42 protein-coding genes and 3 pseudogenes (2 of these 45 cut by a window edge) are annotated in these 57,671 nt (G+C 69.4%); 21 read left to right on the top strand and 24 right to left on the bottom strand.

The genetic code is table 11. From position 1 onward, the window contains the following. Window positions 1-570: the beginning of a sensor histidine kinase gene (locus ACH34S_RS25420; protein WP_395955293.1), read on the bottom strand. It extends 693 nt beyond the left edge of the window; only the first 570 of its 1,263 coding nucleotides appear in the window; its start codon is at window positions 568-570; its stop codon lies beyond the left edge, outside the window. A gap of 173 nt (window positions 571-743) precedes the next feature. Between ACH34S_RS25420 and ACH34S_RS25415 the strand changes: the two genes are divergently transcribed. The 6 genes from ACH34S_RS25415 (at window position 744) to ACH34S_RS25390 (ending at window position 5,441) form a co-directional block, all read left to right on the top strand. After that, the gene (locus ACH34S_RS25415) at window positions 744-977 is read left to right on the top strand and encodes a hypothetical protein (protein ID WP_395955292.1); all 234 of its coding nucleotides are present in this window, start codon (window positions 744-746) and stop codon (window positions 975-977) included. A gap of 495 nt (window positions 978-1,472) precedes the next feature. Next, window positions 1,473-1,826: a hypothetical protein gene (locus ACH34S_RS25410; protein ID WP_395955291.1), complete on the top strand. Its 354-nt coding sequence runs from the start codon at window positions 1,473-1,475 to the stop codon at window positions 1,824-1,826. A gap of 28 nt (window positions 1,827-1,854) precedes the next feature. Further along, window positions 1,855-2,418: a hypothetical protein gene (locus ACH34S_RS25405; RefSeq protein ID WP_395955290.1), complete on the top strand. Its 564-nt coding sequence runs from the start codon at window positions 1,855-1,857 to the stop codon at window positions 2,416-2,418. Then, window positions 2,415-3,278, top strand: coding sequence for a DUF692 domain-containing protein (locus tag ACH34S_RS25400; RefSeq protein ID WP_395955289.1), 864 nt, complete (start codon window positions 2,415-2,417; stop codon window positions 3,276-3,278). The genes ACH34S_RS25405 and ACH34S_RS25400 overlap by 4 nt, the downstream gene beginning before the upstream one ends. Beyond that, window positions 3,271-4,194, top strand: a complete 924-nt coding sequence (locus tag ACH34S_RS25395; RefSeq protein ID WP_395955288.1) for a putative DNA-binding domain-containing protein — start codon at window positions 3,271-3,273, stop codon at window positions 4,192-4,194. The genes ACH34S_RS25400 and ACH34S_RS25395 overlap by 8 nt, the downstream gene beginning before the upstream one ends. Continuing rightward, window positions 4,191-5,441 carry a ferritin-like protein gene (locus ACH34S_RS25390; protein WP_395955287.1) on the top strand — a complete coding sequence of 417 codons (1,251 nt, stop codon included), beginning with the start codon at window positions 4,191-4,193 and terminating at the stop codon, window positions 5,439-5,441. Before ACH34S_RS25395 ends, ACH34S_RS25390 begins: the two co-directional genes overlap by 4 nt. 282 nt (window positions 5,442-5,723) lie before the next feature. Here the strand turns inward: ACH34S_RS25390 and ACH34S_RS25385 are convergent. The 7 genes and pseudogenes from ACH34S_RS25385 to ACH34S_RS25355 all read right to left on the bottom strand — a co-directional run. Beyond that, a pseudogene (locus ACH34S_RS25385) lies at window positions 5,724-5,867 on the bottom strand (hypothetical protein); the annotation flags it as partial. Window positions 5,868-6,066: 199 nt separating this feature from the next. Further along, window positions 6,067-6,861, bottom strand: coding sequence for a purine-nucleoside phosphorylase (locus ACH34S_RS25380; protein WP_395955286.1), 795 nt, complete (start codon window positions 6,859-6,861; stop codon window positions 6,067-6,069). Next, on the bottom strand, window positions 6,858-8,060 hold the full coding sequence (locus tag ACH34S_RS25375) for an amidohydrolase (protein ID WP_395955285.1): 1,203 nt from the start codon (window positions 8,058-8,060) through the stop codon (window positions 6,858-6,860). Before ACH34S_RS25375 ends, ACH34S_RS25380 begins: the two co-directional genes overlap by 4 nt. Before the next feature lie 56 nt (window positions 8,061-8,116). Beyond that, complete coding sequence (locus ACH34S_RS25370) at window positions 8,117-9,754, bottom strand: ABC transporter permease (protein WP_395955284.1); 1,638 nt, start codon at window positions 9,752-9,754, stop codon at window positions 8,117-8,119. Next, window positions 9,751-10,590: an ABC transporter ATP-binding protein gene (locus tag ACH34S_RS25365; RefSeq protein ID WP_395955283.1), complete on the bottom strand. Its 840-nt coding sequence runs from the start codon at window positions 10,588-10,590 to the stop codon at window positions 9,751-9,753. The genes ACH34S_RS25370 and ACH34S_RS25365 overlap by 4 nt, the downstream gene beginning before the upstream one ends. 8 nt (window positions 10,591-10,598) lie before the next feature. Continuing rightward, the gene (locus ACH34S_RS25360; RefSeq protein ID WP_395955282.1) at window positions 10,599-11,651 is read right to left on the bottom strand and encodes an ABC transporter substrate-binding protein; all 1,053 of its coding nucleotides are present in this window, start codon (window positions 11,649-11,651) and stop codon (window positions 10,599-10,601) included. Between the two features lie 56 nt (window positions 11,652-11,707). Further along, entirely contained in the window at window positions 11,708-12,454 is a 747-nt protein-coding gene (locus tag ACH34S_RS25355) for an FCD domain-containing protein (RefSeq protein ID WP_395955281.1), read from the bottom strand. A gap of 123 nt (window positions 12,455-12,577) precedes the next feature. Here ACH34S_RS25355 and ACH34S_RS25350 point away from each other — a divergent pair, with 123 nt between their 5' ends. Both ACH34S_RS25350 and ACH34S_RS25345 read left to right on the top strand, forming a co-directional pair. Next, a complete protein-coding gene (locus tag ACH34S_RS25350; RefSeq protein WP_395955280.1) occupies window positions 12,578-13,345 on the top strand; it encodes a nucleoside phosphorylase in 768 nt (255 codons plus the stop codon). A 91-nt stretch (window positions 13,346-13,436) separates the two neighbouring features. Next, window positions 13,437-14,744, top strand: coding sequence for an MFS transporter (locus ACH34S_RS25345; protein WP_395955279.1), 1,308 nt, complete (start codon window positions 13,437-13,439; stop codon window positions 14,742-14,744). A 722-nt stretch (window positions 14,745-15,466) separates the two neighbouring features. On the opposite strand, the gene zwf is transcribed toward ACH34S_RS25345, so the two are convergent. From zwf to ACH34S_RS25330, 3 genes are all read right to left on the bottom strand, one after another. Next, on the bottom strand, window positions 15,467-16,837 hold the full coding sequence (zwf, locus tag ACH34S_RS25340; protein WP_395955278.1) for a glucose-6-phosphate dehydrogenase: 1,371 nt from the start codon (window positions 16,835-16,837) through the stop codon (window positions 15,467-15,469). 611 nt (window positions 16,838-17,448) lie between these two features. After that, window positions 17,449-19,278 (bottom strand): glycoside hydrolase family 15 protein, encoded by a 1,830-nt coding sequence (locus ACH34S_RS25335; protein ID WP_395955277.1) that lies wholly within the window; start codon window positions 19,276-19,278, stop codon window positions 17,449-17,451. Window positions 19,279-19,333: 55 nt separating this feature from the next. After that, window positions 19,334-20,383 (bottom strand): NAD(P)-dependent alcohol dehydrogenase, encoded by a 1,050-nt coding sequence (locus ACH34S_RS25330; RefSeq protein WP_395955276.1) that lies wholly within the window; start codon window positions 20,381-20,383, stop codon window positions 19,334-19,336. Window positions 20,384-20,847: 464 nt separating this feature from the next. Between ACH34S_RS25330 and ACH34S_RS25325 the strand changes: the two genes are divergently transcribed. Further along, on the top strand, window positions 20,848-21,006 hold the full coding sequence (locus ACH34S_RS25325) for a hypothetical protein (protein WP_395955275.1): 159 nt from the start codon (window positions 20,848-20,850) through the stop codon (window positions 21,004-21,006). Between the two features lie 290 nt (window positions 21,007-21,296). On the opposite strand, the gene ACH34S_RS25320 is transcribed toward ACH34S_RS25325, so the two are convergent. After that, the gene (locus ACH34S_RS25320; RefSeq protein WP_395955274.1) at window positions 21,297-22,046 is read right to left on the bottom strand and encodes an IclR family transcriptional regulator; all 750 of its coding nucleotides are present in this window, start codon (window positions 22,044-22,046) and stop codon (window positions 21,297-21,299) included. A 172-nt stretch (window positions 22,047-22,218) separates the two neighbouring features. Between ACH34S_RS25320 and ACH34S_RS25315 the strand changes: the two genes are divergently transcribed. From ACH34S_RS25315 to ACH34S_RS25295, 5 genes are all read left to right on the top strand, one after another. After that, the gene (locus ACH34S_RS25315; protein ID WP_395955273.1) at window positions 22,219-23,430 is read left to right on the top strand and encodes an FAD-dependent monooxygenase; all 1,212 of its coding nucleotides are present in this window, start codon (window positions 22,219-22,221) and stop codon (window positions 23,428-23,430) included. A 130-nt stretch (window positions 23,431-23,560) separates the two neighbouring features. After that, window positions 23,561-24,154, top strand: a complete 594-nt coding sequence (locus tag ACH34S_RS25310; RefSeq protein WP_395955272.1) for an aldehyde dehydrogenase family protein — start codon at window positions 23,561-23,563, stop codon at window positions 24,152-24,154. A gap of 249 nt (window positions 24,155-24,403) precedes the next feature. After that, window positions 24,404-25,015, top strand: coding sequence for a hypothetical protein (locus tag ACH34S_RS25305; protein WP_395955271.1), 612 nt, complete (start codon window positions 24,404-24,406; stop codon window positions 25,013-25,015). Between the two features lie 2 nt (window positions 25,016-25,017). Then, the gene (locus ACH34S_RS25300) at window positions 25,018-26,013 is read left to right on the top strand and encodes an amidohydrolase family protein (RefSeq protein ID WP_395955270.1); all 996 of its coding nucleotides are present in this window, start codon (window positions 25,018-25,020) and stop codon (window positions 26,011-26,013) included. Window positions 26,014-26,121: 108 nt separating this feature from the next. Continuing rightward, the gene (locus tag ACH34S_RS25295; RefSeq protein ID WP_395955269.1) at window positions 26,122-27,411 is read left to right on the top strand and encodes a nitrate/nitrite transporter; all 1,290 of its coding nucleotides are present in this window, start codon (window positions 26,122-26,124) and stop codon (window positions 27,409-27,411) included. Between the two features lie 81 nt (window positions 27,412-27,492). On the opposite strand, the gene ACH34S_RS25290 is transcribed toward ACH34S_RS25295, so the two are convergent. From ACH34S_RS25290 to ACH34S_RS25275, 4 genes are read right to left on the bottom strand one after another with little or no spacing between them, the layout of a single operon-like run. Next, entirely contained in the window at window positions 27,493-29,004 is a 1,512-nt protein-coding gene (locus tag ACH34S_RS25290; RefSeq protein ID WP_395955268.1) for a CoA-acylating methylmalonate-semialdehyde dehydrogenase, read from the bottom strand. Beyond that, window positions 29,001-29,993, bottom strand: coding sequence for an alpha/beta hydrolase (locus ACH34S_RS25285; RefSeq protein WP_395955267.1), 993 nt, complete (start codon window positions 29,991-29,993; stop codon window positions 29,001-29,003). Before ACH34S_RS25285 ends, ACH34S_RS25290 begins: the two co-directional genes overlap by 4 nt. A 39-nt stretch (window positions 29,994-30,032) precedes the next feature. Continuing rightward, complete coding sequence (locus ACH34S_RS25280) at window positions 30,033-31,391, bottom strand: amidohydrolase family protein (protein ID WP_395955266.1); 1,359 nt, start codon at window positions 31,389-31,391, stop codon at window positions 30,033-30,035. A gap of 14 nt (window positions 31,392-31,405) precedes the next feature. After that, on the bottom strand, window positions 31,406-33,007 hold the full coding sequence (locus ACH34S_RS25275; protein ID WP_395955265.1) for an FAD-dependent oxidoreductase: 1,602 nt from the start codon (window positions 33,005-33,007) through the stop codon (window positions 31,406-31,408). 262 nt (window positions 33,008-33,269) lie between these two features. Between ACH34S_RS25275 and ACH34S_RS25270 the strand changes: the two genes are divergently transcribed. Genes ACH34S_RS25270 through ACH34S_RS25260 form a run of 3 tightly spaced genes read left to right on the top strand, consistent with a single transcriptional unit; the run spans window position 33,270 to window position 36,104 of the window. After that, a complete protein-coding gene (locus tag ACH34S_RS25270) occupies window positions 33,270-34,076 on the top strand; it encodes an IclR family transcriptional regulator C-terminal domain-containing protein (RefSeq protein ID WP_395955264.1) in 807 nt (268 codons plus the stop codon). A 22-nt stretch (window positions 34,077-34,098) separates the two neighbouring features. Further along, a complete protein-coding gene (locus ACH34S_RS25265) occupies window positions 34,099-35,028 on the top strand; it encodes a dioxygenase (protein ID WP_395955263.1) in 930 nt (309 codons plus the stop codon). Window positions 35,029-35,030: 2 nt separating this feature from the next. After that, window positions 35,031-36,104 (top strand): maleylacetate reductase, encoded by a 1,074-nt coding sequence (locus tag ACH34S_RS25260; RefSeq protein WP_395955262.1) that lies wholly within the window; start codon window positions 35,031-35,033, stop codon window positions 36,102-36,104. A gap of 17 nt (window positions 36,105-36,121) precedes the next feature. Here the strand turns inward: ACH34S_RS25260 and ACH34S_RS25255 are convergent, their stop codons facing one another. The 5 genes from ACH34S_RS25255 to ACH34S_RS25235 form a co-directional block, all read right to left on the bottom strand. After that, window positions 36,122-37,174: an ABC transporter permease gene (locus ACH34S_RS25255; protein ID WP_395955261.1), complete on the bottom strand. Its 1,053-nt coding sequence runs from the start codon at window positions 37,172-37,174 to the stop codon at window positions 36,122-36,124. Then, entirely contained in the window at window positions 37,171-38,763 is a 1,593-nt protein-coding gene (locus ACH34S_RS25250; protein ID WP_395955260.1) for a sugar ABC transporter ATP-binding protein, read from the bottom strand. The genes ACH34S_RS25255 and ACH34S_RS25250 overlap by 4 nt, the downstream gene beginning before the upstream one ends. After that, complete coding sequence (locus tag ACH34S_RS25245; RefSeq protein WP_395955259.1) at window positions 38,760-39,767, bottom strand: sugar ABC transporter substrate-binding protein; 1,008 nt, start codon at window positions 39,765-39,767, stop codon at window positions 38,760-38,762. The genes ACH34S_RS25250 and ACH34S_RS25245 overlap by 4 nt, the downstream gene beginning before the upstream one ends. A 458-nt stretch (window positions 39,768-40,225) precedes the next feature. Beyond that, window positions 40,226-40,666, bottom strand: a complete 441-nt coding sequence (locus ACH34S_RS25240; RefSeq protein ID WP_395955258.1) for a pyridoxamine 5'-phosphate oxidase family protein — start codon at window positions 40,664-40,666, stop codon at window positions 40,226-40,228. A 41-nt stretch (window positions 40,667-40,707) separates the two neighbouring features. Further along, window positions 40,708-41,703 carry an NADP-dependent oxidoreductase gene (locus ACH34S_RS25235; protein ID WP_395955257.1) on the bottom strand — a complete coding sequence of 332 codons (996 nt, stop codon included), beginning with the start codon at window positions 41,701-41,703 and terminating at the stop codon, window positions 40,708-40,710. Between the two features lie 89 nt (window positions 41,704-41,792). Here ACH34S_RS25235 and ACH34S_RS25230 point away from each other — a divergent pair, with 89 nt between their 5' ends. Further along, on the top strand, window positions 41,793-44,864 hold the full coding sequence (locus ACH34S_RS25230) for a BTAD domain-containing putative transcriptional regulator (RefSeq protein WP_395955256.1): 3,072 nt from the start codon (window positions 41,793-41,795) through the stop codon (window positions 44,862-44,864). A 473-nt stretch (window positions 44,865-45,337) separates the two neighbouring features. Then, window positions 45,338-46,216: a DUF2637 domain-containing protein gene (locus ACH34S_RS25225; RefSeq protein WP_395955255.1), complete on the top strand. Its 879-nt coding sequence runs from the start codon at window positions 45,338-45,340 to the stop codon at window positions 46,214-46,216. Window positions 46,217-46,510: 294 nt separating this feature from the next. Here ACH34S_RS25225 and ACH34S_RS25220 read toward each other — a convergent pair. Together ACH34S_RS25220 and ACH34S_RS25215 are read right to left on the bottom strand one after the other, a co-directional pair. Further along, window positions 46,511-46,561: pseudogene (locus ACH34S_RS25220) on the bottom strand (hypothetical protein); the annotation flags it as partial. A gap of 202 nt (window positions 46,562-46,763) precedes the next feature. After that, window positions 46,764-46,919, bottom strand: a pseudogene (locus ACH34S_RS25215) (response regulator); the annotation flags it as partial. Here ACH34S_RS25215 and ACH34S_RS25210 point away from each other — a divergent pair. Next, entirely contained in the window at window positions 46,918-47,253 is a 336-nt protein-coding gene (locus tag ACH34S_RS25210) for a zinc ribbon domain-containing protein (protein ID WP_395955254.1), read from the top strand. The pseudogene ACH34S_RS25215 and the gene ACH34S_RS25210 sit on opposite strands and share 2 nt — an antisense overlap. Window positions 47,254-47,716: 463 nt before the next feature. Here ACH34S_RS25210 and ACH34S_RS25205 read toward each other — a convergent pair whose 3' ends face one another. Beyond that, window positions 47,717-48,391 carry an RNA polymerase sigma factor gene (locus ACH34S_RS25205; RefSeq protein ID WP_395955253.1) on the bottom strand — a complete coding sequence of 225 codons (675 nt, stop codon included), beginning with the start codon at window positions 48,389-48,391 and terminating at the stop codon, window positions 47,717-47,719. Window positions 48,392-49,545: 1,154 nt separating this feature from the next. Between ACH34S_RS25205 and ACH34S_RS25200 the strand changes: the two genes are divergently transcribed. Next, on the top strand, window positions 49,546-57,671 hold the 5' portion of the coding sequence (locus ACH34S_RS25200; protein WP_395955252.1) for a DNRLRE domain-containing protein. The gene runs 610 nt beyond the window's last position; only the first 8,126 of its 8,736 coding nucleotides appear in the window; the start codon lies at window positions 49,546-49,548; the stop codon falls past the right edge of the window.

Here is a 57,671-nt window from a genome sequence, read left to right as displayed (position 1 = left end):
GGCCATGGCCGGCGCGAGCAGCACGAACACCGCGGCCAGCCCGAGGCCGAGGATCGTGACCAGCAGCGCGTCGGAGTCGCTGTCGACCCTCCAGGACACGCCGGTGAGCTCGGTGTCCGGCGGGGGCAGGAACCGCCACCACAGGGGGTAGGTGATGTCCTGCACGGACGAGATCGGGAGTGTGATAGCCAACGCGCTGAAGGCCAGGCCGACCGTCCCGTGCACGAACACCCAGCACAGCTCGCGCCGGACACCGGTGTCGGCCAGCGCGTCGCGGACGCGGGACGGCGCGGGCCCGGGGCCGATGATCTCCGGGCCCCAGCGCGACAGCCGGGCGCGCTCCCGGGACGCCACGGCCCGTACGGCGTGCGGCACGCTGGGTGCCACCAGGAACCCCACGCCGACGACGCATAACAGCGCGACCGCCGTGCCCCACGCCATCGCGACGAACGCCAGCAGGGCCGTGCCGAGCCCGCCGACGAGATGCTCCAGGGCGTCCAGGACGGCCCGCGCGCGCTCGGAGAATGCACTTCCGGTCCGCCGGGGGATCTCCGGCCCGTCCGCCACCATCCGCACCCTCCTCGCGCCGACAACTCTAGGACGATTGGTTGCAAATCGCCCCACAAGCGTCGCGGGAGTACAGCCTGCTATACCACGGAGGACAGGTGAGCTGGATAGTGTGCGGATTTTGTGGTTCCTAAAGTGATTCGCGGAAACCGGAACCCCGCACCCCGGAGCACAAGATGAACGATTCTCACAGTAGCCCGGAGCCGCCGACCTCCCCCGCCGCGGCCCCGGACGCGCGCAGCGGAGCCGTCCGTCCGGTGCTGTGGGTGCTCCTGGTGCTCTGCGCGGCGGGCGACATGGTGGCGTGGCGAAGCGGCGTAGGCGCCGTGATCAGCCTGTCACTCGGCCTGGCCGCCCTAGCCTGCGCCGCCGCCCTAATAACCCACCACTACCGAAACCGCCCCACCTGACCACGCCCACCAGACGGCATGGAAACGACCTGTCGGCGCCGACAACCCCTGATCGCACATTGAACGCTGTCGATTAGGGCGGGCAGATGACCGGGGGCCTTGTCGGTGCGTCCCTGGGAGGGGCGACGTTCCAGCGCTGGACGCTGCGACCGGTCCCTCCGAGCAGGACAGGGCTCGTGGTCGACCCTCCGTGAGGGCTACATCTGTTTCGTGGCGGCCTCTCGCCTCCGTCAGTTGTCCGTCACCCTGGGAAACACCGTCCGTCACCGGCCGAGTCGCTGTCGCGCCGGGTTCCGCTCAAGGGCGAGTCGGCTTCATCCCCTTCGACTAGGCGATACGGCGCTGTCTGTGGCCGCTGGTGACAGTCGTTTCTTACCCCGGGGCGGCCGGTGGTTCGTCGAGTACTCGAACGCAGGAGCGATATCACCCTGTGTGGTCGCTGTGGCACGCTCGGCTATGGCAGCCGCCGTATCCGACAGCGAGCAGGGAGTCGTCATGGGCCGACGTGCACGGAAAGTGATGATGGTGGGGACGGCCGGGGTGTTTCTCGGCGGCGTTCTAACGTGCGCCGGGACGGCTCAGGCGGCGGGGCCGGCCATCGCGGCCAGGCAGGGATACGTCTGCGACCGGACCTATCAGGGCAACAAGGGCAAGGGCTGGGGCGTCGCCCACTGCGAGGCCGTCAACGGCGCTCCCGAGCAGGGCGAGATTCGCGGCGCCTTCCTGATCGACTCCCGGAACGGCACCGACCACACCTTCGTGTGCAGGGACCTCTCCCCGGACGGCTACCCGTCCGGCAACGCGGAGCTCCCCCGCAAGGTCTACGGCTTCTACTGCGAGGCCATCTGAGTCCGGGCAAGGGACGAAAGGAGTGAGCATGGGCTCGACCAAGGGGCCGGACTGGCGTGACCGCCGGCTGACACCGCAGGACATCTCGGCGTTCATGGGCGGCGGCGAGGAAGGCGAACGCGAGCGCGCCCAGTCCCGCGAGGGCGGCGAGCAGCAGCGGAGCAAGGCGACGCACGAGGAGAAGGCGCCGGAACTGCACGTGTGCATGGGCCTCAACTCCTGCCAGGGGCATGGCCGCGGCGGGTCGGGCGCGATGGCCGGCATGGGGGAGTGCGCGACGGTCTTCCACGAGTGCCACGGCGCCAACGAATGCAGGGGCCAGGGCGGCTGCGGATACACCGGGCACGAGGGCGAGCAGTCCCTTCCCGGCGCGCAGGAGTGCCGCTACTCCGGAAGCTGCGCCACCCCGATCAACATCAGCCGGATCCACGCGGCCGGGCCCTACCGGGGCACGAGCGTGTGGAAGCGGGCCCGGAAGGTCTTCGAGCAGCGCATGTACGAGGCGGGCGTGCCGTTCGGCCCGTCGCCGGGTGAGGGCTTCCCCGACGACGTGGTGCCCGTCTACGAGCCGCCGCGGAAGAACGCCAAGTGACCAGCGAGGCGGTGGCCGTTCCAGGCGGCGCCCGGCCGGCCCCCGGCGGGCACGGCCTGGGGCTGGGCCTCGGGCTGCGTGCGCAGCACCTGCCCCACGTGCTCGACGAATGGCCCGCGGTCGGCTGGTTCGAGATCATTTCCGAGAACTTCATGGATTCGGGTGGCTACCCCCGCCACGCCCTGGACCGGATCGCCGAGCGGTACCCGATCGTCATGCACGGCGTGTCCATGTCGATCGGCAGCACCGACCCGCTCGACATGGACTACCTGCACCGGCTGCGGGGGCTGGCCGAGGGGGTCGGGGCGCTGTGGGTGTCCGACCACGTGTGCTGGACGGGCGTCGCGGGCGTGAGCACCCACGAGCTGCTGCCCGTCCCGTTCACCGAGGACACGCTGCGGCACATGGCCGGCCGCGTCGGCGTCGTCCAGGACGTGCTGGAACGGCCCCTCGTCCTGGAGAACCCCAGCACCTACGCGGCTTTCGCGAACTCGACGATGACCGAGTGGGAGTTCCTGGCGCGGCTGTGCGAGGAATCGGGCTGCGAGCTGCTGCTCGATGCCAACAATGTGTACGTCTCCGCGGTCAACCACGGCTTCGACCCGGAGGAGTACGTGCGGGAGTTGCCTCACGAGCGGGTGCGGCAGATCCATCTCGCCGGCCACACCGACCTCGGTACCCATCTGATCGACACTCATGACCGTCCGGTCAGCGCGCCGGTGTGGGATCTGTACCGGCTGGCGGTCGAACTCGCCGGGCCGACGCCGACGCTCCTGGAATGGGACGAGCACATCCCGCCGTTCCCCGAACTGCTCGGCGAACTGCGCAAGGCGGAGCGTTACCGGGTGAACGATGGCTGACCCGCCGGCACCGTCGCTGGAGCAGGCGCAGCACTGGCTCCAGGACGCCATCACCCGCCCCGGCGATCCCGCCGTCCCGGCCGCCGCGATGCTCGCCGGGGCGGGGCCGCTGACCGCGGAGCACGGGCTCGCCATCTACCGCAACGGCTACCGCAAGCGCCTGCTGGAGGCGATGCGGCGGCTTCACCCGGCCCTGTGCGTCCTGCTCGGCGCGGAGCTGTTCGACGAGTTCGCCACCGACTACCTGGACGCTCGCCCTTCGCGCTCCTACACGCTGGCCCGCCTCGACGAGGGCTTCGCCGACCACCTGACCGCCCGCCGCCCCGACTGGGACGCGCCCGCCGCGCGACGCGAGGCGTGGATCGACGTACTGATCGACCTGGCACGCTACGAGCGCGTCCACGCCGAGGTCTGTGACGGCCCCGGCGTCGAGGGCGAGCCGTCCCCCGGCGTAAACGGCCATGCGGGCGCCGCCGGCCGCGCCGACGCCGCCGGCGCCACCGTCGTGATGCCGGCCCCGTGCCTGCGGCTGATGCGGGTGTGCGCGCCCGTGCACCGCTACCACGCCGCCGTCCGCGCGGGTGAGCGGCCGGCGCCGCCGTCCCCGCGGCCGACGTGCCTGGCGATCTCGCGGCGCGACTACCGCGTCACCGTCACCCCGCTCGCCCCCGACGTGTTCGTGCTCCTGGACGCCCTTGCCTCCGGGACGTCCCTCGAAGCCGCGGCTCACACCGCATCGATGGTCCGCGCTGACGCGCGTGTGCGTCTGCGGGCGTGGATCACACACGGATGGCTGCGGCCCGTCCTGCGCGAGCCCGTCGTGCGCGAGCCCGTCCTTCGCCACTGTCCCGAACCCCGGACCATGCCTCCGGCCCCGCCCCACGTTCCGTCACAACACGAGGAGACGTCGCCATGAGCACCAGCGCCGCCAGTCAATCGACAGTCTCGATGCCGAAGGTGCTGAACGCCCACCCGGTCGACCCCGCCGCCGGGATCAGTACCAAAGAGGAGCTCCGCAACCACCTCATCCAGGCCGCGGCCGTGGAAATGCAGACGATCCCGATGTACCTGTACGCCGGCTACTCGATCGCCGGGCAGGGCACCTCGCGCTGGAGCCCCGGCATGAGCGCGCAGCGGCTCATCCGCAGCATCGTCATCGAGGAGATGCTGCACCTCTGCCTGGTGCGGAATCTTCTGGTCGCGATCGGCTGCGGAGACCAGGTGAAGTTCTACGACGAGAACTTCATGCCGGACTTCCCCGAGTACATGCTGCACCGCCATCCGCCGCTCCTGCTGACCCTCCGGCGGTGCACCAAGGACCTCGTCCGCGACGTCTTCATGGCGTTCGAGAGGCCCGACCCCGCGCCCGATGAGGGCGTCGCGCCCGCGGGCCAGTACCAGACGATCGGCCAGTTCTACGAGTCGCTCCGCAAGGGCGTGGAGAAGCTCAGCAACGATCCCAAGGCGAACCTCTGGAAGGACAACCGGCGGGAGGTGCAGTATGTGTCGGCCTACTGGAACAAGGACGGCGGCGGCGCCCCCATGCTCATCGAGGACTACGCGACGGCCGAGAAGGCCCTGAAGGTCATCGTCGAGCAGGGCGAGGGCGCCAAGACCGGTCAGCACACCGTGCCGATCGACCCGGTCAACCCCAAGCCCGGGCTGGACGAGCTCCCGCACTACACCAAGTTCGAGCGGATCGCCGACGGCATCGAGCCCATCGGGCCGATCTGGAACGTCCCGGACGACCCCCAGTTCTTCATGTACGAGGAGAACGAGACCGCCAACGCCCTCAGCAAGCTCTTCAACGCGGCGTACTGCTACGTGCTGCACCTGATCGACGTCCTCTACGAGACCTCCGGCGCGGACGTCCGTCCCGGTGCCACCAGCGAGCGCTGGAAACTGGAGCGCATGTTCATCTCGGCGATGCAGGGCGTCCTGGCCAATATCGCCGAGCTCATGGTCACGCTCCCGCTCGGCCCCGATCCATTCGGCGGCACCGAGGAACTGCAGATGGCGCCCACGTTCCAGTACGTCGAACTGCCCGAGACCGGGAAACTGCAGCACCTCATCGACCTGTGCGACAAGGCCATCACGCATGCCCCGCAACTGGGCGGCGACAACAGCGTCCGGTGGCTGCTCGCAAAGATGCCGGACGTGTAGCCCGCACCGTTGCAGCCATGCCAGTGCCCGAGCTGGGCGGATCACCTGCCGATCGAGCCGGTTCTGCGCTCGTGGTCGGTCAGGCCATTGCGGTACCGGCGTGACGGCTTCACCTTGCGGCCGATCCATCGCAGCCCGTGCAACCAGCTGTCGGCCCGGCTAAGCAGGGCATCGCCCTCTGAACGACGGCTCCCACACCACGGGCGTGGCGGCTCCGGCGTGCGCGGCGGTCGCAGGCACGGCAGGGCGGCGAGGCGCCCCCGTAACGTGTCGTCGTGACCGCGCCCCCGGGTCGTTGGCGATCACCAGATCGGCTCTCCGCGCCAGCGCCAGCGCGGGGGCCAGGTCGAGCGCGCCGGGTTCTTCGGGGTTGGGGAACGCGACGGTCGGGAAGTCGGGGTCGGGGAGCCGACGTTCAGGGACGACACCGCGTCCAGGTAGCGGCCCGGCCCTCGGTGGACGGGCCAGCGGAGGTCCAGCGGCAGGTCGTCCACGCGGCCGACGGCGTCGATCGCCCGGTCGTCGCCGCCGTCCAGGATCGCGCGGAGTTCGGTGCGGGTCTCCGGGTCCGGGTCCTGCGCCAGCCACTCCTCGGCGTCCCGGCGCAGGTCGCTCACGGCATCGCTCACAGCTTCGCCAGGACGGTCGCGAGGAGGGACCCCATCCGGCCGGCGGACGCGCGTCCCGCCGCCAGGACCTCCTCGTGGTCGAGGGGCTCCTCCGACAGACCGGCCGCGATGTTGGTGACCAGCGAGATCCCGAGGACGTCGGCGCCGCCGCGCCGGGCCTCGATCGTCTCCAGGACGGTCGACATGCCGATCAGGTCCGCGCCCAGCGTGCGGAGCATCCGGATCTCGGCGGGCGTCTCGTACGTCGGGCCCCGCAACGCCGCGTACACCCCCTCCGACAGCGTCGGGTCGACCTCCCTCGCGAGGGTCCTGAGCCGTCCCGAGTAGGCCTCGGTCAGGTCCAGGAACGTCGCGCTGGTCAGCGGATTCGCGCCCGACAGGTTCAGATGGTCGGAGATCAGCACCGGCTCGCCGACCTTCTGGTGCTCGGGCCGCAGCCCGCCCGCCGCGTTGGTGAGCACCATCGTCGGCACCCCGGCGGCCAGCGCCGTCCGGACCGGATGGACGACCGCGTCGACGCCGTGCCCCTCGTACAGGTGCGTCCGGCCCAGGAACACCAGGGTGCGGCGCCCGGCGACGTCCACGACCCGGACGCGTCCCGCGTGCCCTTCGGCGGCCGGGGGCGCGAAGCCCGGCAGCTCGGTGACCAGCAGGTCGGCGGACGGGGTGCCGAGCGCGTCGGCGGCCGGGACCCAGCCCGAACCCATCACCAAAGCGACGTCGAAGGAGTCCACGGACGCGCGAGCGCGCAACTCATCCGCGGCAGCTCGCGCCAATGCGAAGGCGTTCATGTGCGCACCAGAGTTCCGGAGCGGGCGACGATCTTCCCGCGCTTCATGACGAGCGTTCGTTGCGGTGGGGTCACGACGATCTCGCCGATCGCTTCTCCGGGGAGGACGACGAGATCGGCGACGTCCCCGGGCTTGAGGTCGCATGGCGGGGCGCCGAGGACCTCGCGGCCCAGGGTCGTGCCCATGGTGACCGCGAACTCCAGGTCTTCGTCCCTGCGCCAGTAGCGCTTGTAGGCCATGAACATCGCCCTGGAGAGGATGTCGCCTTCGCCCCACGGCGACCAGCGGCTTCGGGCGGAGTCGGAGCCGAGGCACATCCGCACGCCCATCGCGTGCAGGGCCTTGACGTCGGGCACCGGCAGGAGCCCGTGCACGCCGACGGCGACGGCGATGTCCGCGTCGGCGAGCACCGAAACCAGCCGCTCGAACTGCGGCGGTGTCGGTTCGGCCAGGCTGAACACGTCGCAGAGGCTGACCTTGCCCTGCATGCCCAGTGCCTTGACCCGCTCGGCGATCCGCTCGATGAGCCAGATGCCGAGCTCGCCGGACTCGTGCGCGTGGAAGTCCACCGGTACCTGGTACTTCTCGGCGAGGCCGAAGACGATGTCGAGCTGGCGTGCCGCGTCGCCGTCGACGCCGGCGGGGTCCAGCCCGCCGATGGCGTCGGCTCCGGCGCGCAGGGCTTGTTCGAGCAGTTCGGCGGTGCCGGGCTTCCGCAGGATGCCAAGCTGGGGGAACGCGACGATCTGCAGGTCCGCGAGGTCGGCCATCTCCTCGCGCACCTGGAGCAGGCCGTGGACGCCGTCGAGGCCGATTTCCGGGGCCACGTCGGTGAAGGTCCGGATGGACGTCGAGCCGTAGGCGACGCACATGTCGAGGAAGGTGCGCGCCCGGGTGGCGACCGGGGTCGTGGTCTCCGCCCACTGCCGCAGCTGGTCGTCGAACATCTGCTCCATGGTGATCGGCTCCGACGTACGCCGGACCCACGGCTCGCCCCACAGGCTCTTGTCGGCGTGGGCGTGGCCGTCGACGAAGCCCGGCAGGACGATCTGCCCGGCGAGCTCTTCGACGTGGTCGGCCGGGCCGAGGTCGGCAGGCGGCTGTGTGCCGACGGCGTGGATCGTCCCGTCGGCGACGGTGATGACCTGCGGGTCGCCGGCGCCGTTCACACGGACGTTGGACAGGATGATTCTCGACATGATTCGCCTTCTCATACGTCCCGGAGTCCGGGACCGTAATTGGTCGTGCCTTGCGGTTATTCGAGGCGGCTGAGCGCGATGTCCTCCAGCGCAGCGGCCAGGCGGTAGGCCATGAGCGAGGCCAGCAGGACGATGGCGACCCCGCCCCAGACGAAGTCGTAGTCCGACAGGGTCGCGGCGACGGTCATGGAGGCGCCCAGCCCGTAGCCGGTGGCGAGCCATTCCGCGACCATGGCCGCGCCGATGGACAGCGGCAGCGCGATCTTGACCGAGGCCAGCAGCGCCGGCAGCGCGTACGGGATGAGCAGCTTCGTCAGGTGGTGCCTGCGCCCCGCTCCGACGGCGGTGAGCAGGTCCACGGCGCTGCGCGGGACCGCTCTCATCGCGAGCAGGACGTTGACGAGGATCGGGAAGAACGTCATCACCGCGATCAGGACCGTCACGGCGACGATCCCCCGCCCGAACATGAGCGCGAGCAGCGGCATCGCGGCCACGATCGGGATCGACCGGAGGGCGATCGAGATGGGCATCAGCACCCGCTCGATCACCGGGAACTCGTGCGCGACCACCGCCATCGCCACCGCGAGGACCAGCCCGACCAGGAACCCGACGCCGGCGTCGCCGAGGGTGCGCAGCAGCGACGACAGCATGTACGGCAGCGGCGCCTCCGCCTCGCCGGAGGCGGTGACCAGCTGGGTGTCGCCGGTGGCGAAGTAGGGCCCGACCTCCAGCGGGCCCCGCGCGACCTCGGTGCCGCCCGGGACGACGAGGACGAGCAGCCACCAGCCGAGCACGACGCCCGCCAGCGTCCCGACCGCGGCGAAGGCGGCGCGCAGCACCCGGGCGGCCCGGCGCGCGTCGCGCCGGCCGGGGCGGGCCGCCCGCGCGTCGAGGACGGTGTCCGCCGAGCGGGTCCACGGCAGGATCAGCCGCACGATCAGCGGCAGTACCAGGAACGCGACGGCGGCCAGTAGCGAGGTCACGATCGCCAGGCCCCAGGCGCGGGGGACGTCGAACGCGCCCTGGGCCTGGATCATCGCGACCCCGAGCCCCTCCTCGCCGCCCATGTACTCCCCGATGATCGCGCCGAGGATGGCGCTGGGCGCCGCGACCTGGAGGCCGCCGACGAGGCTCGGGATCGCGGCGGGCAGCCGCACCTTGCGGATCACCGTCCACTCCGAGCCGCCGGCGGCGCGCACCACGTCGACCGAGGTCCGGTCGACGCTGCCCAGGCCGAGGATGGCGGCGACCAGGGTGGTGAAGACCACGGCCTGGGCGGCGAGGATCACGCTCGGGATGTTGCCGCGGAAGGCGATCGCGAGCAGCGGGGCGATGGCGATGAGCGGCAGCGCGATGGCGCCGACCGCGACCCGCTCGAAAAGTGCCTGAACGCGGGGGAAAGGTAGCGTGCACAGCGCCAGCGCGATCGCTATGCCGTTGCCCCAGAGGTACCCCTGCAACGCGGACGACATGGTGACGGTCGCGTTCGGCACGTAGTAGCCGGCGTCGTCCCGCATCTGCGCGAGCACGTCGGCGGGCGGCGGCACCAGCGACCCGAGCCCGCCGAGCGACATCACCTGCCACGCGATGACCAGGACCGCGACCGTCAGAAGCGGCGGGACGACGTGCCGCAGGCCCGCGATGCGAGTCCGGGCGCCCAGGCGCGCGGTGCGGGGCCGGGCCGCGGTGCTCATGGGGCGGTCCCGTTCTCGCGGCTGGTGAACAGCTTCTCCGACAGCTCGTCGCACAGCGCGTGGAACGCGGTGTCCTGCAGGATCTCGGGCGTGCGCGGCCTGGGCAGGTCGACGCGGACGACGTCGAGGATCGTTCCAGGACGGGGTGACATCAGAACGACGGTGTCCGAGAGCAGCACGGCCTCGGCGATGCCATGGGTGACCAGCACCGTGGTCGTGCCCCGCTCGGCCCAGATCCGTTGCAGCTCGAAGTTGAGCCGCTGCCGGGTCAGGTCGTCCAGGGCCCCGAACGGCTCGTCCAGCAGCAGGAGTTCGGGGTCGGTGACCAGGGACCGGGCCAGCGACACCCGCTGGCGCATGCCTCCGGACAGCTGCGACGGCCGCGCCTTCTCGAACCCCGTGAGGCCGACGAGCCGGATCAGGTCGGCGACCGCGGCGCCGTCGCGGCGACCGGCCACCTCCTGCGGGAGCCGGATGTTCGCCTCCACGCTCCGCCACGGCAGCAGGCCCGCGTCCTGGAACGCGATGCCGACGCCGTGCCCCTCGCGCAGCTCGCGCGGCGTCCGGCCGTGGACCGTGACAGTCCCGGCGGTGGGCGTCTCCAGGTCGGCCAGCATCCGCAGGACCGTGGACTTGCCGCACCCGGACGGCCCCAGCAGCCCGACGAACTCGCCGCGGCGCGACTCGAAGGAGAACTCGCGCAGCGCCTCGACCGGCGCCCCTTTCCCGGCGAACGTCTTCTTCAGGCCGCTCGTGCGAATCCCTTCGGGGCTCTGGGCGCCGTCTGTGGTGGCGCGGGCCTTCTCGGTGTCCGGCAGCGTTCTCTCCTCCGGCATGGCGGGCCTCATCCCCCGAGCAGCTCGTTGGTGAACAGCGACCTGTCGAGCTTGATCCCGATGCTGGTCAGGCTCGTGATCGTCTCCTCGATGAGCGCGTCCGACATCCAGAACAGCCCCTTGGCCCCGGTTCCGGACCCGTCACCCTTGACGTACGGCGCGATGGCGGCGAGCGACTTGGCCTGCTCGTCGAGCTTCAGGCCGAGCTTGGCGCCGTACCTCTTGATGATCACGTCGGCGGCGTGCTGCTGGTCGCGCAGCGCCGCCTCCCAGCCCAGCCTGCTGGCCGTCATGAACTTGCGGGCGCGCTCGCGGGCGGCGGGGTCGTCCAGCGTCTTCTGGGACGCGAAGAAGACGCTCTGCATCCGGTTGAACCCGAAGTCGGCCAGCGGCATCACGTGCGTCCTGACCCCGCGCAACGCCAGCGACACGGGCTGGTTGGACGCGAATCCCCAGATGGCGTCCACCTCGCGGGCGGCGAGCGGCGCGGGATCGAACTGGATCGGCACCAGCTTCACCTTGCTGACGTCGACGCCGTTGCGCTTCATGAACACCAGGGCCGTGTTCTTCCCGGCCAGGGTGATGCCGAGCTTCCTGCCCTCGATCTCCTTCGGATTCCGGACCGGACGGTCGGCGAGCGAGATCCAGGACTCGGGGCTCTTCAGCAGCCCGGCGCCGACGATCTTCAGCTTCGAGCCGCGGGCGACGGCGGTGGCGACGTTCTCCGGGATCGCCTCGACCCCGAGGTCGACGCGGTCCGTCGTGACCATGGGGACGACCGCGGAGTTCGGTCCGCCCGGCAGGATCTCGACGTCGAGCCCCTGCTTGGTGTAGAGCCCGTCCTCGGCCCCGACGAAGATTCCCGCGTACTCCGCGTTCGGAATCCAGGCGAGCTTCACCGTGAACCGGCCCTTGCCGGAGCCGTTGCCGCCGCCGGCGCTGGAGCCGCATGCGGCCAGCCAGGGGACGGCCGAGCCGACCGCGGCCACGGCCGCGCCCCGGCCGGCGACCCGGAGGAATGAGCGCCGGCCCAGGCCGGGCGGCGTGCAGGTGTGGGTCATTTCGTGCTCCCGAAAGAGTCGTCGTCGTGATCGCTGTGGGGATAAGGGGTAGCGCTCTACGCGAGGTCGTTTTCCGCGAGCAGCGTGTGGATGACGTGAGCGTTTCCGCTGTTGGCGAAGTGCTCCGTCTCACGGATCATTCCGTCGAGATGCACGACCATGAGCCGCTCGGCGCCGTCCGCATCCCGGTCCGAGATGCTCGCGACGATGTCGCGGTGCTCCTGGTCCCACCGAAGCAGTGCATCCTGCTTGATTCCGATCATGATGAGCAGTCGTTCGAGCAGGTCGAGGCGCTCGTCGAACAGGGTGGTGCTGATCGCCTGGATCTGCTTGTTGTGCGATGCCTGGCCGATCATCTTGTGGAAGGCGAGCCGCTCCCGCCAGCGTGCCTCGCCGCCCGTCTCGACCATCTCCCGGAGGCGGGTGAGCTCCTCCGGACGCGCCCGGAGCGCGGCGGCCCGCGCGGCCTCGCGCTCGATCCCCCGCCGCCCGATCAGGTGGTCGATCAGGTCGTGGACATCGCGCAGGGCCAGGGCGTCGGCGAAGGACGACTCCCGCCGGCTGTCCAGTCGCTGGTTGGCCGCGACGCGGCTCCCCTCCTCGGTGAGGACCCGCCCCTTCTTTCCCAGGGACAGGGTGAGGGCCCGCTCGTCGAGGTCGTTCAGCAGGCGGCTGACGGTCGACTCGCTGACGTCGAAGCCGCGTCCACGCAGGTGCCGGGTGGCCGCCCGCGCTCCCACGGGGCCCTCCTGGGCGTTCATGAACGCCAGAAGCTCGGACTCCATCACCGGCGTGTGCCGCACGGTTGCCTCCTCGTCGTCAGGCCGTGCCGGAACCGTAGGTGGCTCGTCCCTGTATGTCAATAGTGACGAACGTAGCCGGTTTATGACACTGTATGGCCGCAATTGACGTACGGAGGAATCTGGATGAACGCCGACAAGCTGGCCCACCACCTGCACCTTCGCAGCCGGGACGTGGGGCGGTACGCCCTCCTGCCCGGCAACCCCGACCAGGTGGCCTCGATCGCCGCGCTCCTCGACGCTCCGGAGTTCGTCGTCCGCAACCGCGAGTTCGAGACCTGGCGCGGCACGGTGGACGGCGAGACGGTCGTCGTGACCTCCACCGGCGTCGGCGGACCGTCCACCGCCCTGGCCGTGGAGGAACTGGCCGCGCTCGGAGTGGACACGATGATCCGGGTCGGCGTGTCGGGCACGATGCGACCCGGCACCCGCAACGGCGAGCTGGCCGTCCTCACCGCGGCGATCCGCGACGAGGGCACCACCAGGCAGTACCTGCCGGTCGAGTTCCCGGCGGTCGCGGACATCGACGTGGTACTCGCGCTGCGTCAGGCCGCGGACCGTGCGGGCGTCCCGTACACGTGCGGACCCGCGCACACCAAGGACTCCTACTACGGCGAGACGGAACCGGAGCGGATGCCGCTGGCATCCACACTGACCGAGCGTTTCGAGGCATGGCGCCGCGGCGGGGCCGTCTGCTCGGAGATGGAGACCGCCGCCGTGTTCATCGTCGGCACCGTCCTCAAGGTGCGCACGGGGAGCGTCGTGATGATGTGGAGCCAGGACGCCATCGACACCGGCACCGCCCCCTCCACCGCCCCGCTGTTCGCCACCGCCGTCGACGCGGTGCGCACGCTCATCTCCGGCCCGGTCCCGCAGCCCGCCCTCGGGGCGTGATGAACCCGGACGACGCATCCGCCCGAGGCCGCCAGGCCGCACAGGCGCACACCGCGTTCCGCGCAGTACCAAGCAACCTCGGTGACGCGACGTGACGAACCCCCCTCACCCGGAGGCGAAGGGGCGTTCGTCCGACCCGTCCGGCATGGACGGCCACGCCACCAGGGCGGCACGCGCTCATGCCGCGCTGGTGCTGGTCGCCGTCGTCCTCGTCGCCGTGAACCTCCGTGTCGCGGTGACGAGCCTCGGAGCCGTGCTCGACCAGGCCCGCAGCGACCTCGCGATGTCCACTCTCGCCACGTCGACCGCCGCGACCCTGCCGGTCGTGTGCTTCGGCGGCGTCGCCCTCGCGACGCCCCGGCTCATCCGGCGCATGGGCGCGAAGACCGGGCTCGGCCTCGCGCTCGGACTGCTGCTGGCCGGGCAGCTGATCCGTGTCGGCGCCGGCGAGGCCACCCTCCTCGCCGGCACCTTCGTCGCCTGCGCCGGCATCGCCGTCGGCAACGTGCTGATCCCCGTGATCGTCAAGATCGAGTTCCCGGCCCGCGTCGGCGAGGTCACCGGCGCCTACAGCGCCGCCATGTCCGGCGGGGCCGCGATCGGCGCCGCCGCGACCGTGCCGATCGGCGACGCCGCCGGCGGCTGGCGAGGCGGCCTCGCGGCCTGGTCCGTCCTCGCCGCCGCCGCTCTGGCGATCTGGCTGCCGCAGATGCGCCGGAGCCACGCGCCGGCCGAATCCCGCGCGCCGATGGCGGCCATGATCCGCAGCCCCGTCGCCTGGGCGGTCACCCTCCTCTTCGCGACCCAGTCCGTCCTCGCCTTCGTCGTCATGGCCTGGCTGCCGACCATCTACATCGACGCCGGCTTCGCGCCCGGCGAGGCCGGCACGCTTCTGGCCGTCGCGCTCCTCGTCGGCGTCCCGGTGTACTTCGTCGTCCCGGTCCTCGCGGCACGGCTACGGCGGCAGGGATTCCTCGGTGCGGGGATGACCGCCGTCCAGATCGTCGGCCTGGCCGGCCTCCTGCTCAGCCCGGAGTCGGTCCCCTGGCTCTGGGCAGTGCTCATCGGCATCGGTGGTGGCGTGTTCCCCCTGACCCTTGCGCTGTTCAGTATGCGAACCCGCACCGCGACGGATACCGCCACCCTGTCGGCGATGGCGCAGAGCGCCGGCTACCTCCTCGCCGCCCTCGGCCCGTTCACCATCGGCGTGTTGCGGGACGTCACCAACTCCTGGACCACACCGGTATTGGTCCTCATGGCGATATGCGTCGTCCAGACGGCCCTGTCCTTCAGCGCCGGAAAACCGCGCCTCGTGGGCAATCCGGGGACCGGGTCGACTCCCCATGAGCGAGGTCCACGCCGAGCGGCGAACCAACACTCCTCAGGCACCACCCCGTGACAGGACGCTCGGGGTCTGGTCGACCGGGTGTCCTTCGACCAAGATCGCGGATCTGGTTCGGCGGCGTGCGCGGATGCTGGATCCGCTTGGACAACTGGATGAGCCTAGCCCGGCGTTTGTCCAGAACATCAATGAACGCGCCGCTCAGATCGCCGGTGACCTGGAAGCCGAGCAGGCCAAGCTTCGAGACCTGCGGAGTACGGCAGCGCCGCGTCCGTATCCCGAACTGCTGGATCTGCTGCCGGTCGGGACGATCGATCTAGAGCGCGTTCCCGGTCCGGTGCTGCGGCGTCTGCTGGAGGTGTTCCGGCTGCGGAGGCGCTATGCCCGGAAGTCCGGTCTCGTGGAGTGCGAAGTCACGATCACGTCCGAGATCGTGAGGACTCAGCAGGATGCAGCGGCTGCGGCGATCGGTGGTGATGGAACAGGATCGCGCGCCGGTCTGGCCTACGGGGTCCGCCGCAGACCGGCGCTCACGGTCGCCCCATCGGGCGCCCGCCTGACGATCCCGTCCCGGTTCACAGTCTTCTGGTCGTCTGGATCCGTGGCCGAGGGTCTTCGAGGCGCTGGATCGGGAGAACGGCAACATCTCGGGTGCTGCTTGGCTGGTCGGGGGGAACCGTGCCATGGCGTGTGGCTGGGCGCGGGTGAGGGAGGCGGTCTGCGGTTTCTCGGCATCGTCGTTGTCGCCACCCTCGGGCCCATGTCCAGGCCCGTACGCGTCAGTCGAAGGTGGTGGAGATTTCGTGCCAGCCGCCGGGAACGAAGGTGGTGGCTTCGTCCGGGCCCCAGGTTCCTTTGGCGTAGGGGAGGGGCCGGGTGGGGAGGTCGAGGACGGGCTGGATGATGCGCCAGGATTCTTCGGCCAGGTCGAAGCGGACGAAGCGGCGGGGGTCGCCGGTCATCGCGTCGGTGAGGATGCGCTGGTAGGCCGCTTCCATCGGGCCCAGGACCTTGGTGAAGTCCACGCTGAGCGGGACTCGCCGGGTGCTGTCGCGCCCCGGGACCTTGGCGAGCAGGTCGAAGGTGACCCCCGCATCGGGCTGGATGCGGAAGCGGATCAGATTGGGCTCTGGGGCGCCGTCGAAGAAGCTGATGGGCGGGGTGCGGAGCTGGGCGACCACCTCCAGATCGGTGGTGCCCAGTGCCTTACCGGAGCGGATGTAGAACGGGACGCCGGCCCAGCGCCAGTTGTTGATGTGCAGGCACAGCGCGGCGTAGGTCTCGGTGGTCGAACCCTCACGGACGCCTTCGGTGGCGAGGTAGCCGTCGTACTGGCCGCGGATGACATCGCCGGGCGCGACGGCCTCGACGGCGCGCAGCACCCGCCACTTCTCGTCGATGAAGGCGCGTGAGTCGGTCGACGGCGGCGTGTCCATGGCCAGGAGCGCGAGGATCTGCAGAAGGTGGTTCTGGACGACATCGCGGATCGTGCCGTTGGCGTCGTAGAACGAGCCACGGTCGGCGACGTCGAAGTCCTCGGCCATCGTGATCTGCACGTTGTCGACGTAGTGACGGTTCCAGATCGGCTCCAGGAGCATGTTCTCGAACCGGAACATCAGCAGGTCCTCGATCGGCTCCTTGCCGAGGAAGTGGTCGACGCGCCTCAGATGGTCCTCGTCGAAGAACTTCAGCAACTCGGCGTTCAACGCCCGCGCCGACTCCAGGTCGTTGCCGAACGGCTTTTCGACGACCATCCGGGCGTTCCTGTTCAGGCCGACCTTGGCCAGGCCCTCGGCGACCGTCGCGAACAGCGAAGGAGGAACCGCGAGATAGTGAGTGAGGAATCCCGCATCGCCGACCTCGCCACGGATCGCATCGAAGGTGGCGCCGTCGGTGTAGTCGCCCGCGACGAGCCGGAGGTTCCCTGCGAACTTCTCGAACGCCGCGTCGTCCACCTTGTCGTGCTTGGCCTCGCAGGCCTCACGGGCCCGGCTTCGCAGCCCGGCCAGGTCGAGGTCGGTCTTGGCGACCCCCACGATCGGCTGGTCCAGCACCCCGTCCGCCGTCAGCTGGTACAACGCCGGAAGCAGCATCTTGTACGCCAGATTCCCGGTGATCCCGAACAGCACCATCGCGTCGGCCCGCTCCATCGCCGGCCCCCCTCTCCTCGGCTCACAGCTTGACGCCTCGGCCATCCGGAGAACAAGCGTCCCGTGGGTCGCATAGCGCTCGGTCATGGTCAGAACGTGTCGCCTCGTCTCCATCGATCCCGGTTCGCGTGTCGTTCCGCGCCGATGCCCGCCACTCGCCACGGCCGAGCGCCTGGCCCATTAACGAACACGGTGCACGGAGGTTTGTGTTGGCGGAGGGACCGTGACCACGCGGACCCCGCTCAGCGGGGGGCACGACTTGACGGTCGCGCTGCGGGCCTGCTCGTTGGTGAGATGGTCGACGGACGAAGGGCTTCCCGAAGGCGGCATTCGCCTCTCCGTCAACCAAAACCGGGGACCTGAACCCCATGCTTCTGACCTGCAATGTGCGGTTTGTGAGGGTGTCTCTAGGCGTGGCTCGTCCGTATCTGGGTGGCGGTACCTGGAGATCTTTCTTACCGCCGACGCGGCCACAGCGGCCTTGGGATGCTCAGCCCCACCGAGTACGAGAGATTCCACTCAGCCCAACAACTCGCGTGAGACTCCGGTATCCCGACGCCACGGAATTCGGGGTACGCCATTAACGTCACCGAACCCGGGGCACCTCATGGTCATGCCGTGTCGCCTGCTCGGGCTCGGGCGAGGGTGACGCCGCTGGCGATGATGCCGATGTGGCTGAAAGCCTGCGGGAAGTTGCCCATGAAGGCGCCCGTTGCCGGGTCGATCTGCTCGGGTAGGAGTCCGAGCGGGCTGGCCCGGCCGCACAGCGAGGTGTAGAGGTGCTCGGCTTGCTCGATGTGGCCTTGAAGGGCGAGGTTGTCGACCAGCCAGAAGCTGCACAGCAGGAACGCGCCTTCGTCGCCGGGCAGGCCGTCGGGCGACTGGTCGTGAAGGTAGCGGTAGAGCAGGCCGTCCCCGGCGGACAGGCGTTCGGCGATGGCCGCGGTGGTGGCCCTCATCCGTGGGTGGTCGGCCGGGACGACCTTCCGCAGCGGGAGCGCGAGCAGGCTGGCGTCCAGTCCTCCACCGCCATCGAGGTGCTCGCTCAGGCACTGTGAGTCCTCGTCCCAGGATCGCTCCAGGATGAGCCGGCGCAGCTTGCCGGCGGTGGCGCGCCACGTGGTGATCGGTCCGGGCAGGTTGAGGCGTTCGCCGATGGCCGTGGCCCGGTCCAGGGCCACCTGGCACATCCCGGCCGAATAGGTGAACACCCGGCCCTCGCTGCGCACCTCCCAGATGCCCTGGTCCGGTCGGCGCCACGCGCTCGCGGCGGTCTCGGCCAGTTCCGCCAGACCGGACCACAGCGCGGGCTGGAGGTCGCCGCCGGCGTGCAACCACTGGTCGGCGCAGTCCAGGACCTCACCGTAGATGTCGTGTTGGCGCTGGTCGGCCGCGCCGTTGCCCCAGCGCACGGGCGCGGAACGCCGGTAGCCCTCAAGGCCGGTGTCCTGGATCTCCTCGGGGACGGGATCGCCGCGCAGGGTGTACATGATCCGCGGCTGCCGGCTGTTCTCGAAGGCGTCCAGGACCCAGCCGAGGAAGGCGTCGGCCTCGCCGTCGAAGCCGACGCGGCGCAGCGCGAACACGGTGAAGGCGGCGTCCCGGATCCAGGCGTAGCGGTAGTCCCAGTTGCGGACTCCGCCGATCGGCGCGGGCAACGATGAGGTGGGGGCCGCCACCATCGAGCCGTTGATCCAGTCGTCGCACAGTTTCAACGTGATCGCGGCTCGTCGCACCAGCGGTTCCTGCGGGCCGCCATAGCTGAAGCCGCGCATCCAGCGGCGCCATGCCTCGGCGGTGTCCCGCAGCACCGCCTCGGGGTCGAACCGGTGGTGGCGGTGGACGCGTCCCCACGACAGCGTCAGGTGGAGGCGATCACCCTGCTCCAACTCGTGCACGGTGCGGAGTCCACTGAGCGGGCGGTTGGAGCGTAGATGCAACCGCAGGTCTGGCCGCAGGGACGCCCGCACCTCCAGCCCGCTGGCCAGCACCCGGGTCTGCGCGCCACCGCGCGGGAGCAGCTCCGCCTGCAGGCGGGCTGTTCCGTCCAGGACGACGGCGGACCGGACGAGTTCGGCCCTGCTCGCGCCCGCGTCATCGGACAGGTCCGCGCCCGCGCGCAGGGTCAGCGCATCGGTGATCTCGACCAGGCCCGTTGGGCCGCGCAGCTCGGTCACCAGCACCGCGGTGTCGGGCTTGTAGTACTGGCGGGCTTCCCGCAGATCCTCGACCGTCAGGGCGAAATGCCCGCCGTGTTGGTGATCCAGCAGGCCGCACAGCAAGGGTTCGCTGTCGAAGTGGGGCAGGCACAGCCACGGGATCGAACCGTCCAGGCCGACCAGTGCCGCCGTCGCGCCGTCGCCGATCAGGCCCAGGTCCTCCAGCCGCGGGTAGCCCTCCCATCGGCTGACCGGGCGGAACGATGGATCGGGATCGAGCATGCCGAACTCCTCCGTCGAACTGACCCTCCGGGAGAATGTCCCGGACCGCGGCGCGCTAGAAGTTGATCAGCACCTTCACGACATTCTCGAGTTTCCTGTCCGACACCTCGAAGGCCCGCTCCATGTCATCGAAGGAGAACGTGTGCGTCGTCATCTTCGAGGGATCGAGACGTCCCGTTTCCAGTATTCGCAGCAGCCGTTCCATGCGGAGCCGGCCCCCCGGGCACAGGCCGGTGGCGATCGTCTTGTCGGCCATCCCGACTCCCCACTCCGCGCGGGGAATGCGCACGAACTCGCCTTCGCCGTAATAGCCGATGTTGGATATCGTCCCGCCGGGCTTGGTGATTTTCACGGCGGTCTGGAAGGTCTCGTCCGCTCCCAGGGCCTCGATGGCGGTGTCGACGCCCTGCCCCTGGGTCAGTTCGAGGATCCGCTCGACGACGTTCTCTCTGGTGAAGTCCACGATCTCGTCCGCCCCGTAGGTGCGGGCGAGTTTCTGCCGCTCGGGGACCGATTCGACCCCGATGACAAGACCGGCACCCCGCAGCTTCGCGCCCGCAGTGCCCATGAGCCCCACCGGGCCCTGGGCCAGGACGGCCACCGTCCCGCCCATCGGGATGTTTCCGTTCTCCGCCCCCATGAATCCCGTCGAGAGCATGTCGGCGCAGTACACCGCGATCTCGTCGGGAACCGCATCGGGTATCTTCGCCAGGTTCGCGTCGGCCTCGTTCACATGGAAATACTCGGCGAACACGCCGTCCTTGGAGTTCGCGAACTTGAAGCCGCCCAAGGGCCCGCCGGACTGTGAAGGATAACCGTTCTGTGCGGCAAGATCACCCCAATCGGGAGTGATGGCCCCGACCAGCACACGATCGCCCGGCCGGAAGCTCTTCACCTCCGGACCCACTTCATGAACCGTCCCCACGGCCTCATGGCCGAGCGTGAGGTTCTCCCGCGGCCCGATGCCGCCCTTGACCGTATGGGAATCCGAAGTACAGATCAGCGCTGCGGTCGTCCGTATGACGGCATCCAGCGGCCCCGGCCGCGGCATGGGCTTCTCCAGCAGACCAACATTCCCGATTTCCTTCATCACGAACGCTTTCATCCCGCTCCCGGTTCGCTAGAACGCCTTCGCGTATCCGCCCGACCACAGGACGTCCGACGCGTCACTGAAACCACATCCCCGCCGACATGCCTACCGCGCCGGCTCAATGCCTAAACCATCCGAACTACTTGATAATCGCCGACGCGCAATTTATGCGTAATTTGCGATGCCTGTTTCGGTCAGCGTTGGCTCCATGGCGTCGAGCATGGGGGACGGTCCGCAGATGAAGAACTGCAGTCTCGGATAGTGCCGGGGCGGCTAGCGACGAATCCGAGGATGCGACTAGCGAATTGCCAGCGGACATCTCCTGTCGACCTTCTTCCGTCCCGGCCGGGCGACCTGGGGGTCCTGCCCCTGGCTTGACCGGACTAAGCCCCACGCAACCACAAATGAGTTCCAAATCCGGATGAACCCCAAGCGGGAATAGGTTGGGCATCGCCGGGTATGGCGCCCTGAGGGGAGAGATGCTGTTCGTCATCAAGGCTGTGATCAGCGCGTCGGCCTACTACTTCGAGGCTGTGCACAAGATCTTGCTCTCGATCGGGGTGGTCGCGGTGGTGGCCGTGCTCGTGGTGGGGCGGATCGTGGTGGTCCGGCGGCGCGCCCGAAAGGGCCGCCGGTAGGTCTCACGCGTAAATTTCGGCATCACGCCCGAGCCCGCGCGGTTCGGCGAGTAGGCGCCGCCACTCTCAACGGGCGGCACATCCTGCAGAAAGCCCGTTGCTCACCCAACCAGATGACCGCCATCCTCCAAGCCGTACTCACATGCAGATTCGGACGCCTGCATTTTGGCTCAACGATTCCGTCACGCAGGAATGTCTAAGCCGAGGTCAAGGTTTGCGCCATGCTCGCCGTCGAAGGCGTGGTCTGGGGCCCTTTGAGCGCTGGCGCGAGTTGGGTGAGGGACGCGGATTCACGTGTCGCGGATCTTGGTGCCGGGGCGCCAGCCGAGCATGCGGGAGACGCCGAGGCCACCTGCGATCAGCGACGGAAGCGCCGCTTGGTGTTGTACTGAACCGCTGCGCACCACCACGGACATCGCCGCCACGACGCGGCCTTCACCGTCCACGATTCGAGTGGCGATCGAGTCGGCGCCGTCGGTGAGTTCGCTCCGGACGGTCGCGTAGCCGGTGCGGCGGCATTCGGCGAGTTCGCTTCTGAGGACGGTCGGGTCGGTGGTGGTCTGGGGCGTGTACCGGTGCAGCTTGCCGGACAGGACCTTGTCGATCTGGTCGGCGCCGCCGTGGGCGAGAAGCACCTTTCCCACGCCCGAGCAGTGCAGTGGAAGCCGGCCTCCTACATGGGAGACGAGGTGCTGCGCCTGCGGCGCGGACAGCCTTTCGATGATGACGGCCTCGGTTCCCTCCAGGACCGCCAGTTGCACGTGCTGGTGGAGTGCCGTGTAGAGATCTTCCATGAAGGGCTGGGCCTTGGAGCGCAGCGACTCGGTGAGCGGGGCCAGCGTGCCGAGTTGCCACAGCCGCAGGCCGATCGTGAAGCGGCCGTCGTGCTGCCGGTTCAACGCGCCGACGTCGGTGAGCTCCATGGCCAGCCGGCGGACGGTCGCGTGCGGCAGGCCCGTCTTCCGCACCAGTTCGGCGAGGCTGAGAGTGCTCTGATCGGGCTGGAACGCGAAGAGGACCTCCAGGAGTCGTGAACTCACGCTCCTGCCGGGCTCGCTGGTCCGAGGCATTCCGGGCCCCCTTTCGTCTGCCCGCGATGGTAGCCGACGATGTTCATAGGATGACCATCAGCGCGCTTTCCGCCCGGCTGCCCGTGCAGCATGGCGCTGTCAATCTGGATGCGGGAGAACGGCTGCGGGGGTCGAAGACTAGATGCTCGGGTCGAACATCGAGACACCGAAGATCGCGATTCTCGGCGGCGGGATCGGTGGCCTCGCGGCCGCCGCCTTCCTCGGCCGAGCGGGTCTTCGCAGCACGGTGTACGAGCAGGCGCCGGTGCTGAAGGAGGTCGGTGCCGGGCTCGTGGTGGCCCCCAACGCCGCCCGGCTCCTGCGCCGGCTCGGCGTCATGGAGGTTTTGTTGCGCGGCGCCGTCCAGTTGGACGTCGGGTGGGAGTTCCGCCGCTGGCAGGACGGGACGGTCCTGTCCGCCGAAGACCTCGCGGCGGACTGCGAGCGGCTCTACGGCGAGCACACCTACACGGTGCATCGCGCCGAGCTGCTGGAGGTCATCAGGAGCGCCGTGCCGGAGGAGACGGTCCGTCTCGGCAAACGCTGCACGGCGCTCGACCTGGGGGGCGAACGCCCGTCGCTGCGGTTCGCTGACGGCGAGGTAGTCGAGGCGGACATCGTCATCGGGGCGGACGGCGTCCACTCGGTGGTGCGAGGCGCCATCGCCGAACCGCGCCCGGCCGCCTTCTCGGGCCTGTGCGCGTTCCGTGCCCTGGTCCCGGGCGACCGCGCGCCGTCGTTCGCCCGGCGGAACGCGCAGACATTGTGGATCGGTCCCAATCATCACTTGGTGCACTACCCCATCTCCGCAGGAAGGTTCGTGAACCTCGTGGCCTTCGCACCGGCGGGTGAGGACCTGGTGGAGTCGTGGACGGCGCAGGCGACGATCGAGGAGTTCCTCCTTGAATTCGACGGATGGGACCCGAGGCTCGTCGACCTCATCCGCGCGGCGGGGACACCAGGTCGATGGGCGCTGCTCGACCGCGCGCCGCTTCCCGGGTGGAGCCGCGGGCCGGTGACGCTGCTCGGGGACGCCGCGCACCCCATGTTCCCGTTCTTCGCACAAGGAGCCGCGCAGGCGATCGAGGACGCGGCGGTCCTGTCCCGCTGCCTGGCCGAAGGGCTCGCCGACCCGGCCCGGGCGCTGCGCCGGTACGAGGCCCTGCGCCTTCCGCGCACGACCCGGCTGCAGGCGGTGAGCCATGCGCGGTCGGACGTCAACCACCTTCCCGACGGGCCCGAACAGCGTGCCCGTGACGCGTCGTTCACCGAGAACGATCCGCTGGTCGCCAATGGCTGGATCTACGAGTACGACCCCGATGTGGCGATGGCCGCCGAGACCGCCAGGGGCTGACCGGCAGCTCGGCGTGTTCGTTGAATGGACGTTCGCGTTGTGATCAGCCGGACGTCCGTCTGAGACTCCCGGGCACCGGCGGCGTCCCGCCGAAGCCGCCGGCCTGAGCCTCCGACCTGAGGGAGATTCCATGACCGCCACCGACGAAGCGCGGCGCGGCGCGCCTGCCGTCCGGATGTGCGAACTGTTCGTCGGAGGCCGCTGGACCGCGGCCGAGCACGGCCGGACCGTCCAGACGAGGTCGGAGCTGGCCGGGAAGCCCGTCGCCGATGTCGCGGTCGCGTCGCCCGCCGATGTGCGGCGTGCCGTCGAGGCCGCCGAGCGCGGGTTCGGGACGTGGGCCGGGCGGCCTCCCGCGCGCAGGCGTGCCGTCCTGGAGCGGGCCGCGGCGCTGTTCGCCGAGCGGGCAGACGACCTCGCGTCCCTGATGCGGGAGGAGATGGGCACGGCCCGGCCCTGGTGCGAGTCCAACGTGTCCGTCGCGCGGGGGATGCTCGCCGAGGCCGCCGCCCAGGCGTACTCCGCCGTCGGGGAGGTGATCCCTTCGGACGTCCCCGGCCTCACCGCGCTGGGCGTCCGCCAGCCGGTCGGCGGGGTGGTCGGCATCGCGCCCAGGCCGGTAGCGGTAAGCCGCTGTGGCCGGGATTCACCGAGGTCCGTGTCTGCACTTTCGCCGCGGGTATCGGCTGCCCCGCCTAACGGGTCGCGTTCCACGACGAGCTGACGCGGATCCTCGCCGAGGTCGTGCCTGCCCTCGCTGACCGGCGGGCGCCCTTGCTGTTGGACGTCGAAGTCGCTCCTGATCCGACTTACGGGTTTTTGATCGGCGCGCGGAGAGGTCGGCTCCAGTTAAGCGGAGTCATTTTAGCCGTCCATTCAACGGACCAGGTGAAGCGGCAGCCGGTAAACGGCTCCTAAGCTGCACGAAACGGGCTGGACCTCGACAATTAACGGCCCTTCAAGGAGCGACGGTATGAAGGTTTTCGATGTACGGGGAATCACGGCGGGTGTCGATGCGGCGCTCGCGGTGGTCGATGATCCGAAGCATCGGCACATGCTGAAGAACTACCGCCGGCACGCGCTTCTGGAGGTGTCCGGATTCTGGGAGGACATCCTCATCCCGGCGATGATCGTCGACCATCCGGTCTATCGGCTCACCGAACGCGGGAAGACCCTGGTCTGCGATGGCATGGCGGAGGTCCGGAAATTCTATTCCGAGATCGTCGGCGGCGGAATGAACGTCTTCGGGGCGCTGGAGGAGGAGGTCGCCGTATCGGACTATGGGATCTTCATCGAGGCCGTCTTCGCTCAGATCGTCCGCGGCGATGCCGTCGCGCTCGCCGGCGAGGACACCGATCAGGACGGCACCTACCAGATCTCGCACCGATTCGCCGCCGCCTGGCCCTACCGCGACGGACGGCTCGTGGGCGAATTCATCTACGACGACACCGGAAGCTGGCGCGTGGACGAGGTTGAGCATTCCGCGCTCCTGTCACCGGCCGATGCGCGGAAAGCCCTCGCGCCCTACCTGGAGCAGAGCCCGCTCTCGGAGATCGAGAACGGCCTGCGCCTGTTCGAGGACTAGATATGGCGCAGATCAATGACAGGCTCGCGGGTCGATACGTCGACGTCCACGCCCACTTCACACCGCCGAGCACCGAGGAAGAGCGCCTACGCGTCTGGCAGGCCATGCTGGGCAAGGGCATCTATTTCCCCGAACCCCACGAATGGTCGCTGGAACGCACCCTGGCGTACATGGACGCGTCCGGTACCGCCATGCAGATGCTGAGCAACATCCCAAGCCGCTTGGCGGGCCTCCGCGCGTCGAACGACTATGGGGCATCCCTCGTGGCGGAGCACCCGTCGCGGTTCGGTCTCCTGGCCGCCCTCCCGACGGACGACCCCTCGGCTGCCATAGACGAGGCCGTACGGGCGCGCGAGGAACTCGACGCCGACGGATTCGCCGTGACGACGAAATACAACGGCGTATACCTGGGCGACGACTCCCTCACCCCATTGTGGGAACTGCTCGACGGCTGGGGTGCGGCGGTGTTCGTCCACCCCGACGCTCGCCTGCCGCCCACCCTCGACCACCCGGCCCCGCTGTACGAAGTGGCCTTCGACACCGCCCGGACGGTCTTCGACATGATCTTCCGGAAGACGTTCTCGCGCCACCCGAACATCACCTTCGTCATCGCTCACTGCGGGGGAGCGTTCCCCGCGCTGACCGGGCGGCTCCGGCTCCTGGGAAACGAATCCTGGGTCCCGCAGGGAGTGACGGCCCAGGACATCGACGAGCAGACGTCCTCCCTCTACGTTGACACGGCCGCGACGGCTTTCGCGCATTCCCTTCTACCGGCGATGGCGACGGTAGGAGCCGGCCACATCGTCTACGGCAGCGACTGGGGTGCACCCTGCACGACCGAGTCGTCCGCCGAATCGAACCGCTCAAGCCTCCTTCAATGCGGCGCATTGTCTCTTGAGGAGGAGGGCGGTGTCAGGGCCCGGGCGCTCGATCTTTTCCCGCGAGCGGCGCAGCGCCTCACCGGCGCCGAGCCGCTTTCCGAAGAATTCGTCCGATAAGGGCCGGGCGGTAACGGCCGCCGTATTTCAAGCTCCCCACCAGAGTGCCCCCCGTGTGTCTTTTCGCGCGCTCAAGAAACAACCGAACCCACTCATGGGGAGTCATCCATGCCCGTCACCAGTTTCTTCCGCCGCCCTGATCCGGGCGACGCCGCGGACGCGAACCGGCAGAGAACACTCGTCCTCATCATGTTCTTCGCGGCCGGGATCGTGTTCCTTGACCGCTTCGGCATCACCTTCCTCTTCCCGCAGATCGGCGATGACCTTCATCTGAACCACAGCCAGCTCGGCTCGCTGGTCTCCATCACCGCCGTGACATGGGCGATCTCCAGCCTGATCTTCTCGGTCGTGTCCGATCGCCTCGGTGGCCGGACCAAATGGATGATCGTCGCGAGCCTGGTCCTGTTCTCCACCGCGGTCGGCCTGATCGGCCTGGCGCAGGACTACGGGACCATGCTGCTGCTCCGCGCGGTCATCGGCTTCTGCGAGGGCCCCGCGCTGCCCCTGATCCAGGGCGCGGTCGCCCGCGCGTCATCGCCGGACCGGCGCGGCCGGAACATGGGCATCGTCATCGCCGGGACGCTGCTCATCGGCAGCGCGCTGGCGCCGAGCATCATGATCGGGCTCGCCACGGCGCTGAACTGGCGGCTCGCCTTCCCGCTCGTCGCCGTCCCCGGCATCGTCGTGGCGCTCCTCGTGGCGCTGTTCATGCGCGAGGACCGCACGGCCGCCGCCGGCGCCCCGCGCGTCAAGGCCCGGGACTTCCGTCTCGTCCTGGCCAACCGCAACGTCCCGCTGGCACTCGCCGGCACGACCGTCTGCCTCGGCACGAACATCGGCTTCGGCGCGTTCGCGCCCACCTACCTGCACGAGGAGGGGCTCTCCCGGAGCACCGCGACGCTCGTGCTCACCGTGTACGGCTGCATCATCGCGCTCGGCAGCATCATCGCCCCCGCGGTGTCGGACCGCGTCGGACGCAAACCGGCCCTGTTCGCGGCGGCGATCTGCAGCGGGCTCGTGCCGCTGTTCTTCGTCCTGTTCGCCCACTCGGTGCCGCTGCTGCTGGCGTCGCTGGTCGTCGGCCTGATGGCGGGCGGCTCGCTCACGCTGATCACCTATGTGGTGCCAGGCGAGTCGGTTCCCCGGGAACTGATGGCCACGGCGTTCGCCCTGCAGATCGCCGTGGGCGAGACGCTCGGCGGCGCGCTCGGCCCGCAGCTCGGCGGCGCGCTCGCCGACGCGACCCACAGCCTGAAGAGCGCGCTGCTGCTGTACGCCGCGGCGCCGATCCTGCTGGCCGTGGTGGCGCTGCTGATCCGCGAGACCGCCCCCCGCCTGGGCAAGGGGACGCCCACCCGGAAAGCCCACGAGGCGAGCGGCGAGGCCGCCCTGTCCTGACTGCGCCTCATTCCGACGAAGGCGGGTCCACCCGGTGTGACAGATGCCGGGTGGACCCGCCTTCGGGTCAGGAGGGTCGGTTCAGCTGTTCTCAGGGAAGCCGAGGTCGAGCCCGCTTCGCGCGGGTTCCGGCCAGCGGCTCGTGACCACCTTGCCGCGGGTGAAGAAGTGCACGCCTTCGGTGCCGTGCGCGTGGGTGTCACCGAAGAGCGAGTTCTTCCAGCCGCCGAAGCTGTAGTACGCCATCGGCACCGGGACGGGCACGTTGACGCCGACCATTCCCGCTTCGACCTCGTTCTGGAACCGCCGGGCCGCGCCGCCGTCCCTGGTGAAGACGCACGCGCCGTTTCCGTAGGGGCTGGCGTTGATCAGCGCCATGGCCTCGTCGTAGGAGCGGGCCCGGACCACCGACAGCACCGGCCCGAAGATCTCATCCGTGTAGACCTTCATCTCGGGGGTGACGTGGTCGAGCAACGTCGGACCGAGCCAGAAGCCGCCTGCCGCCCCGTCCGGCCGGACGTGACGGCCGTCGAGGACGACTGACGCCCCGTCCCTCTCTCCGGAGCCGATGTAACCGGCCACCTTGTCGCGGTGCTGCGCGGTCACCAGCGGGCCCATGTCGCAGGAGCGGGTGCCGTCGCCGACCCTGATGGCCGCGGCCCGCTCGGCGATCTTGGGGATGAGCCGGTCGGCGACGTCGCCGACGGCGACCACGACGCTCACCGCCATGCAGCGTTCGCCGGCGGACCCGAAGCCGGCGTTCACCGCGGCGTCGGCGGTGGCGTCGAGGTCGGCGTCGGGAAGGACGAGCATGTGGTTCTTCGCGCCCCCGAGCGCCTGGACGCGCTTTCCGTGCGCGCTCGCGGTGGCGTAGACGTACTGGGCGATCGGCGTGGAGCCGACGAAAGAGACCGCCCTGATTTCAGGGTTGGTCAGCAGTTCGTCGACCGCGGTCTTGCCGCCTTGCAGGACGGTGAACACGCCCGCGGGCAGTCCCGCCTCGGCCCACAGTTCGGCCAGCCAGATCGCGGCGGACGGGTCCTTCTCGCTGGGCTTGAGCACGACGGTGTTGCCCGCGGCGATCGCGATCGGGAAGAACCACAGCGGGACCATCGCCGGGAAGTTGAACGGCGTGATGATCCCCACCGGGCCCAGCGGCTGGCGGATCGAGTGGACGTCGACGCCGGTCGAGGCGTTTTCCGTCATCGCGCCCTTGAGCAGATGCGGCATTCCGCAGGCGAACTCGACGACCTCCTGGCCCCGGCTGATCTCGCCGAGCGCGTCGGAGAGCACCTTGCCGTGCTCGGCGGTGATCAGTTTCGCCAGCTCCGGCTTGCGCCGGTCCAGCAGTTCCCGGAACCGGAAGACGATCTGGGTGCGCCTGGTCAGGGAGAGGTCCCGCCAGGCCGGGAAGGCGGCCTTCGCCGAGGCGATCGCGACGCGCGCGTCGGCGGTGTCCGCCATGGAGACCCGGCCGGTGACCCGCCCTGTCGCCGGGTCCGTCACGGGCGCGGTGTCTCCGCTGGAGCCGAGGAACTCCTTGCCGTCGACCCAGTGCCCTATCTCGCGCACGTCGTTGACGGAAGCGGTCACGCGTCCTCCTCCGTCGCGGCGGGCGCGCGGTCCAGCGAGCCGTCCAGTGGGCCGTCCAGTGGGCCGCCGAGCAGGTCGCCGAGCAGGCCGGTCAGCTCGGACACGGCGGCGTCGGCGGCCGGGGACAGGCCGGGCATGCCGAAGAACGGGTGGATGAGGCCGGGGTAGACGCGCAGGGCGGTGGGCACGCCCGCCTCCAGGAGCCGGGCCGCGTAGACGGTGCCGTCATCGCGCAGGGGGTCGAACCCCGCCACCCCGATGACCGCCGGGGCGACCCCGGTCAGGTCGGGCGCCAGGGCGGGCGAGACGAGCGGGTCCGCGGCGCGGGCGTCGTCGTCACCGAAGTAGAGCTTTCTGATGACGGCGAGGTCGTCGCGGGTCAGGAAGTAGCCGTCGGCGTTCTCGGCGACGGACGGGTACCGGGCGGCGAAGTTCGTCACCGGCGAGGCGAGCAGCTGGCCCGCCACGGGGATGCCCGCGTCACGGGCGCGCCGTGCCGTGACCGCCGCGAGGTTGGCGCCCGAGCTCTCCCCGGCGAGGCCGACGCGCGCCGGATCGCCGCCGAGGTCGCCGACGTGGCCGGCCACCCAGCGCAACGCGGTCATCGCGTCCTCGACCGCGGCCGGGAACGGGTGTTCGGGGGCGAGCCGGTAGTCGACGGAGACGACCCAGGCGCCCAGGTCGTGCGCGAGCCGCCGGGCGACGTCCTGCATCAGGTGGGCGCTGCCCATGATGAAGCCGCCGGGATGAAAGTAGACGACGGTCGGAGCCGGCCCGTCGGCGAGAGGCCGGACGACCTTGAGGCGCAGCCCGTCGACGGCGACATCGTCAACGCTCTTGACCGGGGCGAACTCCGCGGGATCCCAGTTGCCCTCGATCGCGTTCCGCATGCGCTCGCGCATCTCGCCGGGCGTCCCGGAGAAGCCGGGCGGGGCGCCAGCGGAGCGGAGGGCGGACAGGAACCCGGCAACGTCGGGGTCGAGCGTCATGGTGACCTTTCGGGGAGTGGTGGTTGTTCGGACGTGGTGTCAGCCGCCGAGAAGGCGGCGGTGGGAGGCCAGCGCGAGTTCCCTGGCGCGGTCGATGGAGCCCGCGCCCGCTCCCGCGCCGGCGAGCGCACCGGCTCGCTTGCGGACGACGCCGTCGACCAGGACGGTGTCGACGTTGCCCGGGTGCGCGGAGCAGACCAGCGCGGCCACCGGGTCGGTGACCGGGAAGAGGTTGGGGTCGGTCGCGCGGACGAGGACGACGTCGGCGCGCTTCCCGGGGCTGAGGCTGCCGATCCGGTCGCCGAGCCCGAGCGCGTCGGCGCCGCCCTGGGTGGCCATCGCGAAGACCTCGGCGACGCTGAACGGGTCGAGCTTGGCGGCGAATCGGGTGCGTCCCTCGGCGAGCTGGCTGCGGTGCGCGGCCAGCCCCGCCCGCATCTGGGTGAACAGGTCGGCGGCCCCGGCGGTCTCGGTGTCGGTGCTCAGCCCGGCCGTGATCCCGAACGCCCGCACGCGGTCGATCGGGGTGTGTCCGATGCCGGGAAGGGCCTGCTCGTGCTGCGGCGCGAGCACGATCGTCGCGCCGTGGTCGGCCATCATCGCGAACTCGTCGTCGGCGGACTCGCTGCAGTGCACGAAGCTCAGGTCCGGGCCGAGCAGCCCGGCGCGTCCCAGCTGCGCGATCGCGGCCATCGCGCCGTACTCGGGGCCGCAGCCCATGTGGATGGACGTGCGTATCCCGAGGTCACGAGCCATGTCGAGGTCGGCGCGGGTCGCCTCCAGCGTGGACAGCTCCGGGCCGCGCCCGGCAAGGTGCAGCGTGACCAGGGCGTCGTCGTCCGGCAGCAGCTCGCGGCGGATGCGCCGGACGTCGTCGGTGTGCGGCCGGTCGCTGCCGGCGATCCACGCCGGAAGGTCGACCAGCGGCCAGCCGTGCCCGAAGATCGCGCGGATTCCGCTGTCGCGCAGCGCCGCGATGGCCTGGTCGCTGTGCTCGGGCGAGTTCTGGACGTGCGACCAGTCCATCAGCGTGGTGGTGCCCGCGTCGAGGGCGGACAGCGCGCCGAGCAGGTTCCCGGCGTACACGTCCTCGGGGCGGTACAGCGGCCCGAGCCTGCCGAACATCTCCCCGAAGTAGGTCCGCAGGTCGAGCTCGGTGCACCGGTGCCGGACGGCGGACTGCCAGGTGTGCTTGTGGGCGTCGACGAGCCCGGGAAGGACGATCATGTCGCGGGCGTCGATCACCTCGGCGCCGTCGCCCGGCAGGCCCGGCCCGACGGCGGTGATCCGGCCGTCCTCGATCAGGACGTCGCAGCCGGTGAGCGTGCCGAGCGCCGGGTCGCCGGTGACGACCCAGCCGTTGTCGATGAGAATGCGCCGTGGCGCGCGGTCGGTCATGTCCACTCCCTGTCTCACGCGTGTCCGGGCTGCCCGGCGGCGTCCGCGCCCGCCCCCACCGGCTCGCCCGCCCGCATCAAGTCGTCCGCCTGGACCGGTTCGCCCGCCTCCTGCCGCGTCGCGGCCCGGTAGGCGGCGGTGACCTGCTCGTCGGTGGGCCGCGCCGCCCAGGCGCGCGCCACGTAGGCGTCGGGGCGGATCAGCACCGCCACGGCGCCGCCGAACCGCTCCGCCAGCGCGGCGGCAGGGGCCGTCACCGCAGTGATCACGTCGGGCAGTGTCCGGGGGGCGCCCGCGGGGCCGGCGGCGTCGGCCAGCACGAAGCCGGCGTCCTTGGCGACCCGGGTGTAGGACGAGGTGGACGGGGCGCCGGCGGTGTCGACGGGGAAGTCGCTCACCCGGGTGCCGTCCGCGTCATGGGGGTCGGAGTCGTGGTGGTAGGAGGTGCCGAAGCCGCTCAGCCGGTCGCGGAGGATCGCGTTGACCTCCGGGATCGGCACGAGCTCCCGCTCGACGAAGTCCTTGAGGGCCAGGCCCGCGTGGGAGAAGTCGAAATGCAGCCCGCACTGCGCCGCGACGTCGTCCATGAGCGCCTTGAGCACCGGGTGCCGCTCCTCGTGGTAGCTGTCGAGCAGCGCGTCGGGGGCGCGGCCGGACGCGACCCAGCCGAGTTTCCAGCCGAGGTTGAAGGCGTCCTGGATGCAGTAGTTCATCCCGATGCCGCTGGCGGGGTAGTGCACGCGGGTCGCCTCCCCGGCGAGCAGCACCCGCCCGCGGCGGAACTCGGGGACCATCCGGTGCGCGTCGCCGTAGCGCGACAGCCACTGCGCCGACGTCACCCCGAAGTCGTCCCCGAAGATCAGCCGCAGCGATTCCCGGACCTCGTCCATGGTCACCGGCTCGTGCTTGGGCACGTGGCGGCGGCGTTCGGCGACGATGATGAACCGGGTGATGCCCCGGCCGAAGGGGTAGGACAGCACCCAGCCGTGCTCGTTGCGTTTCATCTGCATCGACGCCTGCCAGGGGAAGGACAGATGGGCGTCCACGGCCACGGCGGTCATCCGCGTCGGGTGGCCGTCGAACGGGATGCCGGTCACCTCGCGGACGAGGCTGCGCGCGCCGTCTGCGCCCACCAGGTAGGAAGCGCTGAATTCGAGCGCGTCGCCCGCGGAGTCCCGGGCGGTGACCGTGACCCCGCCCGCGGTTTCGGCGTGGCCGAGGTAGGTGAGCCCGCGGCGCAGGTCGGCGCCCTGTTCGACGGCCCATTCCGCGAGCAGGTGCTCGGTGGTCATCTGCGGCAGGATCAGCGCGTAGGGGAACTTGCTGTCGAGCTGGTCGTAGCGCAGCCCGATCAGGCCGGCGTAGATGTAGCGCGGTACCTCGAAGTCGGGCCGCCACCGTTCGGCCGCGGCGCGGAACCGGTCCATGAGGCCGCGGACGTCGAACAGCTCCAGCACGCGCGGCTGGATCACTCCGGCCCGTGAGTGGGTGTCCTCCGTGCGGCGCTCCAACACGACGACCCGGGCCCCGGCGCGCGCCGCCTCTGCGGCGACCGTCAGGCCGGCGGGTCCGCCGCCGATGACGACGACATCGGCGGACGTGGCGCTGTTCGACATGTGTTGCCTCCACTGAAGTGACCGTTAGACGGTAAAGTGACCGTCAGCCGGTCAATCCTGCTGCGTCTCAGCAGCATGGGACGCGTGACCGCCGCTGTCAAGAGAAGAGTCCATTCATTGCACCCCTCACTTGTCCTGCGAGGACGACGTGAACAAGGGGGAAACCAAGCAGGCGGGCACTTGACCGAGGAGCGGTCGCACCCCGTACTCTTGGCCGGACAAGACTGGCGAGTGGCGATCGGCCACCGGAGAGGGGAGCCACATGCCGCGCGACGACGCCGGCCCGGACTTCATCGAGGCCCTGGCCCGCGGTCTCGACGTGATCAGATGCTTCGGCTCGCACCGAGTGCCGATGTCCCTGACCGAGATCGCGGCCGCGACTGGGCTGGCCCGGCCGACCGCCCGCCGGATCGTGCTCACGCTCGAACACCTCGGGTACGCGCGCTCGACGCCCGAAGGGGTCGTCCTCACCCCCCGCGTTCTGGAACTGGGCGTGGCCTACACGCTGTCCAGCGGCCTGTGGGAGGTCGCGCTTCCGCACCTGCGCGACCTCGTCGAGCGGACCGGCCAGGCCGCCTCCGTGGCCGAGCTGGACGACTCGGACATCGTCTACACCGCCCGCGTCGAGGTCCCCAAGGTGGTGGCCGTCAACGTCAAGGTGGGCATGCGCCTCCCCGCCGCCAGCACCGCACTCGGCAAGGTCCTCCTCGCCTCCCTGGACCCCGACGCCCTGCACACGGCACTGCGCGCGGAGACGCGATCCCCGATCAAACCCCACCGGCCCAAGCCGATCGACGAGATCGAGGCCGAGCTACGGGAGGTGCGCGCCCGCGGCTGGGCCTCGACCGAGGGCGAGGTGGCGCCCGGAATCCGCTCCGTCGCCGCGCCCCTGCGCGACGGCGACGGCCGGACGGTCGCCGCGGTCAACGTCACGGCGATCGCCGCCGAGGTCGGCCACCGCGAGCTGATCGACGACCTGCTGCCCCTCCTGCTCCAGACGACCGGCGCGATCGGACGCGACTACGAACTCATCCACGCCGCGCCGCAGCGCGCCCTGCGCGCCACGTGACCGGCGAGAAACACGGAAGACGATGATGGATTCGCACACTCCACCGGACCCGGCCCAGCTGTTCAGCGAGGAACGGTCCGCCGAGGTGGTCGCCGCGAGCTTCGCCGGGACGCCCGACCCGCGCCTGCGGCGGATCCTCACCTCGCTCGTGCGGCACCTGCACGGCTTCGTCAAGGACGTCGAGCTCACCGAGCGGGAATGGGCGGCGGCGATCGAGTTCCTCACCGCGACCGGGCAGGCGTGCACGAGCACCCGGCAGGAGTTCATCCTGCTCTCCGACGTCCTGGGCGCCTCGATGCTGGTCGAGACCCTCAACAACCGGGCCGGTGACGGGCTCACCGAGTCCACGGTGGAAGGGCCCTTCCACATGGTCGCCTCCCCGCCCCGGGAGCTGGGCGCCGACATCGCCGAGGACGGAAAGGGCACCCCGTGCCTGGTCACCGGCAGCGTGGCGGGCCCGGACGGACGGCCCGTCCCGGCGGCGACGGTCGACGTGTGGCAGGCCAACGACGAGGGCTTCTACGACGTGCAGCAACCCGGCGTCCAGCCGGACCTGAACCTGCGCGGGCTGTTCACCGCGGACGGCGAGGGGCGGTTCTGGTTCCGCTCGATCGTCCCCCGCCATTACCCGATCCCGCAGGACGGCCCGGTCGGGCGGCTGCTGGAGGCGACGTCCCGGCATCCGAACCGGCCCGCGCACATCCACTTCGAGGTGTCCGCGCCCGGCTACCGCACCGTGACCACCCACCTGTTCGTCGCCGGGACGCCGTACATCGACTCCGACGCCGTGTTCGGGGTCAAGCCCAGCCTGGTGCGCGAGTTCCCCGAGGTCGACGACCCCGAGCGCGCGGCCGCGGCCGGACTGCCCAACCCGTTCCGCACGGTGAACTTCGACGTCGTTTTGCGACCCGACACCGACCCCGAAACCGACACAGCCGAGCGGGAAGCGTGAGCATGGTCCAGACCTCCTTCTCCTACGACGCGCTCCCGATGCGCGTGCGCTTCGGGTCCGGCGTCGTCGCGTCCCTCCCCGAGGAGGTCGCCCGGCTGGGCGCGCGCCGCGCCCTCGTGCTCTGCTCGCCCGAGCAGCGCGCGACCGGCGAGACCATCGGGGACGCGCTGGGCGAGCGCTCGGCGGGGGTGCTCGCCGAAGCGCGCATGCACGTCCCGATCGAGGTCGCGCGGCACGCCCGCGCCCGCGCCGCCGAACTCGGCGCCGACGCCTGCGTGGCCGTCGGCGGCGGATCGGCCATCGGCCTGGGGAAGGCCATCGCGCTGGAGCACGACCTGCCGGTGATCGCCGTCCCCACGACCTACGCGGGCTCGGAGATGACCACCGTGTGGGGCCTCACGGAGAACGGCCTCAAGCGGACCGGCAAGGACCCGCGGGTGCTGCCCGCGAGCGTCCTGTACGACCCGGAACTCACCCTCGGGCTCCCGGTCGGCATGTCGGTGACCAGCGGATTCAACGCCGTCGCCCACGCGGTCGAGGCGCTGTACGCGCCCGACCGCTCCCCGGTCGTCTCGCTGATGGCCCAGGAGGGCGTGCGCGCGATGACCGAGGCGCTCCCCGCCGTGTTCGCAGACGGCAGCGACCTCGGCGCCCGCACCACGGCGCTGTACGCGTCCTGGCTGTGCGGCGCGACCCTCGGCGCCACGACCATGTCCCTGCACCACAAGCTCTGCCACGCCCTCGGCGGGACGCTCGACCTCCCGCACGCCGCGACCCACACCGTGGTCCTGCCGCACGCGCTCGCCTACAACCAGCCCGCCGCCCCCGAAGCGACCGCGGCCCTGGCACGGGCACTGGACTCCGGCGACCCCGCCGGCCGCCTCTGGGATCTGGCGGCCTCCCTGGAGGCGCCCCGATCGCTGCGCGAACTCGGCATGGCCGAGCGCGACATCGACCCCGTCCGCGAGCAGGTCCTGAACGCCCCGTACGCGAACCCCGCGCCCGTCACCCGCGACGGCGTGACGCGCCTGCTCCACGCCGCCTGGAACGGCGAGCGTCCAGCGCCACGGTCCTGAACCACCGGGCCCGCCGTCTACCGGTTGCCCTGGCGGGCGCCCGCGAGCGGGCCACCGCGCCAGCGCGCCAGCAGGGTGGAGACGGCGACCGCGATGATCAGAGCCGCGCCGTTGAACACGGCGGGGACCCACTCCGCGGCGCCCGCGAGCGTCAGGCCGCTGACCGACACGGCGACGAACAGCGTGCCGACCACCGCGCCCAGCACGTTGTAGCGGCCGGGATCGATCGCCGTGGCGCCCAGGAAGACGGCCGCGAGCGCCGGGAACAGGAGATCGGCGCCGCTGTCCACGAGCCCGCCGCCGTTCCGGGCGGTGAGGATCACGCCGGCGACACCCGCGAGACCGCCCGACGTCACCAGTGCGCCGAAGGTCAGCGCGGTGACCGGGATGCCGACCAGCCGCGCGGCGGAGGCGTTGCTCCCGACCGCGTAGAGCCGCCGGCCGAAGGCGGTGTGGGCCAGGGTGAACCAGCAGACGGCGGTGATGAGCGCCACCAGCCAGACGACGCGGGGAAGTCCGAGCCACGTCAGCGACCCGAAGTCCCGCAGCGGCTGCGAGATCCCGCGGACGAGATCGACGCCCTGCGTGTACCACTGCACCAGGCCTGGGAGAAGCGTGGCGGTACCGATCGTGATGACGAACGCGTTCAGCCGCAGGAGGGCGACGAGCGTGGCGTTGACCAGGCCGACCAGCACGCCGGCGCCCACACCGCACAGGACCGCGAGCGGCAGCGGGGCGTCGTGGTTCGACATCGTCGCGGCACAGACGATCGACGACACCAGCGACGTGGCCGCGACGGAGAAGTCGAACTGGCCGCACGCGAGCGGGAAGACCGCGGCGACGGCGAGCACGGAGACCACGGCGATGCTCGCGAGCACCGACTGGACGTTGGCGGTGCTGGTGAACGCCGTCGAGCTCGCGGGCAGGACGCTGAAGAAGGCGATGACTCCGGCGAGCAGAAGCACCAGGCCGTACCGCTCCCCGTACGCGCTGAGGCGTCCGGTCCGTGCGGCGGGCGGCCGGGCCTCCGCCGATTCCCGCGCCGGTTCGCGCAGACGGGTCCCGCTCATGATTCCTCCTGGTCCGCGTACGAGTACCTGACGATCTCCCGGACGGAGACCGCCTCTCCGGAGAGCTCCGCCGTCACGCGTCCCGCCCTGAGGACCACCACCCGGTCGCAGAGGTGGGCCAGCTCCTCGACGTCGGACGAGGCGACGAGCACGGACGTGCCGGCGGCGGCGACCGCGCGGACCCGCTCGTAGATGTCGGCGCGGGACATGACGTCCACGCCCTGGGTCGGCTCGTCCAGGAGCAGAAGGCGCGGGGCGCGCTGCAGCCAGCGGGCGACGACGACCTTCTGCTGGTTGCCGCCCGACAGCCGGGTCACCGTCTGGTCCGGCCCCGCGGTCCTGATCCGCAGGTCGCCGATGACGCCGGCGGCCGTGTCCCGCTCGCGCGAGCGGACGAGCCGCGTCCAGCGCACGTAGCGCGCCAGCGTGGCGACGGTGATGTTCTGGGCGACCGACGACTCGTGGAAGAGGGCGTCCGCGAGCCGGTCCTCGGGGACGAGGGCGATCCCGCGGCGCATGGCCGCCTTGATCGACGGTGCCGCGATCGCCTCGCCCTCGAACGTCAGCGTCCCGGACGTCGGGCGGATCGCGCCGAAGATCGTCCTCAGCAGCGTCGACCGGCCGGATCCGAGCAGGCCGGCGAGGCCGACGATCTCCCCGGCCCGGATGTCCAGGTCGATGCCGCTGATCCCGCCGGCTGACAACCCCCGCACTTCGAGCACGGGAGCCGGGCCGCCGGCCGGGCGCGGCCCGGCCGCCGAGGGCGCGGGCCTTTCGTCGCCGTAAAGCGTGCCGAGGGAACGGCCGGCCATGAGCTCGGCGAGCTGAAGCTGGTCCAACCCTTGGGCGCTGCGGTTGGCCGCGACCGCGCCGTCGCGGAGGACGGTGACGGAGTCGGCCAGGGAGAGCACCTCGTCGAGCCGGTGGCTGACGTACAGGATGGTCTGCCCTTGCCGTGCGCGCCTGGAGAGCCCTTCGAGAAGGATGTCGACCTCGTGGTGCGGAAGGCTCGCGGTCGGTTCGTCGAGGACCAGTACCTGCTCCGGGCCGTCATCGGCCAGGGCGCGCGCGATCGCGACCATCGCGCGGTCCGCGGGACGCAGGGCGCGGACGACCGCCGTGGGACTGACGTCGAGTTCGAACCGTCCCAGCAGCGACTCCGTGGTCTCGTGCAGCCTCCGCCACGCGATCCGGCGGCCACCGCCCGTCGGAAAGCCCCGGGTGAAGGCGAAGTTCTCGGCGACGGTCATGTCGGGAAGGAGCCCGAGGTCCTGGTGCACGAACCGCAGCCCGGCCTCCCGGGCGTGGGCCGGAGTGAACCCGGACAGGTCCGTCCCCCCATGCCCGGGGCGGCTGAGCACGCCGCTGTCAGCGCGTTCGATCCCGGCGAGGACCTTGATCAGGGTCGACTTCCCCGAGCCGTTGCCGCCGGCGAGCGCGTGGATGTGGCCTCGGGTGAGTTCGAACGACACGCCCCGCAGCACCGAGGCCGGTCCGTACGACTTGTTCACGCCCGACACCGCGAGCGCCGCAGGGTGTCCGGCCACCGGGGCCGAGGCCGCGGGGCCGCCGGGCCTTGCGGTGGTCACAGTCCCCATGCCCGCCGGTAGGCCGACATGAAGTCGACGGGTGCCCGGTACGGGCCCGAGCCCGGCAGGTTCACCTCGGAGTCGATGACCTGGAAGCCCATGCCGGACGGTGCGGCGGGCTCACCGGCGAAGGCCCGGATGAGGGTGTCGATCGACGCCCATCCGTACCAGTCGATCGGCTGCCCGATCGCGGCGCTCTGCCCCTGGTTCTGCCGGATCAGGCCGAGGTTCGGCGGCAGCCCCTCGCCGCCGATCAGCTTCACGTCCGCCCGGCGCGGCGAACCGGCGACTGCCTGGCCCGCGCCCGCGAGCACCAGCGAGTCCAGCGGTACCGCCACCCAGTTCGCCTGCGGATTCTTCAGCAGCGCCGACTCGATGATCTGCCGGGTGTTGCCAAAGGACTGGTGCGTCACCTCGACCGTCTCGACCTCGCAGGACGCGCACTCTTTCATTCCCCGCCGGAATCCCTCGTGCAGGGCGGCACCGATGTTGGTCCCCGTGAAGTGCAGCTCGATCACTTTGGCCGTGCCGCCGGAGCGTGCCTTGACCCACTCGGCCCGCGCCGCACCGATCGCCTGCTGATACGCCTCGTTGGTCCGGTACTTCGCGGAGGGGACGACCGACTCGGTGAACAGCTTCTCGCCCGTGGCGCTCTCCCCGGTGTCGCAGTCGAAGCCCCAGAAATTGATGGTCGTGATCTTGGCGGCCTTCGCCTCGCCCAGCGGTTCCTTGACGGCCACGCAGTCGATCGCCTCGGTCACGATCGCGTCGACCTTCGCCGCGATCCCCTGGCGGACACACCCGGCGAACGCGCCGCCCGCATTGAGCTTGCCGTCACATATCTGGGCGGTCCATCCCACCGCCTCGGCCGCCTTCTTCGCGGCCTCGGCCCCGGTCTGGCAGCCGATGGCGCTCTGGCCGCAGGAGACGATCCAGACCTTCTTGCCGCCCGCGACGGCCGGAGCCTTCTCCGGCGGCCGCCCGTAGGCGCCGGTCCCGGCCAACTCCGCGAGCGCCGCAGTCGTCGTGACCGCTCCACGACCAGACGACCGTTGATCGGACGATCCGCAGCCACTAAGCGCGAGTGTTAGTACACCGATTGCGGCGACACCTTGGATTCGGCGTGAGCCTGCCACTGTCGTACCTCCTGGATCCTCGCCTGCGACGTCCGCGGGCCGTGTTCGCCCCGCACCGCGTCCCGCCTGGTCGTATAGCGGCGACTTGTACGCAGTGCGGTCGAAGGTAAGTGGCGCCCGTCACGACTGTCAAGCACTCTGCAGGCTCGACCTGCACTTCCATGCCGGATCCCGCTTGACGTACAGTTGTACGCCAAGCGGTCCTGATGACACCTCCCGCCGCAGAGGCGAGCGTCTCCCCTGCGCGGGGGAGACGGCACTGATGGGCGTCGGAAGCGAAGACAGCAGTGGAGCCGGCGACGTGGCCATGCGGTAAGCGGCCCTCACTAGCCGCTGAATTCCTTGCCGAAGTCGTAGGTCCGCCAGCGGTCGGGGCGCACACGCACCGTGACCATCGTCCGCACGTACTCGGTGATGCCGTTGAAGAACCGCTCGCCTGCCTCGGGGCCGAGATAGCGGATCGACCAGCTGCGATACTCGTCTGCGTCGGTCGGCTCCCAGCCGACAACGGTCCCTTCGACAGAGACGTACTTGTACGGCATGGCCTCTTGCTGGACGGTGAATCCGACCTGGCGTGCTTCGCGGATCAGAGCCATCTTGGCGCTGTGGAGGCTCGTGGCGAATGCGAGTTCGCCGCCGGGCCGGTAGCCGTACCAGATGGGTATCGCCAGAGGTGGCCGTCCGTCCGCTCCGGCGACGCTCAGCACTCCGATATGCGTACCGGCGAGGAAGCTCTCCCGCTCAGCCGTGGTCATTTTCGTGGACATGGCTAGTCCCTTGATCTTCCGTTGTCCGGGGACGTGGCGGGTCAGAGCTTGACCAGCATCTTGCCGACGTTGCCGCCGCGCATCATGTCCAGGAACGCGGCGGGCGCCTGGTCGATGCCCTCGGCCACGGTCAGCTCGGTGTGCAGGGAGCCGTCTGCCAGCCAGCCGGCCGCCTTCCCGATCCATTCGGGGAACAGGTGGAAATAGGAGTTGATCAGCATGCCGCGCAGGGTGGCGTCCTTGGCGGCCAGGGCGAACAGGTTGCTCGGGCCGGGGACCGGCTCGGTGGCGTAGTAGGAGCTGATCGCGCCCACCATCGCGATCCTGCCGCCGTGCCGCAACGCGTCGATGGCCGCCACCAGGTGGTCCCCGCCGACATGGTCGACGTAGACGTCGATGCCGTCGGGAGCGGCGTCGGCCAGTTGCTTCGCGAGCGAACCGGCGCGGTAGTCGATCGCCGCGTCATAGCCGAAGTCGTGCACGAGCCTCCCCGCCTTCACCGGACCTCCTGCGGAGCCGATCACCCGGGAGGCGCCGAGCTTGCGGGCCAGCTGCCCGGCGATGCTGCCAACCGCCCCGGCCGCCGCCGAGACGAAGACCACGTCGCCCTCCCGAACGGGGGCCACCTGGGTCAAAGCCGCGTAGGCGGTCAGCCCGGTGGTGCCCAGCGCGCCCAGCCACGCCTCGGCGGGGGCCAGCGAAAGGTCGGCGACGGTCACGTCGGCGGCGTCCACCGCGGCGTACTCGCGCCAGCCCAGGAAATGCACGACGGCCGCGCCCACCGGGACGTCCGCCGACCGCGAGGCCACGGCCTCGCCGATCGCCGAGCCCTCCATGGGGGCGCCGAGCTGGAACCGCGGCAGGTAGGTCTCCTCCTCGCGCATCCGATCGAGCATGTACGGATCGACCGACATCCAGGTGTTGCGGACCAGGACCTGGCCCTCGGCAGGTTCGGGCAGCGCGGCACTGACCAGTTCGAAGTCTTCCGGGCGCGGCTCGCCGACGGGACGAGAGGTCAGGTGGATCTCACGGTTCATGACGGTGCTCCTCATTCGGTGTGGTGAGACCCACTGTGGCCGGGGGCGCGCACGATCGGCTGAGGCTTCGCTGCGGGTACCGTGACCTGGTGCGATTCGGTGTACTCGGCCCCCTTTGCGTGTGGAGTGAGGACGGACGGCCCGTACGGGTCCCCGAGGTGAAGGTCCGGGCGTTGCTCGCCGACCTCCTGGTCCACGAGGGGCGGCCGGTGCCCGCCGACCGCCTGGCCGAGGACTTGTGGGGGGACGACCCACCGGGCAACCCGGCCAACACGCTTCAGACCAAGGTGTCCCAGCTTCGCCGCGCCCTGGAACAGGCGGAGCCGGGAGGCCGCGAGCTGGTGGTCTTCCAGACGCCCGGCTACGTTCTGCGCGCCGCGGACGTGGACGCCGCCCGTTTCGCCGAGCTGCTGCACCGCGCCCGCATGGCCACCGACGCCCGGGTAAAGGCAGGTCTGCTGTCGGACGCGCTGGCGCTGTGGCGCGGACCCGCCTACGCCGACTTCCGCGATGAGGTGTTCGTCCGCAACGCCGCCACCCGCCTGGAGGAGCAGCGCCTGACCGCCGTGGAGGAGCAGGCCGAGGTACGGCTGGAACTGGGCGAACACAGCCTGCTGGCCGACGAGCTGGGCGAGCAGGTCGCCGCGCATCCGCTGCGTGAGCGCCTGCGCGCCGTCCATCTGCGGGCGCTCTACCAGTCGGGACGGCAGACGGAAGCACTGGCCGGGTACGACGAGCTGCGGCAGCGGCTGGCCGACGAACTGGGCCTCGACCCGGGCCCCGAGCTGGCCGCGCTCCACCAGGCGATGCTGCGCCAGGACCCCGCTCTCCTCCCCGCGCGCCCGCGCACGAACCTCCCCGCCCCGCTCACCGAACTGGTCGGCCGCGAGCAGGCCGTGGCCGAGGCGGGCGCCCTGCTCGGGTCGGCGCGGCTGATCACGCTGACCGGTCCAGGCGGTGTGGGCAAGACCAGGCTCGCCCTGGCGGTCGCCGAGCGCGCCGCCCACGCCTTTCCCGACGGGGTATGGCTGGTCGAGCTGGCGGGGATGTCAGGTGCGACGGCGAGCGTGGCCGAAGTGGTGGCCGCCGAGCTGAACGTCCGCGACGACACGGCGACGGGCTCGCGCCCCGGCGTACGGCCGGCCGACCTGGCGCACCGCCTCGCCCATGCCCTGCGAGGCCGGCGGCTGCTGCTGGTGCTGGACAACTGCGAGCACGTGGCCGGCCCGGCCGCCGAGCTGGTGGACCTGCTGCTACGGACGGCTCCGGACCTGCGGGTGCTGACGACCAGCCAGGAGTCACTCGCGCTCCCCGGAGAGAGGCTGTACCCGGTACCACCGCTAGAGACGCCCGAGCCCGGCTCGGACCCGGGGCAGGCGGCCTCCGTGCAGCTGTTCGCGGCCCGCGCCGCGGCCGCCGCGCCCGGCTTCGTCCTGGACGAGACGACCGCACCCGCGGTGGCGGCGATCTGCAGGAGGCTGGACGGCCTGCCGCTGGCGCTGGAGCTGGCCGCCGCCCGGGTACGTAGCCTGGGCGTTCGCGGCGTGGCCGACCGGCTGGACGACCGCTTCCACCTGCTCACCGTCTCGGGCCGGGGACGTCCCGCCCGCCAGCAGACCCTGCGCGCGGTGATCGACTGGAGCTGGGAGCAGCTCACCGAGCAGCAGCGGCTGGTCCTGCTACGGCTGGCCGTCCACCCGGGCGGCTGCACGCTGGAGGCGGCCGAGGCCGTATCCGTAGACCTCGGCCTGGACGTGGCCGACCTACTGGACCAGCTCGTGGCCAGGTCGATGGTCGAGTCCTCCGGTGGAATCCGCTACCGGCTGCTGGAGTCGATCGCCGCCTACTGTCTGGAAGGGCTCGCCGGCGACGACCCCGCCTTCCAGCGCCGAGACGTCTACTACACCGAACTGGCCGAGCAAGCCGGCCCGCACCTCCATGGTCCTGACCAGCGCCGGTGGCTGGACCTCCTGGACACCGAGGCCGCCAATCTCCGGGCCGTACTGGCACACACCGCCGACTCCGCGCTGGCGCTGCGCCTGGTCAACGCCCTTTCGTGGTACTGGATACTCCGCGGCAGGCACCGAGAGGGCCGCGCCTGCATCGCCGCGGCCCTGGCGCTGCCCGGCGCGCGGTCCCCCCGGCTCGCGGCGTGGGAGGCCGGGTACGCGATGCTGACCGGCGACGGAAGCGACCTGCTGCAGCGCAGCCGTACCGCAGCAAGCGCACTGGACACCAGCGACGCTCGGCCGCGCTGGTTCCTTGCCTTCGCGCATCTGAGCTTCGGAGACGCCACCGCCGCGGCGGACCTGCTGACCGAGGCGCTCACCGCCTTCCGCGCCACCGGAGACCGCTGGGGCGAGGCGGCGGCGTTGGCGAGCCGCGCCAAACAGGCGATCTTCCAAGGCGACCACGAACTCGCCGAGCGCTCCGGCACCGAAAGCCTGGCGATCTTCACCGACCTGGGCGACGGCTGGGGCCGGCTGCAGGCCTCCGACATGCTCGGCTACCTCGCCGAGATCACCGGCGACTACGAGCGGGCCGCCCACCTGCACCGCGAAGGCCTGCGCATCGCCGAGGACCTCGGGCTGTGGACCGACGTGTCATACCGCCTCTCCAGCCTCGGCCGCCTCGCCCTCCTGACCGGGGACCTGGACGGATCACGGGAGCTCCACGAGCGGGCGATGCGCCTGGCGGCCGAGCAGTCCAACAGCTTCGCGGAGGAATTCGCCCGGGTCGGCCTCGGCCTCGCGGCCCGCCGCGCCGGCGACCTGGACGAGGCGGCACGGCATTTCGAGCAGTCGCTGGAATGGAACCGCCGCCTCAAAGCCGACTACGGCATCCCCTTCTACGGATTGACACTGCTGCTAGCCGAACTCGGCTTCATCGCCGAGCTGCGCGGCGACCTCCCTACGGCCAGGGCACTGCACCTGGAGGGTCTCGCCACAGCGCACGAAACCGGCGATTCGCGTGCCATCGCCCTGGCCAAAGAAGGGCTGGCCGCAGTCGCCGCGGCCGAGGGCGCCTACGAAGACGCGACAGCTCTTCTCGACGAGGCCGCCGCGCTCAGAGACTCGGTGGGCGCACCCTTGCCGCCCGCGGAACGCGGCGACATCAACCGAATCACCGCCGCGCTGACCCAACGAACGACCGCGCCCTGACCACCGGCACACCCTCCTCCAGCCCAAGCTCATCCCACCACCTCCGACGCATATCCCACCCGTAAGAATGCGGAGAGGCGGCGTTGCTCGCCGTCAGGATCCGGTCGTCTACGGCACAGCCGCCGACGGCCCCCTCGACGCCGCAACACCGGAACCGTTCGAGGCCAGCGGTTCCTGAGCGTCGAACAACTCCTCAGCCCGAAGGAAGTGGACGCCTACCGCACCGAACTGCCCAATCTGGCCCCCCGACCTGGCGCTCCTGCCGAACCATCCCCGCGCGTGCGGGACCTGGCGATGACCTACTATCCCCAGAATCACGTAGTGGAGGCCCGCGTGATCCCGGAGCCTCCACATGTGCGGTCGGTGCGTGTCCGAGGCCGGACACGCACCAAATCCCCATGTATCACTCTACCTCTGGGTGAAGTACCACTAAACACCGCAGACCTGGTCGACGAGGCAGAGGACTGATCGCCGTGGCCAGGGCAGAGTTTTCCCTCGCGGACAGGGTGATCCGGTGGGCCTCCACGGCCAGCGTCCTCGTGTTGGCCGGAATCGCCGCAGTGATCAGCTATAAGCACATGTACCACCTGGTGCTGCGGTACGGAGAAACGTCGTGGACGGCGGCGCTGCTGCCGGTGAGCGTGGACGGGATGATCGCGGTGGCCTCAATGTCGCTGCTGGTCGATTCTCGCCAAGGCCGCCGGAGCGGGCTGTTGCCGTGGGCGCTGCTGGTACTGGGCAGCGCCGCAAGCCTCGCCGCCAACGTCGCGGTCGCTGAACCATCGGTGGTGGGCCGACTCATCGCGGCTTGGCCCAGCTGCGCCCTTATCGGTGCCTATGAACTGCTGATGCGGCAAATCAGGCGCACCTCCGTCCCAAAAATGGAGAGCGACAACGCCGAGATCGGCTTTAGCTTCGAAGCGGCAAATACGACCTCTGAGAACGCTCTTAGGATTTTTGCGGCGACACATGGCCCTTCTGAGAAGGCTCATAAGGGACCACGGTCTGCTCCGGCGGCCTCAGAGGAGACTCTGAGGAGTCCAGGCTACCGGCCTGCGACCTCGGAGAAGGCTCTTGCCGATCAGGTCTCGGAACTCAGACAGTCTCCAGCGCGGCTCCAACAACGTGACGCGGTCGATGGCGCGCGGTCACAGCGGTCCTCGTCTCATTTGGACAGGGTCGGAGATGTGGGGATCCAGCGGCGAGCGTGGCAGTGGGCGGTGGCCCACCGCGCGGCTGCGGGGGTCCTGCCGCCGGGGAAGGCGATCGGCAGCCAGTTTGGGCGCAGTGAGCGCTGGGGACGGTTGGTCAAACAGGCTGGCCGTGCCGGGCGACTCGACGACGTCGCGTAAGAGCTTCGATTTCTTTCGCATCGTTATCGTCTGCCTCGCAGCGGCAGTCCTTTGTCGGTTGATGATTGGGGGGAGGATGCTCCACTGAACTCGGCGACCAGCCGGTCGCAGTACCCGCCGGACGCGGGAGCTGTTGTCGGTGAACGCGTCTCGGTTGTGCGAGGGGGCGTGCGGGACGTCAGTCGAGCAGGCCTGCTTGGTGGGCGAGGATGGCGACTTGGACGCGGTTGGTGAGGACAGCTTGGTCAGGATCCGGCTGACGTGGGTCTTGGCCGTCGCCTCGCTCATGTGCAGGCTGGCGGCGATGTCGGTGTTGGACAAGCCGTTGCCGAGCGCGACGAGCACTTCGCGCTCCTTGGTGGTCAGGACCTTGAGGCGCCGTTCGGCCTGGATCCGTCCTGATGCCGCCTTGGAGAAGTGCTAGAGCAGGCGCCGGGTCACCTTGGGGGAGAGCATCGCCTCGCCGCGTGCCGCGCTGCGGACCGCGGGTGATCATGTCGTCGGCCGTGGCGTCCTTGAGCAGGAAGCCGACCGCTCCGTGGGCCAGCGCGGCCCGGACGTACTCGTCGAGGTCGAAGGTGGTCAGGACGACCACGGCCGGCGGGCGGGGGGACCGCGCGAGGCGTTCGGTGGCCGTCAGGCCGTCGGCGCGGGGCATCCGGATGTCCATGAGCACGACGTCGGGGCGCAGGGTCTGGGCCATGGTCACCGCTTCCGCCGGGTTGGTGGTGTGCGGGATCTGCAGGCGGCGGATGGACTCGCACTGGGTCAACGGGCGCGCCGGGTATACGTGCCGTCACGGTCACACCAGCGCCAAGCTCCGCAAACCAGATCAGCCGAAGAATCTCTACGTGCGTGAGCACCGGCTGCTCACCGTCCTCCCTGGGCTTCTCGCCAGCTTCGACCCCAGCCTGCAGGATGCCGGACCGGGCGAGATCGCGCTCTTCCTGCACATCAACGACCTGAGAATCGTTTGTGACCGCTCGGGCTGGGCCATCAGCGAAGAAACGGAACTCGTGCCGCTGAACCCTTCTTGATGAGCCTCATGGGGTAATTCTGTGTCCGAGACACGCACCGACGGCACATGGCCTGCCCATTTACCGCTCGGCGCACCCCGCCGCATTCCGGTTGGCGCATAGCCTGCAGCGGGACCCATTGGATTAGTGCCAGCGTGTACGCAGAATCGGATGCCTACGTGCACGCTCACACTACCGTCACCTGCGGGATTGTTGGACGTCGACAAAGGTAAGCTTTGTTCAGTCACATGGTACGCCGGTCCGAGGACACCATCGCCCATGAAGAAGACTTAGAAGTTCAAGCTCTCGTAAAGAGCAGTGATATCCATTTCAGTGGGCGTCCGGAGGTAGCGCCACCATCGTGCCGTTAGATCTCGTTCCGTGCTGCCCGTTTCGGAGCCGCCGAGCAGACAACGAGCGAGTATGACGAAGTTCAGGGTCTTGCGGTACGCGTCGAGAGTAGGGGCCTGATGGTGCTTTCTGGTCACGGTGTGAGACCGATTTGTTGGGCGTGGTGGGTGAGTTTGCGGAGTCCGCGGTAGGCGGCGGTGCGGATGGCGCCGGGTTCTTTGCCGAGGATGTGGCCGGCTTCGATCGTGCTGAAGCCCAGGACGTTGCGTAGGAGGACGGCTTCGGCTTCGCTGCGGGGCAGCGTGTTGATGAGGAGTAATGCCGATTGCCAGGCGAGGCGGTTGAGGACGTCGGTTTCGGTGTCGTGGTGGGTGGAGTGTTCGGTGAGTTCGTGGAAGGGGATGTGGGTTTGGGGTTGTCGTTGTTGGTGGCGGAGGTGGTCGAGGGCGCGGTGGCGGGCGATGGTGACGGCCCAGGAGCGCCATTTGTGCCAGGTGCCGTGGAAGGTGGGCAGGTCGCGTCCGATTTGGAGCCAGGTTTCTGAGGCGATGTCTTCGGCGTCGGTTCGGACGAGTGCGCGCAGATAGCGCAGGAGGCGGGGGTTGAGGTCGTCGTAGAGGAGTTTGAATGCGTGCTGGTCTCCTTGTCGGGCTGATTTCAGTGCCCAGGTGAGGTCTGGGCGGTCGGGTGGTTGGTCGGATTCGTCGTGGATGGGGCTCGTGGTCGCCGCGCGGTGTGGGGGTCGCGCGTGCCTGGTCGCGGTGGGTGCTGAGACGTGGCGGCCTGCTGTCCAAGGGTCGAGGGGCATGGTGCGGAGCAGCCTTGCTGCGGGGGAGGGGCGGACGGCTAGCGAGTTAGAGCGCGATGAGTGGTGCCGTTGGTGGTCCGTGGCGTGGTGGTGGCGCTGAGGAGGTGGCTGCCGCCATGTCTGGCGCTTCGCCTTCGCGGTCGGCGGTGATGTCGCGGCGTGCCGAATGCGTCGCCGGGTTCTGAGCCGCTGGTGTCGTGGGGCTTTCCTGGTGGAGGACGACGGCCCGCATGCAGCCGGCCCACCCAACCGACTACTTCGGCTACGGCGGCCACCAGGTTCTCGTCGGCGGATTGACCGCCGCCGCCAACGGACGAGCCGAAGCTAAGCTCCGTCTGCCGCACCGCCCCAGAGCGGCGACTGTGTTTATCGACATGGTCGAGGAGGCCGACCGTGAGTGCGGTGGTCATCACCGTGATCGGTGGGCGAGACCTCACGTTCTGTCCTCCCGTGGAGTCGGGCAACGGCCGGTCATTCGATCGGCCCACTCTCCATGAAAAGTTGGCCTGTCCGAGCATCAGGTACGTCCAGGTTTTAACACGGGACTCTGACTTTGATCTATTGCCGGATTGGCCCGTTTGTCCGGCCGGTTCTGATGCGGGGGATTCGGTCCAAGCGATCTAGGTCGAGACCGCGGGCCCGAAGGGTGGCCGTAGCCCACTCTGTTTTGGCATGTCAGGGCGCTTCTCAAGAAATCTCTCAGAATCGACGTGACGTTCACCCATGGGGTGTCGCTTACCTATGCAGACGATCGCGCGATCACAGTGGCCGATGTCGGCATCCCTGGTGACAGGGGGTTGACAGAGATTATCCGACCGTGCTCGGCTCACCGGGAGCCTTCGCTTTCGGTGGCGTAGTGATGTGCCCGGGGGAGCGCGTCCTTCAGTGCTGTATTGGAGGTTGGATGAGCTTCCCTGACAGTTCCTGATTACCCGCTAAACGGCGATTCTGTCTGTCTTCTTGTTGTAGCAGCGCCGCCGTTACGGTGGTGCCGTCACGTCTGAACCCAAGGTCTTCGTGTGCGTGTCAATGCTGCCCGGAGATCTGCCTTGCTGTGCGTTTCTCCGGATAGCGGCTGTCGAACGTCGTGCTCGGCGGCCGGGTGAGAAGGGACCTTTAAGGTGAGCAGGTTTCGCAGGCTGGTGGCAGGAATCATGGTCGTGGTTCTGGCGCTCGCGTTGGCGCCGCCGGCCAGAGCCGAGCAGCGCCAGGCCGGTGCCGGGGCGTCCGATCCTGGGGATGGGTGGAAACCGGAGAGCAAACGCAACGCCTGGGATCGGTTCAAGGGTCTGTTCGGTGATGACGAGCCCAAGTCGCGCAAGCTGCCGGCCGTGGGTGTGCCGCGCAACGACCCGATGCCGCCCGGCGCGAAGGCGGCACCGGCCAAGCGGGTCAAGGAGTTGACGGGCCGCCGGACGGCGAACGCCAAGGTGTTCGAGTTGTCGGACGGGCGGCTGCAGAAGGAACTGTCGGCGGTCCCGTTGCACTACCGCGGCGAGGACGGCGACTGGCACGACATCGACCCGCGGGTCAAATCCACCGACCGCAAGGGTTTCGTCTACGGCAACCAGACCAACACCTTCCACAGCTTCTTCGGCACCCGCCCCGATGAGCTGGTCACCTTTGACGCCGACGGAGCGAGCCTGACGCTCGGCACCCCGCAGGCCAAGCCGTCCAAGCCGAAGACCAGTGGCAACGTCGTCACCTACCGGGATCTGCTCGGCGGCGGCGCGGACCTGTCGTATGAGATCGTCCAGGACGCGCTGAAGGAGAAGATCGTCCTTGCCGCGCCGTCCGGCAGCGGCGGCTACGCCTTCACGGTGAAGCCGGAGGGGGTGCGGGCGTGGCAGCGTCCAGACGGGGCGATCGCGTTCTACAAGGGCGACTTCGACGGCCGTCCGGTGTTCGTGATGCCCAAGCCGTTCATGTACGACTCGGCGCCGGACGCCTCGTCCCCGTACGGAACGGCGTGGAGCGGCAAGGTCACCCAGTCGATGCGGTGGGACGCCAAGACCGGCCTGCTGCACATCACCGTCCAAGCGGACAAGACCTGGCTGAACGACGCCAAGCGCAAGTACCCGGTGGTGATCGACCCCACCATCAAGATCGCGCCGACACCGACGCAGTCGCAGGACACCATGATCTCCTCCGACGGCCCGGACCAGAACTACGACGACAACTGGCGCCTGTCGGTCGGCACGACCAACTCCGGCAAGTCCCGCGCACTGCTGAAGTTCCCCCTCGACCAGATCCCCGCCGGGACCAGGATCGACTCGGCGCAGCTGCAGCTGTACTACGACCAGAACCACACCAGCAGCGCCAACCCGGTCACCCTGGAGGCGCGCCGTGCCACCCAGGCGTGGGACGAGACGACCGCGACCTGGAACAACGCCAACGGGATCGCCGGTGAGCTGAGCGGCAACACCGAGCAGGTCGACGACGGCGACCCCGGCAAGACCGCCGCGACCGGGTCCTGGCCGTACTCGGGCAACCCCACCACCACCCAGGCCGCGATCAACCACGACTACCCCTACAACAACGACGCGGCCGCCGGGGACAAGTACACCTGGGTGCCCACGCTGACCGAAAACGGCACCTACCGCGTCGAAGCCCACTACGTCGAGGCGGCCGACCGCGCCACCAACGCCCCCTACACCGTCACCTACAGCGGCGGCACCCAGACCTACCCGGTCAGCCAGTACCACGCCACCGAGACCAAGGGCGTGTGGAAGACGCTGGGCAGCCACCCGTTCACCGCGGGCACGACCGGCAAGATCACCCTCGGGGACGTGCCCGGCAAGGCCGTCATCGCCGACGCGGTCCGGCTGTTCAAGGAAGGCACCGCCGTCCGCCCGGCCAATGACGGCGCGTCGCGGTGGCATTCGTTCTCGGTCCGCGACACCGTGCAGCACTGGCTGGACGGCTCCCAGCCCAACCACGGGTTCGTGGTCAGGGCCCGCGACGAGAACGCCCTCGGCCAGGGCGGGCCACGGTACGAGGGCAGCCTGTTCTTCTACAACGGCGAGACCGCGACCTACCCGAAACTGACGGTCACCTACGGTCGTCCCGGCGTCGAGGTCGCCGCGCCGACCACCATCCACGCCACCGGCGCCGAGCTGACCTGGCCCGCCTACACCGACCCCTCCACCTCTGGCGATGACGACATCGTCGAGTACCAGGTGCACCGCTCGGTGTGGCAGACCTTCACCCCGTCCCAAGCCACCCTCATCGCCCCGGTGCCGTCCGGCACCCGCTCCTACACCGACACCACCGCGCGTCCGACCCCGGCCGACAGCACCGACCCGTTCGGCAACTCCTACTACTACATGGTCGCCGTCAAGACCCGCGACGGGAAGGTCACCCCCGGCCCGACCCAGCTCGCGCGCCTGCCCAAGGCCGGACGCGCGTATCGGATCTACCAGTCCGGCGTCACCGACACCACCCTCACCGCCTCCCGGCCGGACGAGAACCAGGACGTGCTGGCGGGCGAGCCGTGGCTGATGGCCGGCAACAACAGCGGCACCTACGGCAGGGCACGCGCGGTGCTGAAGTTCCCCGACCTGTCCGACATCCCCTCCACCGCCAGGGTGCTGGACGCGCAACTGCGGTTGTGGTCGGCGGGCGTCGACCCCGGCGGGGCCGCCACCTACGAACTGCGCGGCCTGACCCGCGGCTTCAACGAAACGTCCGCCACCTGGAACCGGGCCGACGCCGCCACCGCCTGGACGACGGCGGGCGGTGACATGGACGCCACCGTGTCCGGGACCGGCGGGAACTGGAGCAACGACCCGCAACAACGCGTGCTGAACGCCACGTCGCTGGCGCAGAGATGGGTCGCCGATCCCGCGTCTAACAAGGGCGCGATCGTCAAGCTCGCCAACGAGACGACCCCGGCCGAGCGTGCGATCTTCGTCTCCAGTGAGGGCCGCGAACCCCAGCTGCGCCCCCAACTGGTGGTCACCTACCTGGAGACGACGCCGGAGAACACCTACTACGTCCCGGCCACGCCCGCGGCGGTGGCACCCGACTCCACCCAGCCCATCGAGGTCACCCTCACCAACACCACCAACGAAACCTGGAACCTGGCCGACTGGGTGCTGTCGTACCGGTGGAGCCGCCCCGACGGGTCCCCGGTGACCGTGCAGCAGCTGCACACCGCGCTGCCCAAGAACCTGGTGCCCGGCGACACCGTCACCGTCCAGGCCCAGGTCAAGGCCCCGGCGTCGTCCATCGAGGGCAACAAACGCGTCGACCACGTCCTGGAATGGGACCTGTGGAACAAGACCACCAGCACCTGGCTGTCGCAACAACCCGCCGCGGCCGGGGCCCGCGCCGCCGCCGCGGTCAACCGTGTCGGCGCGTTGAAGCAGAGCCTGGCCGTCGAGGAATCCACCTCCGACCAGGTCGGCCTGGAGAAGTTCTACGCCTACGCCGGGAAGAACACCGGTGCCGGCTCCACGGTGATGAACAACCTGCACGCCGGGAACGCCGTCTGGCAGTACAACGCGTTCACCAACCCCTCCCGGGGGTTGGCCACCTTCCTGCGGCTGGCCTACAACTCCAAGGACACCTCCGACACCGTCGCCGGCTACGGCTGGTCCATTCAGGCGTCCTCGCTGATGCGGCTCGGCTCCCCGATCGACCCGCACCCCAACACCCACGGACGCACCGTCTCCCTCACCGACGGCGACGGCACCACCCACACCTTCACCCTCGACGACAAGGACAACAGCGACCCGGCCGACGACGAATACATCGCTCCCGCCGGCGTGCACCACTACCTGCAGCGCCTAGCCGAATGCAAACCCAAGGACGAACTGTCCCGCGCCTGGGTGATGACCCGGCCCGACCGCACCCAGTTCTTCTTCGACTGCGACGGCTACCTGTCGTCCATTGAGGACAACAACGGTAACCGGATGGATTTCACCTACGAAGTCCGCAAATCCCAGAACAAGCCGACCAAGTTCCTGCGCTACATCACCGACCCGGTCGGCCGGCAGACCCTCACCATCGACTACTGGGCCAAAGGCCAGGACTACTCCTACATCGATGACACCACCTGGGAGAAGAAGACCGGCACCGGCCTGACCAACCCCCACATCATCGACCACGTCAAGTCGATCAAAGACATCTCCGGCCGGACGCTGACCTTCACCTACTCCGACAAGGGCCTGCTGGGCGAACTCATCGACGGTGCCGGGGCGTCCCAACCGAAGGTGTTCGGGTTCCGCTACGACGCCACCCAGGGGAACAAGAACGTCAAACTCGTCAAGGTCACCGACCCCCGCGGCCACGCCACCGACCTGGCCTACTACGACACTCCCCAAGACGACCCCAAATTCAAATGGTCCCTCAAGACCATCACCGACCGCCTCGGACACCCCACCACCTACGCCTACACCGACCCTGACGGCACCACCGGCCAACAGATCCGCACCGTCGTCACCGACGCCGAGAACCACACCACCACCTACCTGATGGACGGCAAGGGCCGCCCCGTCGAAACGACGAACGCCAAGAACCAGACCACCAAACTCGGCTGGGACGACGACAACAACGTCACCCGTCTCGAAGAACCACCCGCCACGACCGGCGCCACCCCGGCCGTCGCCACCTGGAAATACGACCCCAAGACCGGCTACCCCACAGAGATTAAGAACCCCGAGGCCGTCAAGAACGCCTGGGACGGCACCACCCTCACCTACCAGACCGGCCTGAACGGCCACATCGCCGACGTCATCGCCAAAAGAGCACCCGAGGGACGTACATGGACCTTCGGATACACCTCCGAGGGCGATCTGGCCTCACTCACCGACCCGCTCGGCAATGTGACGTCCACCGCAGGCGACTACACCACCACCTACACCTACGACACCTGGGGTCAGCTTCAGAGCACCCGCGACGCCAATGGCCGGACGACGAGCAACAGCAATTTCCACGCGAGCGGATATCCGCGGACCGTGACCGACGCCCTCGGCAAGGCCGTCACCTACGACTACGACGCGCGCGGCCAGACAACGAAGGTCACTGACCCGCTGGGGCATGTCACGACGCAGGATTACGACACTTACGGTCGTGCGCTACGGCAGACAGAGCCGAAGGACCAGGCGTCGGGCACCCTGATCACCACGCCTGCACCGGTGTACGACGCCAATGACAACGTTCTGGTCTCGACCGCCCCCAACGGCGCGGAGACGACCGCCACCCACGACGACGCAGACCAGGTCATCAGTTCACGGGCACCCAAGGACACACCGGACGGGCCCGAACGTGCGACCTCCTATGCCTACGACAAGGTGGGCAATATCACAAAGGTCACGCAGCCAAAGGGGACTCTGACTTCTGGTGACGATTCTGACTTCGTCACCGGCTACACGTACAACGAAATCAACCGGCCTGTCGCGGTGACCAACGCGGAGAACCAGCAGATCACCTACGCCTACGACAACGCGGGAAATGTCGTCACGGTCACCGATCCGCGCAAGAACACAACGTCGGAGCCTGGCGACTACACCACCAAATACACCTATGACCTCAATCACCAGTCCATGGTCGTCACAGATGCGCTGGGGCATACGCAGCGAACGACGCGCGACCGTGATGGCCTCGTAACGGCCGTCACGGACCAGAACGGCAGCACGACCTCGCTCCGCCTCGACGCCCGCGGCAAGCCGGTCGAGGTCACGCGGCCTCGCTCGGACGGAGTGAACACGGTCACCGGCTACGAGTACGACCAGGTCGGCAACCGCACCAAGGTCATCACGCCGCGCGGCTCGGCGACATCCGCCGACGGGGATTTCGTGCAGGAGACGACTTACGACGAACTGAACCGGATCAAGGAAAGGCTCTCACCGTTCGACCCGTCCGATGCCCGCTACAACAAACCGGACAAGACCGTCTACACCTACGATGCCGCGGGTCGGCTGAGCCAGGTGAGCGCCCCGCCCTCGAACGGGCAGGCGGTTCGTAACGAGACTCGCTACACCTACTTCGACAACGGCTGGACCCGGCAATCCACGGATCCGTGGGACATCGTCACCACATACGACTACAACGCTCTCGGTAAGCAGACCGAGCGCACGCTGACGAGCGCGGGTGGTTCGTCAAGCCGGACGATCAACTGGTCCTACTATCCCGACGGGAAGCTGAAGAGCCGCTCTGATGAGGGCGTGCCCGCAGGAAAGCGGGTCGTCCTGGTGGACGACTCCGACCACCAGAACGCCGGCTCGACTGGCGGAGCCTGGACCTCCAGCTCAACCGGCACTGGTTTCCAAGGATACGACTACGCCGCTCACGGCGCCGGCACTGGCACCTCGTCATTCGTGTGGAACCTCACCCTCCCCCAAGACGGCGACTACGAGATCTTCATCAAACACCCCACCGTGCAGGGTGCCGCCCCCAACGCCTCCTACACGATCCAGGACTCCGGCGGCAGCACCACCAAGACCGTCGACCAGAGCACCGGCGGCGGCACCTGGAAGAGCCTGGGCACCCACACCTTCACCAGGAACGGCACCGGCCAGCGGATCACCCTGTCCGACCAGGCCACCGCAGGCACCACCGTCCTGGCCGACGCTGTGAAGCTCGTGCGCGACAACACCGGCGACACCGACACCGAGAAGACCGAATTCACCTACGCCTACGACCCCAACGGCAACCTCACCGACATCACGGACGGCAGTCCCGGTACGAAGATCGACAGGTATCTGGTCGAGTACGACGGCCTGAACCAGGTCGCCAAGGTCGAGGAGAAATCGGGCGCCACCGTCAAACACACGACCACCTTCACCTACGACCAGAACGGCAACCCCCTCACGCGCGGGCATGATCAGGAATTCTCGGCCTATGAGTACGATCCGCGTGACCTGGTCGCGAAGATCACGGACAAGGATGAGCCCGGTGATCCGTCGCCCAAGGTGACCACCTTCACCTACACGGCACGCGGTGAACGCGACCTCCAGACAAGAGGCAACGGCAACACCGTCGACCACGACTACTACCTGGACGGTCTGCTGCGCCGGCAGGTCGAAAAGAAGAGCAACGGAACGCTGGTCAACGAGCGGCAGCTCGAATACGACCCGAACGGCAACAAGACCAGGGACGTCGGCCGCAAAATGAACGCCGATGATAAATCGGCGTACATATCGACCACAACGACGTGGGATTACGACCCCCTCGACAGGATCAGTGAGGTCACCAAGACCGGCGGCGTCACCTCGACCGAGACCTATGTGCACGACGCGAACAGCAATGTGATATCGCAGACGGTCAAGGGGAAGTCGACGACATTCACCTACGATCGCAACCGTCTGATCTCCTCGGTGACGGCCGGCGTGACGGCCGCCTACAACTACGATCCCTTCGGTCGCCTGGACACCGTCACCGCCGGGGGCGCGGTCGTCGAGCGCAACGACTATGACGGTTTCGACCGCGTCGAGAAGCATGAAGAACGAGGGCCGTCCGGTGCATTGACGGAAACCGAATACACCTACGACCCATTCGACCGGACCTCGTCGAAGACGACCGATCCCGGCGGCTCCGACGAGAAGACGACCACGTACAACTACCTCGGCACCACCGCGAATGTGCTCAGCGAGGAAGTGTCCGGACAGATAACCAAGTCCTACCAGTACTCCCCATGGGGCGAGCGGCTTTCCCAAGTCAAATTCAACGCGGGCGGTGCTACGGAGGACGGCTACTTCGGCTACAACGACCACACCGATGTGGACCTTGTGACCGATGCGACAGGTGACAGTGAGGCGACCTACGGCTACACGGCATACGGCGACATCGAGGAGAAGGAGACCACCGGCGCCGACAAACCGGACCCACAGGATCCTACCAAGGAGCCGTACAACGCCTACCGCTTCAATTCCATGCGCTGGGACTCCGCTTCCGGTACCTACGACATGGGATTCCGTGACTACGATCCCGGCCTGAACCGTTTCCTCACCAGGGATACCTATAACGGCGCTTTGGACGACGTCGACCTGGCGACCGATCCCTTCACCGGCAACCGGTACGCGTTCGGCGGCGGAAACCCCATCAGCGCCATCGAGATGGACGGCCACAACTGGTTCACCGACGGTGTCGGCGATGCGGTCGACGGCATCAGCCGCGCCGCCTCCGGGGGGCAGGATCCCGGAAGCCTCGGCTCCATCATCGTCCATGGGGCAGAGGCCGTTGGCGGAATGCTGCTCATGGGCGTCGGCAGCGGCATGACCGGCGGGGGCGCGGCGGTCTGCGTGGGCGTGGTCACCTGCGTCGTCGGGGCACCGGT

It is taken from the genome of Actinomadura sp. 3N508, from assembly GCF_044326375.1.
Classification (GTDB): domain Bacteria; phylum Actinomycetota; class Actinomycetes; order Streptosporangiales; family Streptosporangiaceae; genus Spirillospora.
Note: the sequence above shows the minus strand (reverse complement) of the source record. Positions and strands in the feature narration are given on the sequence as shown.

Excerpts from the sequence above, each read along its gene's own strand:
- ACH34S_RS25415 (WP_395955292.1), top strand. The coding sequence starts at position 744 with ATGAACGATTCTCACAGTAGCCCGGAGCCGCCGACCTCCCCCGCCGCG.
- ACH34S_RS25410 (WP_395955291.1), top strand. The coding sequence starts at position 1,473 with ATGGGCCGACGTGCACGGAAAGTGATGATGGTGGGGACGGCCGGGGTG.
- ACH34S_RS25405 (WP_395955290.1), top strand. The coding sequence starts at position 1,855 with ATGGGCTCGACCAAGGGGCCGGACTGGCGTGACCGCCGGCTGACACCG.
- ACH34S_RS25395 (WP_395955288.1), top strand. The coding sequence starts at position 3,271 with ATGGCTGACCCGCCGGCACCGTCGCTGGAGCAGGCGCAGCACTGGCTC.
- ACH34S_RS25390 (WP_395955287.1), top strand. The coding sequence starts at position 4,191 with ATGAGCACCAGCGCCGCCAGTCAATCGACAGTCTCGATGCCGAAGGTG.
- ACH34S_RS25380 (WP_395955286.1), bottom strand. The coding sequence starts at position 6,861 with ATGAACGCCTTCGCATTGGCGCGAGCTGCCGCGGATGAGTTGCGCGCT.
- ACH34S_RS25375 (WP_395955285.1), bottom strand. The coding sequence starts at position 8,060 with ATGTCGAGAATCATCCTGTCCAACGTCCGTGTGAACGGCGCCGGCGAC.
- ACH34S_RS25370 (WP_395955284.1), bottom strand. The coding sequence starts at position 9,754 with ATGAGCACCGCGGCCCGGCCCCGCACCGCGCGCCTGGGCGCCCGGACT.
- ACH34S_RS25365 (WP_395955283.1), bottom strand. The coding sequence starts at position 10,590 with ATGCCGGAGGAGAGAACGCTGCCGGACACCGAGAAGGCCCGCGCCACC.
- ACH34S_RS25360 (WP_395955282.1), bottom strand. The coding sequence starts at position 11,651 with ATGACCCACACCTGCACGCCGCCCGGCCTGGGCCGGCGCTCATTCCTC.
- ACH34S_RS25350 (WP_395955280.1), top strand. The coding sequence starts at position 12,578 with ATGAACGCCGACAAGCTGGCCCACCACCTGCACCTTCGCAGCCGGGAC.
- zwf (WP_395955278.1), bottom strand. The coding sequence starts at position 16,837 with ATGGAGCGGGCCGACGCGATGGTGCTGTTCGGGATCACCGGGAATCTG.
- ACH34S_RS25335 (WP_395955277.1), bottom strand. The coding sequence starts at position 19,278 with ATGCTCGATCCCGATCCATCGTTCCGCCCGGTCAGCCGATGGGAGGGC.
- ACH34S_RS25330 (WP_395955276.1), bottom strand. The coding sequence starts at position 20,383 with ATGAAAGCGTTCGTGATGAAGGAAATCGGGAATGTTGGTCTGCTGGAG.
- ACH34S_RS25325 (WP_395955275.1), top strand. The coding sequence starts at position 20,848 with ATGCTGTTCGTCATCAAGGCTGTGATCAGCGCGTCGGCCTACTACTTC.
- ACH34S_RS25315 (WP_395955273.1), top strand. The coding sequence starts at position 22,219 with ATGCTCGGGTCGAACATCGAGACACCGAAGATCGCGATTCTCGGCGGC.
- ACH34S_RS25310 (WP_395955272.1), top strand. The coding sequence starts at position 23,561 with ATGACCGCCACCGACGAAGCGCGGCGCGGCGCGCCTGCCGTCCGGATG.
- ACH34S_RS25305 (WP_395955271.1), top strand. The coding sequence starts at position 24,404 with ATGAAGGTTTTCGATGTACGGGGAATCACGGCGGGTGTCGATGCGGCG.
- ACH34S_RS25300 (WP_395955270.1), top strand. The coding sequence starts at position 25,018 with ATGGCGCAGATCAATGACAGGCTCGCGGGTCGATACGTCGACGTCCAC.
- ACH34S_RS25295 (WP_395955269.1), top strand. The coding sequence starts at position 26,122 with ATGCCCGTCACCAGTTTCTTCCGCCGCCCTGATCCGGGCGACGCCGCG.
- ACH34S_RS25285 (WP_395955267.1), bottom strand. The coding sequence starts at position 29,993 with ATGACGCTCGACCCCGACGTTGCCGGGTTCCTGTCCGCCCTCCGCTCC.
- ACH34S_RS25280 (WP_395955266.1), bottom strand. The coding sequence starts at position 31,391 with ATGACCGACCGCGCGCCACGGCGCATTCTCATCGACAACGGCTGGGTC.
- ACH34S_RS25275 (WP_395955265.1), bottom strand. The coding sequence starts at position 33,007 with ATGTCGAACAGCGCCACGTCCGCCGATGTCGTCGTCATCGGCGGCGGA.
- ACH34S_RS25270 (WP_395955264.1), top strand. The coding sequence starts at position 33,270 with ATGCCGCGCGACGACGCCGGCCCGGACTTCATCGAGGCCCTGGCCCGC.
- ACH34S_RS25265 (WP_395955263.1), top strand. The coding sequence starts at position 34,099 with ATGATGGATTCGCACACTCCACCGGACCCGGCCCAGCTGTTCAGCGAG.
- ACH34S_RS25260 (WP_395955262.1), top strand. The coding sequence starts at position 35,031 with ATGGTCCAGACCTCCTTCTCCTACGACGCGCTCCCGATGCGCGTGCGC.
- ACH34S_RS25255 (WP_395955261.1), bottom strand. The coding sequence starts at position 37,174 with ATGAGCGGGACCCGTCTGCGCGAACCGGCGCGGGAATCGGCGGAGGCC.
- ACH34S_RS25240 (WP_395955258.1), bottom strand. The coding sequence starts at position 40,666 with ATGTCCACGAAAATGACCACGGCTGAGCGGGAGAGCTTCCTCGCCGGT.
- ACH34S_RS25235 (WP_395955257.1), bottom strand. The coding sequence starts at position 41,703 with ATGAACCGTGAGATCCACCTGACCTCTCGTCCCGTCGGCGAGCCGCGC.
- ACH34S_RS25210 (WP_395955254.1), top strand. The coding sequence starts at position 46,918 with ATGGTCACCGCTTCCGCCGGGTTGGTGGTGTGCGGGATCTGCAGGCGG.
- ACH34S_RS25205 (WP_395955253.1), bottom strand. The coding sequence starts at position 48,391 with ATGCCCCTCGACCCTTGGACAGCAGGCCGCCACGTCTCAGCACCCACC.